This is a genomic window from Halomonas sp. PAMB 3232, assembly GCF_031954225.1.
Classification (GTDB): Bacteria; Pseudomonadota; Gammaproteobacteria; order Pseudomonadales; family Halomonadaceae; genus Vreelandella.
The window spans coordinates 114,550-170,066 of record NZ_CP134865.1; the positions used below are offsets into that span (position 1 = coordinate 114,550).

Below are 55,517 nucleotides of genomic sequence, written 5' to 3' on the forward strand. Positions count from 1 at the left end.
GCATGCGCGCAAGATGGGCTTCGTGCCGATCGATCTCTCCCAGCACGACCGTCTGGGCGAAATGATTGCCGCGGTGGTCGGCGAGCCGAGCGTGGACAGCGCCATCGACGCGGTAGGCTTCGAGGCGGTGGGCCATAGCGGCAAGGAGCAGCCGGCGGTGGTGCTCAACCAGATGATGGAAGTGACCCGCGAAGGCGGCTCCATCGGCATTCCCGGCCTCTATGTCACCGAAGACCCGGGTGCGGCAGAGAAGGCCGCGCAAACCGGCAGCCTCAGTCTGCGCTTTGGCCAGGGCTGGGCGAAAGGGCTCTCCTTCCACACCGGCCAGACCCCGGTGGTGCAGTACAACCGCCAGCTGATGCAGGCGATTTTGCACGGGCGCCTGAACATCGCCGAAATCGTCAACGCTCAGGTGATCTCGCTTGAAGACGCGCCCAGCGGTTACGAGCAGTTCGACCAGGGCGTGGCGAGCAAGTTCGTCCTCGACCCGCACGGGCTGCTCGGCGCCGCCTGATGCGCCAGGCCGCACGCGCGCGGTGACAGCGACGCCCGGGGCTTACGCCCCGGGCGTTTTTCATTGCGTCAAAGCCAATATCTCAAGGGCCTGAAATGCGACACAAAAAAGCGGACACCGCGTGGCGGTATCCGCTTGAGAAGCCGGTGGTTAGTAGAATTTAGAAATCGATGACCAAACTGCTCTTGGGCCGGCTGCAGCAGGTGAGGATGTAGCCCTCTTCGATGTCCTCGTCGGTGATGCCGCCGTTGTGCTCCATCTCCACCTCGCCGGATTTGAGCGCCACGCGGCAGGTGCCGCAGATGCCCATACCGCACGCCTTGGGAATGTGCAGGCCGAGCTTGGCCGCCGCCGCGTGAACGGTTTCGCCGGGCTGGATGCGCACGCTCTTGTTCGACTGGGCGAACTCAACGTTGAGCAGGTCTTCCGGCTCGGCCATTTCGGCCTCTACCTCGGCCTGCTCGGCAAGCTCGAGCACGTCCTCCTTGACGTCCGCCGGGGTCGCGCCGAACACCTCGTCATGGTAGTGATCCATGTTGAAGTTGTTGGCGCGCAGGATCTCCTTGATGGCGTTCATGTAGGGCACGGGGCCGCAGCAGAAGATCTCGCGCTCGAGGTAGTCCGGCGCCATCATCTCGAGCATCGGCTGGGTCAAAAAGCCGCGATAGCCCGCCCAGGCCTCGCCGATGTCGTCCTTTTTCTCGCAGACGATATGCAGCTTGAACTCGGGGATGCGCGAGAACATGTGCACCAGCTCGCGGTGATAGATGACATCGCGCGGCGCGCGGGCGCTGTGGATGAACTCGACGTCGACGTTGGCGTTGGTATCGAAGAACCAGCGCGTCATCGACATCAGCGGCGTGATGCCCACGCCGCCGGAAAGGAACAGCACCTTCTCGGCCGGGTAGTCGATGGAGTTGAAGTTGCCCACCGGCCCGTGGACCACCAGTTCGTCGCCCACCTTCAGGTTGGCGTGCAGCCAGTTGGAGACGTAGCCACCGGGCACCTGCTTGACCGTGATCGAGAAGCTGTAGGGAATCGAAGGCGAGCTCGAAATGGTGTAGGAGCGCATGACCTGCTGGCCGTCGATCTCGAGCTCCAGGGTCACGAACTGGCCCGGTTTGAAGAAGAACAGCACGGGCTGTTCGGCCATGAAACAGAACGTGCGAACGTCCCAGGTCTCCTGGATCATTTTTACACAGCGCACGTGGTGGCGGCCGTTGGTCCAGGTTTGGGTCGTGACGGGGTTGTAGAAATTCATTGTCATCGTTATCTCAATATGGCCGAGCTTGCACGTTGCCTTCACCGGGTCCGTCCTTGCTGGCACGGTCCAGCACCATTCCCCTGCATTCTGGGTACGCGTTTGGGCGACGGCTTACCTGTTAGCGACACGCACTTGTCTTGCGCCACCCCGCGGGCGTTACAAATCGGTTTTCACGTCGTCGGCACGCTTAGCGATGTCGTCGGCAGATAACTCGGCATCGACACCCTGCACCACAATCCACCCCATAATGACGCCATCGCTGCGCGCCCGTACAACGCCTGGTGACGCCACTTAACAACAAGACAACGTAGTTTGGTCAATGACTGTGTCGCCGCCCTCGAGGCCGGCGGGTTTAAAAGGATATCTGGTATGAACAATTCGTCGGACTACACCCAAAACGATCCGCTGGCCGCCATGCGTGAAGAGACGGTCGAGATGCTCGAGTCACGGGCGCGCACCTACTCCCTGCCGCAGCCGTTTTACAACGACGCGCGGCTGTTCGCGCTCGACATGGAAGAGATCTTCGAGAAGGAGTGGCTGTTCGCGGGCATGAGCTGCGAGATTCCGGCCAAGGGCAACTTCATGACCCTCGAGATCGGCAACAACCCGATCGTCATCGTGCGCGGCGGCGAAGGTCAGATTCACGCCTTTCATAACGTCTGCCGCCACCGCGGCTCAAGGCTTTGCACCACCGACAAGGGCAAGGTCGCCAAGCTCGTGTGCCCCTACCACCAGTGGACCTATGAGCTCGACGGGCGGCTCTTGTTTGCCGGCAGCGACATGGGCACCAACTTCGATCTGAACCAGTTCGGCCTGAAGCCGGTGCACGTGCGCACCGCCGGCGGCTTCGTGTTCATCAATCTCTCCGAGAACCCGTCGTCGATCGACGATTTCCTGGTCACGCTCGAGCACTACCTCGAGCCCTACCAGATGGACAACGTCAAGGTGGCGGTGGAGTCCAGCATCGTCGAGCAGGCGAACTGGAAGCTCGTGATCGAGAACAACCGCGAGTGCTATCACTGCAACGGCTCGCATCCGGAGCTTCTGAACTCGCTGATGGAGTTCGACGACACCGAAGACCCGCGCGCCACCGACAAGTACAAGGATCTGGTCGCCCGCAAGCAAAACGACTGGAACGGCGAGCAGGTGCCCTGGCAGCTCAAGCGCTTTGGTAGCCGCAACCGCATTACGCGCACACCGCTGCTCGACGGCGTGGTCTCCATGACCATGGACGGCAAGCCCGCCTGCAACAAGCTGATGGGCCGGCTGACCAGCCCGGACATGGGCTCGCTTCGTATCCTGCACCTGCCCAACTCCTGGAACCACTTCATGGGCGATCACTCGATCGTATTCCGCGTGCTGCCCTTGGGGCCGCAGCAGACCATGGTCACCACCAAGTGGCTGGTGCACAAGGATGCGGTCGAGGGTGTGGATTACGACCCGGAGAACATGCGCCGCGTGTGGGACGCCACCAACGATCAGGACCGCAAGCTTGCCGAAGAGAACCAGCGTGGTATCAACTCAAAGGCCTACCAGCCCGGCCCGTACTCCGAAACCTACGAGTTCGGCGTGATCGACTTCGTCAACTGGTACGCCGATCGCCTGCTGGAGAATCTGGGAAGCGAAGGCGCGTCGCTGACGCTTGCCAAGGCGCAGGGCTAAGGCGTCTGGCCACCGGCCGCCGCGTTAGGCGGCCGGCACCCCAACGGGCCGTGTGATCACTCACACGGCCCGTTTTTTTGCCTTCAATGGGCACAAACGGCGCGTCTACAAACGGCGCGTCTAAAGATGTGCCAGGTGGCGCTCGATGGCCTCTCGCACCGCGGGCAGCACGATGTCCTGGCGGCGTGTGAGCTCGTCGACGAGCGCCGGGAGCCCGTCGACGGGCACGGCCTTGTGCGCACTGGCGGCCAGCCGCGCGCTTTCGTCCGGGTCGGCGTTAGCGGGAAGGTCGATCCCCAGCGCAATGAGGCGCGCGCGAAAATCATCCCCATCGACCAAATCGACAATCATCATGGCTGCACTCCTTTTGTGAGGAACCGCGAAGGGGCGCGGGTCGGTCGCTTAGTGTACGCAAAATAGCGCGCCGCAGCGGCTGTCGAACGCGGCTTTAGCTACGTCGAGGTCGGTTTTGGGCAATCAAACGGGGCCGTCTCGCTCAAGAATTTACAAGCCGTGTCCGGCGATGGCGCACCGCGTCAAATAATAAAGATTAAAACCTGAGGACAACCTATGAACCACGAGGAACCTGTTCTGGCGCCCGGCCAGGACAACAAGCAGGTCATGGGGTTGGATTTTCATAACCCCGTCTTTCCCCTCTCCGCACTCGCCATTTTGCTGTTCATTCTCTACGCGCTGGTCTATCCCGACGCGGCCAATGCTCAGCTGGGGCTTGCCAAGAACTGGTCGATCGAGCACTTCGACTGGCTGTTCATGATCGCGGGCAACGTCTTCGTCATCTTCTGCTTGATGCTGATCTTTTTACCGCTGGGGCGCATTCGCCTCGGCGGTCAGGAGGCCAAGCCCGAGTACTCGCGCACCTCCTGGTTTGCGATGCTGTTCGCCGCTGGCATGGGTATCGGGCTGATGTTCTGGAGCGTGGCGGAGCCGGTGGCCTACTACACCGACTGGTACGGCACGCCGCTGAATACGCCCGCCAACACGCCGGAAGGCGCGAGCGCGGCGATGGGCGCGACCATGTTCCACTGGGGGCTGCATCCCTGGGCGATCTACGCCGTGGTCGGGCTGTCGCTGGCGTTTTTCGCCTATAACCGAGGGCTGCCGCTGACGCTGCGCTCGGCGTTCTACCCGATTCTGGGCGAGCGTACCCGCGGCTGGGCAGGGCACGTCATCGATATCCTCGCGGTGCTGGCGACCATCTTCGGCCTGGCGACGTCGCTTGGCTTCGGCGCCACCCAGGCGGCCAGCGGCATGGCATACCTGTTCGACACGCCCAACACCATCGGCACGCAGCTCGCGATCATCGTGGTGGTCACGGTGATCGCGCTGATTTCGGTCTGGCGCGGGCTCGACGGCGGGGTGAAGCTCTTTTCGAACATCAACATGGTGATCGCCGCCATTCTGCTGATCTTCGTGATCGCTGCCGGCCCGACGCTGGCGATCCTGACCGGCATCGGCACCACGGCGGTCGACTACGCCAGCCACCTGCTGCCGCTGTCGAACTGGGTTGGCCGCGACGACGACACCTGGTACCACGGCTGGACCATCTTTTACTGGGCTTGGTGGATCTCCTGGTCACCGTTCGTGGGCATGTTCATCGCACGGGTATCGAAAGGCCGCACGGTGCGCGAGTTTCTGGTCGCAGTGCTGCTGGTGCCGACGCTGGTCACGCTGGTGTGGATGAGCGCCTTCGGCGGAACGGCCTTGTTCCAGGCGGAAAACGGTATCGGCGAGCTTTCCAATGGTATCTCTGATGTTTCGCTTGCCATGTTCCACATGCTCGAGCAGCTGCCGCTGACGTCGATCACCTCGACACTCGCCATCGTGCTGGTGCTGGTGTTCTTCATCACCTCGTCGGACTCGGGGTCGCTCGTGATCGACAGCATCACCGCCGGCGGTAAGACCGACGCGCCGAAAGGCCAGCGGGTGTTCTGGGCCGCGCTCGAAGGCGTGATCGCCGGCGTGCTGCTTTACGGTGGCGGCAGCACCGCGCTGACCGCGCTGCAGGCCGGCGCCGTGGCCACGGGCCTGCCCTTTACGCTGGTGCTCTTGCTAATGTGCGCAAGCCTGTTCATGGGGCTACAGAAGGAGTGGCGGGAGTTGAACGCCGTGCCGCGCATGGCGGGATAGCAGCGGGACAGTGTGAGCCAAAAGGCGCCTTCTCGGCGCCTTTTGGCGTTATCGAGTGTCGTAATTTCGGCATCCGCTGGCGCGGTTAGCTAAGAGGCGGCTTATAAAGCGCTGCATCATGCAGACAGGGAATGCGCAGGCGCTGTCTGCGCCTCAACAATCTCAACAACTCAAATATCAACAACTCAACGGCTGCACTCATGATCTACACCGTCGCGATACTGCTGAGCCTGATCGGCTACTTCGTCATCGGCCATCTGGCCGGCCGGCGCGTCAAGGGCCTGGACGACTATCTGGTCGCCGGGCGCAACGCGCCGACCTTCTTCATTCTGGGCACGCTGGTGGCAAGCTATCTCAGCACCAGCGCCTTTCTCGGTGAAACCGGCTTTGCCTACCAGGGCTATCCGTTCGTGATGCTGATCTTTGCCGCGGTCAGCACCTCAGGGTGCCTATTGGGGGCGCTGGTGTTCGGGCGCTATTTGCGCCGCAGCGGCGCCAACACGGTGCCGGAATTTTTCGGCAAGCGCTTTGCCTCGCGCAAGGTGCAGGTGATTGCGGGGCTGACCACCATCATCGGCCTGGGTGCGTATCTGTTGGGCGTGATGCAGGGCGCGGGCATCATGTTTGCCGAGCTCACCGGCATGCCCTACTGGGTGGGGCTGGTGCTGGTATGGGCGACCTACACCGGCTTCATCCTTTACTCCGGCTCGCCCGGCGTCATGCTCACCGACACCATCATGTTCGTGATCTTCTCGCTGGCCGCCCTCGGCGGCTCGCTCTACGTCATCAATGACCTGGGCGGCTGGAGCGGCGTGGTCGAGGGGCTTTTGACCCAGACCGACAAGCCCGGCATCGCGCTGTGGCACGGCGTGCTGGAAGGGCCGGACGCCACGTTCTCCTCGCCCGGCGAAGCGCTGGCCTGGGGTCTGACGCTGGGCCTTGTGTGGGCGGCGGTGCTGGCGGCGAGCCCTTGGCAGTCGAGCCGCTACCTGATGGCGCGCAACGAGCACGTGGTGATGCGCTCGGCGATGCTGACCGCGGTGGCGCTGGCCGTGTTCTACGCGCTGATGATGGTGACCGGTGCGGCGATCAATCTTTACGACACGAGCCTCGACCCGGAGCGCTCGATGATCTGGGTGGCGCTCAATATTCTGCCGACCTGGCTTGGCGTGGTGATTTTGACCGGCGTGTTCGCCGCCGGGCTCTCGTCGTGCTCGACGTTTCTGTCGATCATCGGCTTCAGCATCTCCAACGACATTCTGGCCGCCTCCAAAGACGAGGCCTCGGCGATGCGCAAAAGCCGCTTGGCCGTGCTCGCCGCCGGCCTGATCGCGCTGATTCTGGCGCTGTTTCAGCCGCCGGCGGTGATGTCGGTGGTGTGGTTCGCCGCCACGCTCTTCGCCTCCTCCTGGGGGCCGGTAGCGCTTCTGAGCATCTGGAGCACGCGCATTACCGCCGCCGGCGCCGGCTGGGGTCTGGCGGTGGGCTTTGTCGGTAATGTCATCATCTCGCTGATGGTGCAGGCCGAATGGCTCTCGCTTCCGGTCTATCTGCACCCGGTGCTTCTCAGCACGCTGATGGCACTCATTGCTATCGCCATCGCCTCCCGGATGACCCGCGTAAGCCCGGCCGAGCGCGAGTACCGGGCGTTCCTGCACACGTTCGACGCACAAAGCGTCAGCGGCTGGGTCTCCGGCACACGCTTGATTGCGCTGTGCACCATGCTCTCCGGGGTGGCCATCGGCGTGTTCCTGTGGCGCCAGTACGCGGTGACCCTCGACGGCTTCGCCGCGCAGTTCGGCCTGAGCGCCGGGGCAGTGCAGGGCGCTTTTGGTCTGGCCATTGGCTGCGGCGCCATGTTATTGCTGGCCGGCGGCGTCGGCTTCTGGCTGGTGCGCCCGAAAGGCCGGGGGCGCGCGGCGCGCATGGCGCTGTCCCAGGGCCGCTAGCCGTCGAGGCGTCCGCGCCTTGTCATAACGTTCTCAGCGACCGCTCGCCTTTTGGCGGGCGGTTCGTTTTTTGATCCGGAGGCGGTGTCATGCAGACCAGTACCTACCAGCGCGGCCTGATGATCGTCATTCTGGGCGTCGTTTTTTTGAGCTTCGACGGGCTGTTGATTCGCCTGGCCGCGACCGACGGCTTCACCATCGTGTTCTGGCGCGGTTTTCTGATGTTCTGCGTGCTGGGCGCACTCTGTTTGGCGCGCCGAAAACTCTCGACGCTGCGCGTGCATCCGGTGGCCTCGCTGGTCTCGGCTACGCTGTTGGGCCTGATCTCGGCGCTGTTCGTGTTGGCGGTGATGAACGCAAGCGTGGCCAACGTAGTGGTGATTTTGAGCACCGCGCCGCTGTTCGCCGCGATTTTCTCGCGCGTGTTTCTCGGCGAGCGAGTAGCGCTTCGCACGCTGATCGCCATCGCGCTGTGCATGTTGGGCATGGGGCTGGTGTTTCTGGGCGAGGGGGCGGCGGGGATGCTTTTGGGCAACCTCTTCGCGCTGGCCGCGGCGCTTGCGATCGGCGGCAATCTCACGGTGCTGCGCCGCTACCCCGGTATCGACACGATCACCGTGATCGCCGGCGGTGGGCTTCTGTCCTCGGCGATTGCCTGGCCGATGGCCTCGCCGTTTGCCCTGGAGGCGCCGCAGTTTGGCGTGCTGGCGCTGATGGGGCTCGTTCAGATGCCGCTGGCGACCGTGTTGATCAACAGCGCCACGCGCTATCTGCCCTCGACCGAGGTGGCGCTGTTTTATCTGGTGGAAACCGCGCTGGGTACGCTCTGGGTGTGGTGGCTGCTGGGTGAAGAGCCCACCGCCTCGACGCTTGCCGGCGGGGTGGTGGTAATTACGGTGCTGGTGATACACGCCGGTATTGGCTTACGGCGCGAGCGTCAGAGGCTGAGGTTACATCCGGGGGTGGCCGTAAAATAAGCCCCTCGAATCGTTGTTCAACGAACGCGGTTTGATCTTGTAACAGGGTGCCTTGGCCCGTGACGCGGCGCAAAGCTGCACGGCGGCCTCATCCGGGGCGCCTGTCGGCGCCATCGCCCGATGAATCGGGCTCCTACGAAACCCCGTGGCCATTCGTGCAGTGTGATTCATCTTCCGTAGGAGCAGGCTTTAGCCAGCGACGCGGCGCAACGCGTCGCTGGGGTGGGCGATTCGTGTTGGATAGGTGCGGATGCGCAACTAGCGCAGCACGCCTTCCTCTTTCAACAGTTTGAAGATCGCCTCGGCGCCCTGCTCCGGGGTGACGTCCGTTAGCGTCTGCCCGCCGCCGCCGTCCGCCTTGGCGGCGGCGGCCTTGAAGCGGTCCCGCGCCGAAGAGGATTTGACGATCTTGAGGCGTTTCGGGCGCTTGCGCGCCGGATGGAACTGCCAACCGGCGAGCGTTTCGTCCATTTCGCTTTGCGCCTCGCTCAAGCTCAGCTCGCCGCGCCGGGCCGGGCCGAAAGCGCTTTGACGCGCCGCCGGGGCGCTGGTGTCGATCGTGGCGATCGCCGGCAGGCGAATGCGCAGGCGCCGACGCTTGCCGCGGGGCAGCGCCTGAAGCACCACCGCCGTGCCCTGCTCGACCTTCTCGACCGCGGCCAGGCTTGTGATGATCGGCCAGCCCAGCGCTTCGGCCAACTGGTAGGGCAGAAGCCCCGAGGCCTCGCCGGTTTCCGCGCGGCTACCGGTCAGAATCAGCTGCGGGGCATCGTCGCGAAGCGCCTGGGTGAGCGCCGGGATCACGTCGGCGTGCTCGTCCTGCTCGATCAGCCCGATATGGTCGATACCCATACCGAGATAGCCGCGCAGGGCCTCTTCCTGCTCGCTTTCGTGTTGGCCGGCGTGCAGAAGGCGCACAGACGCGTTCTCCAGGGAGAGCGCCATTTCCACCGCGCGGGCGTCCTGGTCGGCGCGCCGGGCGCGGGCGGTCAACGGATGGCGGCCGATCGACACCAGTACGGCCACATTGAGTGACGCGCCTCGTTGGGCGGGGGCGTTAGGCGGCATCGCGGTTCTCCTGTTGCTCGGCGCGGTACTGCTCGACCCGCGCGACCAGCGCGGCGAGCACCGCGCTTGCGTCGCCAATCACGGTCAGGTCGGCACGTTTGGCCATGTCACAGCCTTCGTCGAGGTTAACGGCGACGACCTTGTCGCAGCTTTGAATGCCCTGAAGGTGCTGGATGGCGCCGGAAATGCCCACCGCCACGTAAACCCGGGCGGAGACCCAGGTGCCGGTGGCGCCGACCTGACGGTCGCGGGGCATGTAGCCATCGTCTACCGCCACGCGCGAGGCCCCTTTGGTCGCGCCGAGCACGTCGGCGGCGTGGTGGTAGCCGTCCCAATCCTTGACGCCGTTGCCGGCGGAGAGAATGAACTCGGCTTCGGCAAGCGAGACGCTGGCCGGATCCACGGCGACTTCGCCGAGATCCTCAATGCGCCCGAGCACGTCGGGAAGCCCCTGGCCAAGCGCGACGGGATCACAGGCGTGGCGGGTCTCGCTGACCGGGTCGGCGCACTCAGCCAGTGCCAGCACGACCCGGGGCAGCTCGCGGTGAACGTCGTGGCGTCCAGCGCCGGCGCGGGCGGTGGCCCGCCAGCCGGTCGCGCTATCGTTATTGGCCTCGACCTGCCACACCTGCGCGGCAGGGCGCTCGCCCAGCCTGGCGGCCAGGCGCCGGCCAAGCTCGCCGCCGCCCAGGGCGGAGTCGGGCAAGAGCCAAAAGCGCGGGGCCAGCTCGCGCTCCACGCTTTGAAGCGTGGCTACCTTGAGCTCCGGCAGATAGCCCGAGAAGCGCTCGCCGCCCAGATGCAGCAGTCGGTCGATGCCGGCCTCCCCGAAGGCGCTCTCCTTGTGCTCGCCAAACACCACGGCGAGTACCGCCCCCGGGCTTGCCGGGTCGGCGTCGGCGAGCTGACGGGCCAGGCCCAGCAGATCACGGTCATGGGCCGACAGGCGCCCGCCGGCCATGTCCGGCACCACGGCCACGATAAAGGCCGGGGCGTCGATGGTGACGTTCTGGCGGGTATCCTTGGCCGCGGCGCTGTGCGCCGGGGCCTGAGCGGCCTGCTGGGCGCCGCTTCTATCGATGCGGCGTATGCCGTTGGGGCCGATGAAGCCAACCGCGCGCGGGTCGCGGCGCATCACGCCGTTGGGGCCCATCCACTCGGTGGCTTTGGCACCGCCGCCGAGTTCGGCCATCACGCTCAAGTGCTGCGGATGCAGACGATTACGGGCGATCCACTCCTTGCGGGGGTCGCGGCGCAGAATGTCGCTCATGAGGTTTCCTCCAGCGCAGGGGCGGGGGCGGCTTGGGCCGGCGCCGCTTTCTCGGCGGTGGTGTCGATGATCAGTGCGTCGGCGACCAGCTCGGCGATATCCTTGATGCCGGCGCGCGGCTCCACCACGCCTTCGAGCATGGCGGTACACTGCGGGCAGCCCACGGCGACCAGGTCCGCGCCGGTTTCGCGCACGTCTTCCATGCGCATGTCAGGAATTCGCTGCTTGCCGGGAATATCGGTGATCGGCGCGCCGCCGCCGCCGCCGCAGCAGCGCGAGCGGTAGCCGGAGCGAGCCATTTCCTTGATCTCGATGCCGAGTGCCTTGAGCACGTCGCGCGGCGCCTCGTACTCGCCGTTGTAGCGGCCCAGATAGCACGGGTCGTGGTAGGTAACGCTGCCACCTTTCCACGCCTTGAAGCTGAGCTTGTTGGCGCTGACCAGTTCGCTGATGAACGTGCTGTGGTGCTGCACGTGATAATCCGCCGGGGTATCCGCCGTGCCCAGCTCGCCGTACTCGTTTTTCAACACGTGGAAGCTGTGCGGGTCGCAGGTCACGATGCGATCAAAGCGGTAGCGGCTCATGGTCTGAATGTTGCGGCGGGCCAGTGTCTGGAAGGTGGCCTCATCGCCCAAGCGGCGCGCGACGTCGCCGCTGTCGCGCTCCTCGTTGCCCAGCACGGCGAAGTCAACATTGGCGGCCCGCAGTACGCTGATGAAGGCGCGCAGGGTGCGCTGGTTGCGCATGTCGAACACGCCGTCGCCGAGCCACAACAGCACATCGGCTTCCTTCTTGTCCGCCATCAGCGGCAGGTTCAGATCCGCCGCCCAGTGCAGGCGCGAGCCGGGATCGAAACCGCCGGGATTGTCCGTGGCGATCAGGTTATCGAGCACCTCGGCGCCCTTGTTGGGCGTATTGCCGTGCTCCAGGGTCAAAAAGCGGCGCATATCGACGATGGCGTCGACGTGCTCGATCATCATCGGGCATTCTTCCACGCAGGCGCGGCACGTGGTGCAGGACCAGAGCGTTTCCGGGTCCACCAGCGCGGTGCCCTGGCGGGCAACGATCGGCCCGTGCGGGTCGCCTTTATGCTCGCCGACCGGCTTGCCGGGGTAGGGCGAGCCGTAATAGTGGGCGTCGCTGCCGCCGGCCATGCCGACGACCATGTCCTGAATCAGCTTTTTCGGGTTGAGCGGCTGGCCGGCGGCAAAGGCCGGGCACATCGCCTCGCAGCGCCCGCACTGCACGCAGGCGTCGAAGCCCAAAAGCTGGTTCCATGTGAAGTCTGCGGGCTTCTCGACGCCGAGCTTGGCGTTATCGTCGCCCAAATGCAGCGCTTTCAGGCCGGTGGAGCGGTGCTCGCCGCCGGTTTTATCGGAAAAGCGCTCCGGGCGGCGGTGGTACGCCAGGTGCAGGGCGCCGGCGAAGGCGTGCTTCATCGGCCCGCCCCAGGTCATGCCGAAGAACATCTCGCCCAGACCCCAGACGATGATGGCCGCGAGCACGAGCGCTGCGATCCAGCCAAGGCCTTCCTGGAACACGCCTTCCGGCAGAATACCGGCGGTGGGCAGCGTGACCACGAACATGCCGATCGAGAACGCCATCAGGCTTTTCGGCAGGCGCATCCACGGCCCTTTCGATAGCCGTGACGGCGGCGGGCTTCTGCGTTTGGCGACCAGAATGCTGCCAATGAACATGCTGGTGGTGGCGGCCAGCAGCACCCAGGCAAGAATCGCGCTGTCCAGGCCAAAGCCGTGGACGATAATGGCCAGCAAAGCGGCCAGCACGAAGCCGCCGGCGGTGGCGACGTGGGTATGGGAGATGTACTTGTCGCGCTCGACGACGTGGTGCAGGTCGACCAGGTAGCGTCTGGGCACCTGCATCAGGCCCTTGAGTACGGGCACGGAAGAGGGCCGCCCCTGGCGCCATAAACGAACGCGGCGAACCGCGCCGATGGCGGCAAGCGCCAGCGCAGAAAACAGCAGGATGGGTAACAGGGTATCGAGCATGGCGTCTCTCCTCTCAGAGACACCGTAAGGACTACACCGCGGGCCCAAGGGCCCGCGGTGGTCGGCTTACAGCGTTATTGTGTCAGAAGTCCTTGCACAGCCGCAGCGCGTCATAAATGGCTGCATGCGTGTTGCGTGGCGCGGTGCAATCCCCCAGGCGGAACAGCGCGAAGCCGTCGCCGCTTTGCGAGAGGCTGGGTTGGGGTTTGATCGCGTAGAGCGCTTCGATGTCGGTCTGGCCCTTGTTACGCGACTGGTGCTTGAGCGCGTAGTAGAGCGCCTCGTCCGGACGCACGCCGTTTTCGACCACGACCTGGTCGACCACGCGCTCCTCTAAAGCCCCGGTGTACTCGTTTTCGAGCACCGCGACCAGAGAGTCGCCTTCGCGATACACCTTATGCAGGGCGAGATCCGAGGTCATGATGACCTCTTTCTCGTACAGACTTCTGTAGTAGGTGGGGAAGGTGGTGCCGCCTACCGCCGCGCCCGGCTTGATGTCGTCGGTGACGATCTCGACCTTGCAGCCCTTGTCGGCCAGGTAGTCCGCCGCGGAGACGCCGGAAAACTCGCAGATGGTGTCGAAGATCAGCACGTTCTTGCCAGGCTCGACGCGGCCTTCGAGGATGTCCCAGGTGCTGACCACGAGGCTCTTGCCACTGTCCGCGTCATAGCCCCACTCCGGTACCTGGGAGAGAAACGGCTGGCCGCCGGTGGCCAGCAGCACCACGTCCGGGCGCAGATCCTTGATGGTGGCTTCGTCCGCCCTGGTGCCCAGGCGCTGATCGACCCCGAGCCGGTTGAGTTCGAGCTGGTACCAGCGAGTGATACCGGCGATCTGATCGCGCTGCGGCGCTTTGGAGGCGATGGTGATTTGCCCGCCGATCTGCTCTTTCGCTTCGAACAGCGTCACGTCGTGGCCGCGCTCGGCGCACACGCGCGCCGCTTCCATGCCGGCAGGGCCGCCGCCGACCACCACGACCTTACGCACGGGGCCTTCGGTTTTTTCGATGATGTGCGGAAGGCCCATGTACTCCCGCGACGTCGCGGCGTTCTGAATGCAGAGGACGTCCAGGCCCTGGTACTGGCGGTCGATGCAGTAGTTCGCGCCGACGCACTGCTTGATCTGGTCGACCTGGTCGTTCTTGATCTTGGCGATGATGTGCGGGTCGGCAATGTGGGCGCGGGTCATGCCGACCATGTCGACGTAGCCGCCTTCCAGAATTCGCTGGGCCTGGTTGGGGTCCTTGATGTTCTGAGCGTGGATGACCGGCACGCTGACCACTTCCTTGATGCCCGACGCCAGGTGCAAAAACGGCTCCGGCGGGTAGGACATGTTGGGAATGACGTTGGCAAGCGTGTTGTGAGTATCGCAGCCCGAGCCGACGACGCCGAAGAAGTCGACCTTGCCGGTGGCGTCGTAGTACGCCGCGATGCGCTTCATTTCCTCGTGGTCGAGGCCGTCCGGGTGGAACTCGTCGCCGGTGATGCGCATGCCGACCGTGAAGTCTTCGCCGACCTCGGCGCGTACCGCCTTGAGTACTTCCATGCCAAAGCGCATGCGGTTTTCAAACGTGCCGCCCCATTCGTCGGTGCGCTTGTTGACCCGCGGGCTCCAGAACTGGTCGATCAGGTGCTGGTGCACCGCGGAGAGCTCGACGCCGTCGAGACCGCCTTCCTTCGCCCGGCGCGCGGCCTGGGCGAAATCGCCGACGATGCGCCAGATCTCCTCTTCCTCGATGGTCTTGCAGGTCGAGCGGTGCACCGGCTCGCGGATGCCGGACGGCGAGACCAGCGTCGACCAGTCGAAGCCATCCCAGCGCGAGCGCCGGCCCATGTGGGTGATCTGGATCATGATCTTGCCGCCGTGCTTGTGCACGGCATCCGCCAGATTCTGGAAGTGCGGAATGATGCGGTCAGTGGAGAGGTTGACCGAGCTCCACCAGCCCTGGGGGCTATCGATCGAGACGATCGACGAGCCGCCGCAGATACATAGCCCGCAGCCGCCCTTGGCCTTCTCTTCGTAATACTTGACGTAACGCTCGGTGGTCATGCCGCCGTCGGTGGCGTGCACCTCGGCGTGAGCGGTACTGACCACGCGGTTACGGATAGTGTGCTTGCCGATCTGAATCGGCTTGAACAGTGCATCGAATGCCATGACGTCGACCCTCAGTGCTTGGGCGTTACAACAAACAGGCCGTGGTCACAGCCTTCCTCGGCGCCGCTTTGCGTCTGCTCGGCGACCGTACGAAGGTCGCTTCCCCGCGCCGCCAGAATCTGATCCATGGCGCCGGCGAACCAGCCGGTGAACATGTACTCGATCTTGCGGTTGACCTTGCCCATTTGATAAACGAAGGCGCTGTGTTCCAGGCGCACGCGAGCGGTGCCGGCGTCCAGGTCGATCTCTTCGGTCTTGAAAAGCCCCCAGCCGCGCTGGGAAAGGCGCTTCATGTAGTGCTCGAAGACGTCAACGCCTTCCAGGCCGTGCAGTTCGGCCTCTTTTTCGCACCAGTGCCAGGCGCTCTTGTAGCCGGCGTGATAGAGGATCTCGGCATATTTCTCCGCACCCAGCGCCTCTTCGACGGCCATGTGGTTGTTGACGAAGAAGTGGCGCGGCACGTACAGCATCGGCAGGGCGTCGGTCGTCCAGATACCGGTTTCGCTGTCGACGTCGATCGGAAGTTCAGGGGCTGTCTTGGTCACGGTGGTCATCCTTAAAACTTGTACTTGTTCAAACAAGAGAGGGTCATGGGGGCGGCGCTTTTTTGAATCGACTCGCCCCGTTTGAAATCGTTACTCGCCCCACACGTCCTTCAGCGTGCGCACCCAGTTCTCGCCCATGATCTTGCGCACCTGGGACTCGCTCAGGCCACGCTTCAAGAGCGCCTCGGTCAGGTTGGGGAACTCGCCGATGGTGCGGATGCCTTCCGGGTTGATGATCTTGCCGAAGTTGGTCAGGCGGCGGGCGTAGCCCTTGTCGTGGGTCAGCCACTCGAAGAAGTTCTGGTCGTGGCCCTGGGTGAAGTCGGTGCCGATGCCGATGGCGTCTTCGCCGACGATGTTCATGATGTACTCGATCGCCTCGCAGTAGTCGTCGATGGTGGAGTCGACACCTTTCTTCAAGAACGGGGTGAACATGGTCACGCCGACGAAGCCGCCGTGGTCGGCGATGAACTTGAGCTCTTCGTCGGACTTGTTGCGCGGGTGCTCCTTGAGGCCCGACGGCAGGCAGTGGGAGTAGCACACCGGCTTTTTGGATTCGAGAATGACTTCCTCGGAGGTTTTCGCGCCGACGTGGGAAAGATCGCACAGCATGCCCACGCGGTTCATCTCGGCGACGATCTCGCGGCCAAAGCCCGATAGCCCGCCGTCACGCTCGTAGCAGCCGGTACCCACCAGGTTCTGGGTGTTGTAGCACATCTGTACGATGCCCACGCCGAGCTGCTTGAACACTTCAACGTAGCCGATCTGGTCCTCGAACGCGTGGGCGTTCTGGAAGCCATAGATGATGCCGGTCTTGCCCTCTTCCTTGGCGCGGGTGATGTCGCGCGTGGTGCGCACCGGGCGAACCAGGTCGCTGCACTCGTCCATCAGCTTGTTGGAGGCGACGATGTTATCGACGGTGGCCTTGAACCCTTCCCACACCGAGACGGTACAGTTGGCCGCGGTCAGGCCGCCACGGCGCATGTCTTCCAGCAGCTCGCGGTTCCATTTGGCGATGATCAGACCGTCGATGACGATGGCGTCTTGGTGCAATTCAGAAGGGGTCATAACGAGGCTCCAGGGTTGTCCATGACGGGGAGCATAGCGCTGGGCCGGGGTCGCGCTGCTCCTGGAAACGACGACGAAAATTCCAAAAGCGTCACGCTGCGTCATGAGCGCGTCGCGCGCGTAGCAAAGTGGGCGATTAAACGGTATGGCGTGCTGTCGCCAGAAGGAAACCGCGCGGCTCCAAGCCAACGGGCGCGCACAAAAAAGCGGCCGCGCGGGCCGCTCTTGCGAAGTTTTAAAAGTTTTCGGGGTGGATCAGTTCACAAGCGGCACGCTGGCAAACGTCGGTTCGCCCTGGGCGTAGGCCAGCGCCAGAAGCGCGCTCGAGGTAGGCTCGCTCCCGGCAGGTTCCACGCCCCAGTGCTGCATCAGAGGCGCGTTCTTGATCTGCGGCGTCTGGCGCGACTGCGAGCCCAGGCGCTCGTCTCTGGGCGGAATGCCAAAGCACTCGCGGTAGCACTTGGAGAAGTGGGGCGTCGAGACGAAGCCGCAGACCGAGGCGATCTCGATGATCGAAAGCGACGTTTGTTTCAGAAGCTGGCGCGCGCGCACCAGTCTAAGCTTCAAGTAGTAGCGCGACGGCGAGCAGTGCAGGTAGCGCTGGAAAAGCCGCTCGAGCTGACGCCTGGACACGTCGACGTAGCTTGCCAGCTCGTTGAGCTCCAGGGGCTCCTCGAGGTTGGACTCCATCAGCGCCACGATATCCAGAAGCTTGGGCTGGGTAGTGCCGAGCACGTGCTTGAGCGGCACGCGCTGCTGGTCCTGTTCGTTGCGCATGTGCTCGTAGATGAACATCTCCGAAATGCCCGCCGAGAGCGCCTTGCCGTGGTCGTGGGCGATCAGGTTGAGCATCATGTCGAGCGGCGCGGTGCCGCCGGAGGCGGTGAAACGGTCGCGGTCGATGGAGAAGAGCTTGGTGGTGAGCACGATTTTCGGGAAGGCTTCCTGAACAGAGGCCAGACACTCCCAGTGGATACTGGTTTCGTAGTGATCGAGAAGGCCCGCCTTGGCCAGCGCCCAGCTGCCGGTGCAGATCGCCCCCAAATGCTTTAACTGACGCGCCTGGGTCTGCAGCCAGTGGATATGCTCGCGGCTGACACTATGCTGAGGGGCAACGCCGCCGCAAACGATGACCCAGTCGAAGGCGAGCGGCGCCTGCATGGCGGCGTCCGGCGTCACGTTGAGGCCATCGCTTGCGCGTACCGAGGCGCCGTCCTGAGTCAGCGTATACCAGCGATAGAGTTCGCGGCCGGCCAACTGGTTGGCCATGCGCAAGGGTTCGATCGCCGAGGCCAAAGAGATCAGGGTAAAGTTGTCCAACAGCAGAAAACCCAGTGTTTGCGGTGCTCTGGGGCGACCTGCGGGGGCGCAGGATGTGATTTGATCGGATGTCATGGTCTGGTACCTCTATCACCGAAACGTCTGGAGTTTTTCTTGTTATAGGTATGGGTTACTGGCGTGTTGTTATGCTCCCCGAATGAGCGTTTAAGCCACCAATCTGCATAGTGGCACGAATGCCACTTATACTGACAAAGCAATCTTGTATACGATGCGCGAGCTGTCGTAAATGAAACGCTCGGTGTCGCTTTGAAAGCGTAAAAATAAGGTTTTCTCGCACTTGCAGAAAAAATGCAACGTATTTTGAACACCGCATGTCGCTTTCGTAAGTTATTGAGCCTGCAGGTTTTAGGCTCGAAAAGTTATATGCTCATAAGTCATCAAAAAAGGGAGTGCTGAAATGTCGGGATTTTTCAAGGAGTTTCGCGAGTTCGCCGTTAAAGGCAACGTGATCGATATGGCGGTGGGGATCATCATCGGTGGCGCGTTTACGCTCATCGTTCAGCGGCTGGTGGCGGATATCATGAATCCGATCATTGGTTTGCTGGTCGGCGGCATCGACTTCTCCAATATCTTTATCGTGCTGCGCGAAGGCGCGGTGGCCGGGCCGTATCTTACGTTAAGCGCCGCTCAGCAGGCGGGGGCGGTGACGCTCAACATCGGGCTGTTTCTCAACGCGGTGATCAGCTTCACCATCGTCGCCTTCGTGGTCTTCATGCTGGTGCGCACCATCAACCGGCTCAAGCGCGAAGAGGTCGAAGCGCCCAAAAGCCCGGTGGAGAAGTCCTGCCCCTACTGCTTCATGACCGTACCGATCAAGGCGAGCCGCTGTGGGCACTGCACCTCCTCGTTGAAAGCGCCTGATGAAAGCCCCGCCCCGGAGTCGATGGCGCCATAAAAAAGGGTGGATTGAATGATTATGCCCATCAGTGCGAGACGGCTGGCCCGTAACGCCCTGCCACATGTTCGGTAGTATTTTTCGGTATTAGACTAAAGTTGTAATCCATTGTTCGCCCGGTGCCAGCCGGGCGTTTTACGTTCAAAGCACCCGTTTGGGCGGGCGGGCGCAGGGCAATCACGACTTGGTTAATAAGCTAATTAGCAAGATCTATATTAAAATGGGGCTATTAAAAGAACCAGAATACCGCTGACCCACGACGCAATGAGCAAGGAGAGACCGTGAGCCTAAAAGACGCATCGCGACGTCGGTTCATGAAGGGAGCGCTGACGGGGATCCCCGCCGTCACCATCGGCAGCGGCGTATCGCTGACCGCTTTTGCCGATGAGCCCCCGCAGCAGCTAACCGATTACCAACCCGCCTTTTTCGAGGCCGCCGAATGGGATTTCATCATCGCCGCCTGCGATCGCTTGATTCCAGGTCAAGGCCCCGGCCCCGGCGCGCTCGATACCAACGTACCGATCTTCATCGACCGCCAGATGGAAGGGGGCTTCGGCCACGCCGCCGACTGGTACATGAAGGGGCCCTTCCCCGATGACGTGCCGGCGCTCTTTGGCCATCAGATCCCGCTGACCCCGCGTGAGATGTATCGCGAAGGGATCGCGGCGGTGAACGACTTCTGCCAGGACCGCCACGACGCCGCATTCGCCGCGCTCGATGACGCCGCCCGCGACCAGGTTCTGACCCAGCTCCAGGACGGCGAGATCGAGATGGCGTCGATGCGGGGCAGCTACTTTTTCGACATGCTGCTGCAAAACACCAAGGAAGGCTATTTTGCCGACCCCATCCACGGCGGCAACAAACACATGGCGTCCTGGAAGTTCATCGGTTTCCCCGGGGCACGCGCGTCGTATCGCGAATGGGTGGACCAGCACAACGTCGAGTACCCGCTGGGGCCGGTCAGCCTTAACGGCGAGAGGGGATAAGCATGGCACGTACAGAATCACCCGTAGACGTCGTGCTGGTCGGCTTTGGCTGGACCAGTGCGATCATGGGCATGGAATTGACCGACGCAGGCTTGAACGTGCTGGCGCTCGAGCGCGGCGAAGACCGCGACACGGTACCGGATTTCGCCTACCCGAAAATGGCCGACGAGCTCACTTACGGGGTGCGCTACAAGCTGATGCAGCGCCCGGCGAAAAGCACGCTGACCGTGCGCCACAACGTGGGCGACATGGCGGTGCCTTATCGTCAGTTGGGCTCGTTTCTGCCCGGTGACGGCGTCGGCGGCGCCGGCACCCACTGGAACGGCCACACCTGGCGGCCCCAGCCCCAGGAATTGCGCCTGAAAAGCTACGTCGAGGAGAACTTCGGCGCTGACATCATTCCCGATGAAATGACGATTCAGGACTACGGCGTCAGCTACGATGAGCTCGAGCCCTTTTTCGACTTCTTCGAGAAAGTGGCGGGTATCTCCGGCAAGGCGGGCAACCTGAACGGCGAGATTCAGGCGGGAGGCAACCCGTTCGAAGGCTGGCGCTCCGACGAGTACCCCATGCCGCCGCTGGCGCGGACCTATAACGATACGCTGTTCGCCGATGTCGCACGAAGCGAAGGCTATCATCCCTTCCCGCTGCCCGCCGCCAATGCCTCTGTTGCCTACACCAACCCTTACGGTATGCAGCTCGGCCCGTGTAACTTCTGCGGTTTCTGCGAGCGCTACGGCTGCTTGAACTACTCCAAGTCCTCGCCGCAGACCTGCATTCTGGGCGCGCTCAAGCGCCGCGAGAATTTCTCCTACCGCACCCAGAGCGAAGTGCTGCGCGTGGAGCTCGACAGCAACAAAGAGCGCGCCACCGGCGTGACCTATATCGACCCGGAAGGCAACGAGGTCTTCCAGCCGGCGGATCTGGTGATACTGGGCGCGTACTCGCTGCACAACGTGCACCTGATGCTGGTGTCCGGTATCGGCACGCCCTACAACCCGGAAACCGGCGACGGCGTAGTCGGCAAGAACTACGCCTATCAGATGAACGGCGGCTCTTCGCTCTATTTCCGCGACAAGGAGTTCAACCCCTTCATCGGTGCCGGTGGCAACGGCGAGGTGATCAACGACTTCGGCGTCGAGCAGATCGACTTCGCTCAGGAAGGCTTCATCGGCGGCTCCTACATCAACGCCGCGATGACTAACGGCCAGCCGATTCGCAACATGCCGCTGCGTGCCGGCGCGCCAAGCTGGGGCGAAGGGTGGAAGCAGGCGGTGCAGGAGACCTACGGCCACGTCATGTCGATTGGCTCCCACGGCAGCAACATGGCCTACCGCGACTGCTACCTGGATCTCGACCCCAACTATACCGACGATCACGGCCGGCCGTTGATGCGCATGACCTTCGACTGGAAGGCCAACGATGTGCGCATGACCCAGTTCATGAAACAGAAGATCGATACGCTTTCAAAGGCGCTGGGCCCGGACGACTATCGGCTCTCCTTCAAGGACTTCGATACGCGCTACGACGTTCGCCCCTACCAGACCACGCACAACGTGGGCGGAGCGATCATGGGCACCGATCCCTCATCCAGCGCGCTCAACCGCTACCTGCAGAGCTGGGACGTACACAACGTGTTCGTGATGGGCGCCAGCGCCTTTCCGCAGAACCTGCAGTACAACCCGACGGGGCTGGTCGGTGCACTGACCTACTGGTCGGCGAAGGCAATCCGCGAGCAGTACCTGCCCAACCCCGGCCCGCTGGTTCAAGCCTAAGGAGAGCGACCATGAAGCACACCGTAAAATGGCGCCAGGGGCTGGTCGGCGTTGGCCTTTTGAGCGTCACCACCGCAAGCCTCGCGTTCGATGACGACGTGATCAGCCGCGGCGAATATCTGGCGCGCGCCGGCGACTGCGTGGCGTGTCATACCGCCCCCGGCGGTGAGCCCTTCGCCGGCGGTTTGGGCGTGGAGAGCCCCTTTGGCGCCATTTACTCGACCAACATCACCCCAGACCCGGAAACCGGCATCGGCAACTATAGCCGCGACGAGTTCGCCGCCGCCCTCAGGCAGGGCGAGCGCGCCGATGGCAAGCACCTTTATCCGGCCATGCCGTACCCCTCCTATTCGCTGATCACCGATGAGGATATCGACGCGCTCTACGCCTACTTCATGGAAGGCGTGGCGCCGGTCGAGCATACCCCTGAGCGCACGGACCTGAGCTTTCCGTTCAACCAGCGCTGGGGCATCGGGCTTTGGGACTGGCTGTTTACCAACGATGAGACGTTCTCACCGGACCCCGAGCGCAGCGACGAGCAGAACCGCGGCGCCTATCTGGTTCAGGGGCTTGGCCACTGCGGCAGTTGCCACACCGAGCGCGGGCTCTTCTTCCAGGAGAAGGCGCTGGATGATAGCGACGACGCGTTCCTTGCCGGCGAGGTGCTGGAGGGCTGGTACGCGCCGAGCCTGCGCGGCAGCGGCGACGGCGGCAGCGCCATCGAGCGCTGGGACGATCAGGCGATCGTCGATTACCTCGCCACCGGGCGTAACGACGAAAGCGCCGTGGCCGGCGAGATGACGTCGGTGGTGGCGCACAGCACCTCGCATCTCAACGAGAGCGATTTGCAGGCGATCGCCGCCTACCTGAACGGACTGGGAAGTCACGGCGACCGCCCTCTGATCACCGACGCGCAGGTCGACGAAACCGATGCCATGCTCACGCGGGCGGACGTGGAAAACGATCTGGGCGCGCGGCTCTATCTGGATAACTGCAACGCCTGCCACTTCTCCAACGGCCGCGGCGCCGCCCAGGTGTTCCCGAGCCTGTCGGGAAGCTCGATGGTCAACGCCGACGACCCGACCGGCATGATCCGGGTGATCCTCGCCGGAGCCCGGCTGCCCTCCACGGAGCAGCGCCCGGAAGCGCTGGCCATGCCGGACTTCGCCTGGCGCCTGTCCGACGACGAGGTGGCCGAGCTTGCCACCTTCGTGCGCGGGGCCTGGGGCAACGACGCGGGAGCGGTGAGCGCCAGCGCCGTAGCGGAGGTGCGCGACGAGCTGCCGGAAGACCGCGTGACCAGCGCGCCGGTCATCGACGACTGACCGGTTTTCCCAAGTCGTGAAAAGAAAGTCATGAAAAGTAAGCCATGAAAAAGGGTGCCCCGTGGGGCACCCTGATCAACGCAAAACCCCACCGATCAGTGGGGTTTTTTGTACCTGAAGGCAGTCTTTAAAAACAGTCTTTAAAAACCGTGCTTACAGGGTACGTTGAGTGTCGGCATTGATGGTCTGCTCGCCAGTGGCACCGTTACGCGCCTGCAGCAGATCCTTGGTCAGCGCAGCGTTGTGGCTCTGTTTGACGCTGGCAGTACCAGTGGCGTCCAGATCGGCGTTGATGGTCTGCTCACCGGTTGCGCCGTTGCGGGCGTGCAGCTGGTCAAGCGAGATCGCGTTGTGGGTGTTGGCGATGTGAGAGTCGGCGCTGGTGACCGGCAGACCCACGCCGCTGTTCTTGGCGATGACCTGCTCGACGGAGGCGTTGCGCGACTCGATCTGTGAAACGCTCGAGCTGTTCGGTTGATCGGCGCTGTCAATTGCGGCGAAGGCAGAACCGGAAACGAGGGCGAGGGCGATAGCGGCGGTGGTGGTCAGTTTTTTCATGGTGGCGTACCTGATTAGTCGATTTGAATGTTTTTTTAGGGCTTGTTGGGCGAGAGCGCCTCAAACCATGCAACTATCTTAGTATCGAAAAATTAGTAAAAAAAGCGCTTAAAATTCGCTAGACCATTCGATTTGTTTAAATATATTTGCGACAAATGCTGTACATCCGAATATTTATGTAAAGTATTGAGATGATATGGCGCGAAAAACATCGAACGCCGTCGATTTAGACCAAAGTCGTAGAAAAGAGAAGGGCGCCCAAGGGCGCCCATTCATCAGGTGAAACTCGCAAGGCAATAGGTCAGCGGCGTTTTTTTCCACCTTTTTGTGGGCCGTCGCTGTCGTTTGCATCGCTAGGTTGAGGCAGGGAGGGCAGCGACTGGGCCATCATCTCCACGCTTTGGCGGTAGTAGAGCTGGCTCTTGTTATGCTCGCCAAGGCTTGCGTAAAGGCGCGCAAGCTCGGCGCACACTTCGCCGCTCGGGCGCTGGCGCTGGCTGGCCTCGAAATACTCGAGCGCTTTCTCCCATTGGCCGGTACGCAGCGATAGGCGCCCGCAGGCCAGCAGCAGTTCCGGGTCGTTGGGGCGCTCCTGCAGCCATTTTTCGGCGCGGGCGAGCTGGCGCGCCGCGTCGACGCCCAAAAGCCCGAAGCGCTTGACTAGCCGCGCGTCCCAGTGAGTGTCCAGCGACTGGCTCAAAAGCCGCTCGGCGATCGCCTCTTCATTCGCCTGCAACAGCGCCTCGACGTAAAGCACGATCAGCTCGGTGTTGCCGCGTAGATAGTCCGGCATGTCCGCCCACAGCCCGCGCACCCGCTCGATATTGGCCGGGTTGGCGGCTTCGAACAGAATCAGCTCGCGGTAAGCCTTGAACTCGAGCTGCTCGCGCTCCTGCTGGGTGATCAGCTTTTTGGCCACCAGCCGCGGGACTAGATGGCGAAGCCCCTCCCAGTCGCTGACGCTGAGATAGACCTGCTTCAAGAGCTTCAGCACCTGCGGGTGGTTGGGCAGCTTCTGGTCAAGACGGTTGAGAATCGCCAGCGCCTCTTCGGGCTGCTGACGATCGATCATCAGCTGCGCCTGCATCAGGCCTACGGCGGTGTCGGCGCCATCGGTTGTGAGCTGGGCCTGGTTCAGGTGCTCCTGAGAACGCTCGTGGTGGCCCTGGTAGTGAGCCGCCAGCGCCGCCGAAAGGTAGTTGACCATCGGCGTGCTGGAGTCGTCCGCCGCGCCCGCCAGCGTGCGCTCGGCGCGCTTGAAGCGGCCCTCGGTCAGCGCGACCAGCCCGCGCACCGTGCGCTTCATGGCGCGGCGATTGCGTGCCCGGGCGTTCCAGGTGCGATAGCGGCCCACCGGGCGAACGATGCCGGAAAGAAGGCGCAGCGCGAAGTGCACTACGATGAAGGCGGCCAGCAGCAGCAGCAAACCGAACCAGAACGAGGTCTGCACGGAGGTGTCGCCGACGCGAATCAGCCAGTAGCCCGGCACCGACATCATCAGGTGGCCGAACAGGGCGCCGACGGCAAGGCCGGCGACGATTAACAGCAGCAGCTTTCTCATTCGTCACCTCCGCCCTGGCGGCGCGCCTGAAAGCGGTTGTCGATGAAATCGGCCATGGCCTGCTGCGAACCGCTGATATCGGGAAGCTCCGGCTCGACCTGATTTTGCTTGATCTCTTCAAGACGCGCGATCACGCTCTGGGTCTCGTCGCGCTCGGTGTCGTAGTAGCGCTCGAGCAGATCCAGCGCCTTGTCGAGGCTCGCCTCGAACAGCGGCTGCTCTTCTCGAAGCAGGGCAAGCTGGGCCTGTTCGAGGATCAGGCGCAGGCTTTGACGCAGGTAAGACTCCTGCTCCGGGGTGATCAGCGCTTCCAGCGCCTCGTCGTGATGGCGCACCACGACGAGATCGCGAAGCTCGGCGCCGAATTTCGCCAGTTGGCGCTCGAAGGAGCCGCTCGGCGGCTGCTCCATGCCTTCGCTGATCGCCCGCTCTTCGATCTCCTGGGACAGGCGAAGCCCGGCAATCTGCTCCTGCTGAGCGTTCAGCGCCAGGTAAATGCCGGTGCGGTCGACCCGCGGTACGGCGTCAAGAGCGGCAAGCTCATTGGCGATCTCGCGGCGTATCGGCGTCAGCGCCGGGTTATCGGCATCGACCAGGCGAGCGTCGGCAGTGCGCAAAAGGGCAGAAGCGCCTTCGACGTCGCCTTCGAGCTGCAGGCGCTGGTTGGCCAGGCGCAGAAGATAGGCGGCCTCGGCGTGAAGCCAGTCGCGCTCGTCGGTGTCCTGGGCCTGGGAGAGCTGATCGAGCACGTCAGACACGGTTTCGTCGACGCGCGCCTGAACGCTTTCGAGCTCGCCTCGCAGCTCGCTCACGGTGCTGTCGAGCGTCTCGTTACGCTCGCTCTCGCCGCTTTCGATGCGCGACTGAAGCTCGTCGAGGCTCTGCTGGGTGGCGCTTGACTGGGTTTGCTGGGCGAGCTCGTCGATGCGCGCCTGCTGGGCGTCCGTGCGCTGCCAAAGCTGCCAGGCGATCACGCCGAGTATCAGAGCGACGATCACGACCAGCACGATCGCGACCGCACCGCCCTTGCCACCGCTTTTACCACCGCCGGACGGCGGGGTTGGGGTGCTGGAGGCAGGCGTTTTGGGCGGCGGCGTCGTGGCGCTGGGCTTGCTATTGGAGGGGGCGGGCTTGTTCGATGCGCTCGCGGCGCCAGCGGGCGCCTTGTCCGGGCTTGGGCTGGTGCTGTCAGCGCTAGTGCTCGTATTAGCACGGGTACTGGCGTGGGTACCGGTCGTCGTACTGGCGTTAGCGCTGGCGTCGGTTTTGGCCGGCTGACTCTGACTGCCGCCCTTGTTACGCCGGCGTGAGCGGCTGTTTTTCGCCGCGTACGCCTCGGCGTTTTTATCCGCCGCCGGGGTCGAAGGCGAAACGCTCGATGTCGCATCGCTCGGGGGCGTGTCGCTTGCGCCTTGGCGGGAGGCGGCATCATCAGGCGTCTTGTTGTCGCCCTGTTGATCAAATGGTTGTTTGCTCATCTGTCGTTAGCCCTTGTTAAGTTCTTTAATCGACATCGGCATCTCCGGGGGAGCTGAGCGCGTTCAACGCCGCTGCCAGCGCGGCCGTCGATGCGCCTGACGCCACCTTGAGGTCGCAAAAACCCAGCGTGCCGGCCAAGGCGGCCAAACGGCGGCTGGAAACGATTAGGGGTTGTTTCAACGCTGCTTGATGGCACCAGTTTGACAGATATTCGAGCAGTTCGCCGCTGGTCACGATCAATGCGTGAAAACGGCCCTCTGCCAGGCGCCGCTGCAATTCCGGACCGGGCGCGCGATAAACGCGTCGATACGTCGCCACACGGGTCACGGCGGCGCCGCGCGCGGTGAGCGTCTCGGCTAAAAGCGTTCGCCCGCCTTCACCGGCCACGATCAGCACGCGCTGATGCGCAAGGCCTGAAAGCGAATCGAGCGTCAATAGCGCTTCGCTGGTGTCCTCGCCGGCGCTGACCGGGGGGCGCTCTACGCGTACGTCGAGCGCGCCTTCGAGCGCTGTCGCGGTGCCCGCGCCCGGCGCGTAGAAATCGATGCCTACCGGCAGCTGCGGCCAGTAGCGGTCGACCGCCTCGATCAGCTGCAGCGCGGCGAAGGGGCTCGTGACCACGATTTTATGAAAACGGTCGAGATCGAGCCAGACGCTTCTGAGCGCGGCGTCCTCCTCGAGCGTCTCCAGCGCCATCACCTCGAGCGGCTCGACCCAGGCGCCGTCGGCGGCCAGCGCCGAGGCCAGGGCCTCGCCGCGCTCGCCGGGGCGGCCGATCAGTACGGGCGCGGTCATTGGCGCGGTCTGGGTCGCCTTCATGGGCAGCGCGTGCTCATACGTTGTCGCCGTATACCTCGGCGAGAATATCGCCAGCGCCCTGGTCGAGCAGGTCTTCGGCCACGCGAATGCCCAGCGCTTCGGGCTCGTGGATCGAGCCGCGGCCCTCGGCGCGCAGCACCTCGGTCCCTTCCGGGTTGCCCACCAGTCCGCGCAGCCAGATGGTCTCGTTGGCCTTGTCGAGCACCGCATGGCCGGCGATCGGTACCTGGCAGCCGCCTTCCAGGCGGGTATTCATGGCGCGTTCGGCGCGCACGCGGGTGGCGGTGTCGTTGTCATCGAGCGGGGCCAGCAGCGCGATCAGCTCGGGGTCGTGCAGCCGGCACTCGATGCCAAGCGCGCCCTGACCGCAGGCGGGCAGGCAGATCTCCGGCGGCAGCTCCTGGGCGATGCGCGCGGCCAGCCCCAGCCGCTTGAGCCCGGAGGTCGCCAGAATAATGGCGTCGAACTCGTCGTCGTCGAGCTTGGCCAGGCGTGTTTGTACATTGCCGCGCAGGTTCAAAATCTCGAGATCCGGGCGCGCTTCACGCAGCTGCAGGCCCCGACGCAGACTCGCGGTGCCGATGCGCGCGCCTTCCGGCAGCTCATCGACGCTTTGAAACCGGTTGGAGACAAAGGCGTCGGTGGGCTCGGCGCCTTCCAGAATGACGGAAAGTCCGAGCCCCTCGGGAAAGTGCATCGGCACGTCTTTCATCGAGTGCACGGCGATATCGGCGCGGCCGTCGAGCATTGCCTCTTCGAGCTCCTTGACGAACAGGCCCTTGCCGCCGATTTTGGAAAGCGGGGTATCGATGATCTTGTCGCCCTTGGTGGACAGGGCGACCAGCTCGACGTCGAGGCCGCTGTGCGCAGCCATCAGGCGCTCGCGGACGTGCTCTGCCTGCCACAGCGCCAGCTGGCTTTTGCGCGTGGCAATGCGTAATTTGGTGATGGATGACACGTTATTCTCCCTATGCCGCAGACACGGCGTGTCGAACTATGATAAATCTCATCATAAAGCACGCGCTTACGCAGTAAAAACGCTTGCGCCGTAAAATCGATCACTCTTGATTGGCCGACCCTAAACTCTATTGTCACGTGCAGGTAACGCCCATGCCCTCTGCCGATCAACAAGGTGAGCTGGACCACTTTTTTCTGCTCTCGCAGGATATGCTTTGTTGCATCGATTTCCGAGGGGCACTACTCAATGTTAACCCGGCCTTCGAGCGCATGCTGGGCCGCCGCGCCGAAGAGCTCATCGGCCGCCCGTGCGGGGTGATCGTCGAGCCCGATGACCACCCCATTATAGAGCGCGCGCTTGCGCGCATACATCAGGGCGAGCAGATCGAGCCTTTTGACGTGCGCGCCAAAAGCCAGACCAATGCACTCACCTGGCTCGAAGTGAGCGCCTTCGCCGACGGCGAGGTGATCTACGTGATCGCCCGCGATATCACCGAGCGCAAGACCTCCGAGCAGCAGCTGGTGCTTCTGGAGCGCAGCGTGGAGTCGAGCACCAATGGTGTCGTCATCGTCGATGCGCTGGCCGACGATTTGCCCATGGTATACGTCAACAAGGCTTTCGAGACCATCACCGGCTACACCCGGGATGAGGCGCTCGGGCGCAACTGCCGTATCCTGCAGGGCGACGAAACCGACGCCTCCACCGTCAAGCAACTGCGCCGGGGCATACGCGAACAGCGCGATGTGCACGTAATGCTGCGCAACGTCCGCCAGGATGGCACGTCCTTTTGGAACGACTTGTACGTCTCGCCGGTGCGCGACGAGCAGGGGCGAGTCACGCATTTCATCGGCGTGCAAAACGACGTCACCGCCCAGCGCGAGTACCAGGCGCAGCTGAGACACAACGCCAATCACGATGCCCTGACCGGCTTGCCCAATCGCCAGCTCTTGAACCAGCGCTTGTCCCAGGGATGCATGTTGGCCAAGCGCTATCGGCGTCACGTGGCGGTGCTGTTCATCGATCTGGACGACTTCAAGCCGATCAACGATTCGCTGGGTCACGATGTCGGCGATTTCATTTTGATCAGTGTCGCCCGGCGCCTCGAGGAGGAGCTGCGCCCCTGGGATACCGTGGCGCGCATCGGGGGCGACGAGTTTATCGTGCTGCTGCCGGACCTGGCGATGGAGCAGGACGTGATCCAGGTGGTGGAGCGTTTGCTCAGGCGGATTGCCGAACCTTACTGGTATCAGGACAAGGCGCTTCACATCACCGCCAGTATCGGCATCGGTACCGACAACGGCAGTATGGCCAAGCCCCGGTCGCTGGTGCAGCAGGCGGATCTGGCCATGTACAAGGCCAAGCGCCGCGGGCGCAACACCTATCAGTGGTACACCGACGAGCTCAACCATCGGGTGAGCGAGCGGGTGAGCCTGCGCCACGCACTGCAAACGGCCATCGAGCAGGAGCAGTTCGAGCTTCACTATCAGCCGCAGATCGACGGCGCGAGCGGCGAGGTGGTCGGGGTCGAGGCGCTCATTCGCTGGCACCATCCGGAGTGCGGCGCGATCTCGCCGGCGGAGTTCATCGGCATGTCGGAAGAGACTGGCCAGATCATTCCCATCAGCGAGTGGGTGCTGAATCAGGCGTGTCGCGATGCGGTGCATATCAACGACGGCGCCCAGCGCCCACTCGTCATGGCGGTCAATATTTCGCCTACCCAGTTTCAGCGGCCGGGCTTTGTCGCCTCGATCGAGCGCGTGCTCAAGGAGACGGGACTGGCCCCGGCGCTTTTGGAGATCGAGATCACCGAAGGCGTGCTGATGGAGAGTCTGGAGAACGCCATCGAGGCGCTCAAGAAGCTCAGCGCGCTGGGCGTCCACATCGCGCTGGACGATTTCGGCACCGGTTTTTCCAGCTTGAGCTATTTAAAGCGCCTGCCGATCAACCGGCTCAAGATCGACCGCTCGTTCATAAGCGACGTCACCCACGACGAGCACGACGCGGCGATCGTGGAAGGGGTGATCACCATGTCCTTGAAGCTGGGGCTCGAGGTGCTCATCGAAGGCGTCGAAACCGCCGAGCAGTTTCGCTATCTGCACCAGCGCCACTCCACCTTCATGCAGGGCTACTACTTCGCCAGGCCCATGCCGCTGGCCGGGCTCGACGACTACCTGTCGCGGTTCGATTGGCCTCGCGCGCTCAAGGACGCCGGCATCGATTCGCCCTGAGCGGGCGTGCAAAACCGCGTGCCGCGAACCGGGCCGACTCTGGTACACTCTGGGCCAACGATTTCCTTATGTTGTCACCCTTGTTGCCACCTTCGTTTTGTCAGTAGGAATTCTTGATGAGCCAAGCTACGAATCAGTCCTGGGGCGGACGCTTTAGCGAGCCCACCGACGCCTTTGTTGCCCGCTTCACCGCCTCCGTGAGCTTCGACCAGCGCCTGGCCGGTCAGGACATTCAGGGCTCGATCGCCCACGCCACCATGCTGGCGCGCGTCGGCGTGCTCAGCGACGAGGAGCGCGACTCAATCATCGACGGCCTGACCGAGATTCAGGGCGAGATTGAGCGCGGCGAGTTCGAGTGGTCGGTGCCGCTTGAAGACGTGCACATGAACATCGAAGCGCGGCTGACGCAAAAGATCGGCATCACCGGCAAGAAGCTGCACACCGGGCGCTCGCGCAACGACCAGGTCGCGACCGATATTCGCCTGTTCATGCGCGACGCCATCGACTCGATCGACGCGGAGCTAATGCGTCTGCGCGAAGGCATGATTGGGCTTGCCGAGCGCGAAGCCGACACCATCATGCCGGGCTTCACCCACCTGCAGACCGCTCAGCCGGTCACCTTCGGCCACCACCTGTTGGCCTGGCAGGAGATGCTCGCCCGCGACCACGAGCGCCTCTTGGACACTCGCAAGCGTGTCAACGTCATGCCCTTGGGCGCGGCGGCTTTGGCCGGCACCACCTACCCGATCGACCGTCACGTTACCGCCGAGCTTCTGGGCTTTTCCCGCCCGGCGGAGAACTCGCTGGACGCGGTCTCGGATCGTGACTTCGCCATCGAATTCGCCAGCTTCGCCAGCATTTTGTTGATGCATCTGTCGCGCATGAGCGAGGAGTTGGTGCTCTGGACCAGCGCCCAGTTCGACTTCATCGACCTGCCGGATCGCTTCTGCACCGGCTCGTCGATCATGCCGCAGAAGAAGAACCCGGACGTGCCGGAGCTCGTTCGCGGCAAGACCGGGCGCGTCTACGGCCACTTGATGAGTCTGCTCACGCTGATGAAGTCGCAGCCGCTGGCCTACAACAAGGACAACCAGGAGGACAAGGAGCCGCTGTTCGACACCGTCGATACGGTGCTGGACTGCCTCAAGGCCTTCGCCGACATGGTGCCCGCCATCGAGCCAAAAAAAGAGAGCATGTTCGAGGCGGCGCGGCGCGGCTTCTCCACGGCGACGGATCTGGCGGATTACCTGGTACGCCGCGGCGTGGCCTTCCGCGACGCCCACGAGATCGTCGGCCAGTCGGTGGCGTTTGGTCTGAAGGAGAAGAAGGATCTGTCTGAAATGACCCTCGAGGAGCTTCAACAGTTCTCCGACACCATCGAGGCGGACGTCTTTGAGGTCTTGACGCTGGAAGGGTCGGTCGCCGCGCGCAACCATATCGGCGGCACCGCCCCGGACCAGGTACGCGCCGCGGCGAGCCGCGCACTCGAGGCGCTCAAGGCGCACCGGGAGGCACCATGAAGGCGCTCGTCCTGATCGCGCTCGTCGCACTCCTGCTTGCCGGCTGCGGCCAAAAAGGCCCGCTCTACCTGCCGGATGACAACGCCCAGACCGCCGCCGAGGAGTCCTGATGGATCACTTCAACTACCAGGACGGCGTGCTGTTCGCCGAAGAGGTGCCGCTTACGCGCATTGCCGACGAGGTGGGCACGCCCTGCTACGTCTACTCGAAGGCCACGCTCGAGCGCCACTTTCGCGCCTACACCGAGGCGCTCGGCACTCATCCGCACCTGATTTGCTACGCGGTGAAGGCGAATTCGAACCTGGCGGTGCTGGGGCTTCTGGCACGCTTGGGCGCGGGCTTCGATATCGTCTCCGTGGGCGAGCTCGAGCGCGTACTCAAGGCCGGCGGCGATCCGAAAAAGGTGGTGTTCTCCGGCGTGGCCAAGCGCGGCGACGAGATGGCCCGGGCGCTCGAGGTCGGCATCAAGTGCTTCAACGTCGAGTCCGCGCCGGAGCTCGAGCGTCTGAACGCCGTAGCCGGTGAACTCGGCGTCATCGCGCCGGTGTCGCTTCGCGTCAACCCGGACGTGGATGCGGGCACGCACCCCTACATCTCCACCGGGCTCAAGGACAACAAGTTCGGCATCGCCATCGACGATGCGCTCGAGGTCTACACGCTCGCCCAGAAGTTGCCGCACCTCGCCATCAATGGCCTGGACTGCCATATCGGCTCGCAGCTGACCGAAACCGCGCCGTTTCTCGATGCCCTCGAGCGGCTGTTGCTGCTCATGGAGCGGCTTCGCGAGCGCGGTATCGAAATCGAGCATCTGGATCTTGGCGGCGGGCTTGGCGTGCCGTATCGCGACGAAACCCCGCCGCAGCCCTTCGACTACGCAAGCCAGCTGCTGGCACGGCTGTCGCGCTGGGAAGGCGGCGAGGCGCTGACGCTTTTGTTCGAGCCCGGCCGCTCCATCGCCGCCAATGCCGGCGTCATGCTCACCCGGGTCGAATTCTTGAAACCCGGCGAGACGAAAAACTTCGCCATCGTCGATGCGGCCATGAACGATCTGATCCGCCCGGCGCTTTATCAGGCCTGGCAGGCGATCGTACGCGTCGATACTCGTGAGCGCCGTGATACCGCCACGTTCGACGTGGTCGGCCCGGTGTGCGAAACCGGCGATTTTCTCGGCAAGGAGCGCGAGCTTGCCATCGCCGCAGGAGATCTGCTGGCGGTGCGCTCGGCGGGGGCCTACGGCTTCGTGATGGCCTCGAACTACAACAGCCGCCCGCGCCCGGCCGAGGTGATGGTCGACGGCGACCGCGTCCACGTGGTGCGCGCCCGGGAGTCGCTTGAAAGCCTCTGGGCCGGCGAAACGCTCTTGCCAAGCGAGACGACGTAATGCTGCTTCACTTCACCAAGATGCACGGGCTGGGCAACGATTTCATGGTGATCGATCTGGTCACCCAGCGTGCCCGGCTGACCGACGAAACGATCGCCCAGTTGGCCGACCGACGCTTTGGCATCGGCTTCGACCAGCTGTTGGTGGTCGAGCCACCGCGCGACCCGGACATGGACTTTCGCTACCGAATTTTCAATGCCGATGGCAGCGAAGTCGAAAACTGCGGCAACGGCGCGCGCTGCTTCGCGCGCTTCGTGCGCGAGCAGCGCCTGACCCACAAGCACGAGATTTGCGTCGAAACCGCCGGCGGGCCGCTCACGCTGCACGTGCAAAGCGACGGTCAGGTGCGGGTCGACATGGGCCGGCCGCGCTTCGCCCCTGAGCGGCTTCCGTTCGATGCGCCGGCGGATGCGGTGCTGCACGCCATCGAGGTCGACGGGCAGCGCCTCGAGGTCGGCGCGGTATCGATGGGCAACCCCCACGCGGTGCTCACGGTCGACAGCGTCGACACCGCGCCGGTCGAGCGGGTGGGCCCGCTGTTGGAGGCCCACCCGCGCTTTCCCCGGCGGGTCAACGTCGGCTTCATGCAGGTGGTGTCAAAACACGAGATTCGCCTGCGCGTTTTCGAGCGCGGCAGCGGCGAGACGCTTGCCTGCGGTACCGGTGCCTGCGCGGCGGTGGCCAGCGGCATTCGCCAGGGGCTTTTGCAAAGCCCGGTCACGGTGCACCTGCCCGGCGGCCAGCTCACAATCGAGTGGCCGAGCGAAGATGCCGCACTGATCATGGTTGGCCCGGCGACCAGGGTGTTCGACGGCCGCGTGACGCTCAACTAATCCAGCACGCTCAACCACTCCAAGGAGAACGGCGATGTCGCAAGCCCCCGAGCCGCGCAAGACGCTCGACCCGGACCAGGTCGCGTTTTGGCTAGCCCGCCACCCGGACTTTTTCGTCGGCCGGGAAGGGCTCTTACAGCAGCTCAAGGTGCCTCACCCGAACATCGACGGGGCCACGTCGCTTCTGGAGCGGCTGGTGGCCGATCTTCGCCACCGCGCCGAGAGCGCCGAGGGGCGTCTCGAGCACCTGCTGGAAACCGCGCGCCATAACGAGGCGCAGTACCGGCGCCTGCGCGAAACGCTGTTGGTGCTGATCGATGCCGAGGACCGCGACGCGCTGGCCCAGGCGCTGGCGACCCAGCTCAATGAGCGTTTCGACACGCCGGCGATGGCGCTCTGGTGCCCATCGAGTGTGAGCGACGAGGAGCCGACGCCGCCCCAGCCGCCACGCCACGTGCTCGACCAGCACGCGACGTCGCGGCTGACGGCGCTGTTGGACGGGCGCACCAGCCGCTGCGCCAAACTCAGCGCCAGCGACTGGAAGCGCCTGCTGCCCCATACCAAGGCACCGCGCAAGGCGGGGTCATGTGCGATCACGCGGCTCTCCGCCGGCGAGCCGATGGGCTATCTGCTGCTCGCAAGCCCTGACGTTGAGTGCTATCGGGCGAGCATGGATACGCTGTTCACCGAATATTTGGGCGACATCGTCGCAAGACTCCTGCAGCGTTTGGGCAGCGGTGGTTAACGTAGCCGGGGCCAGCGCGATGTGGGAGGCGATCGACGCCTATCTTGGCCGGCTTGCCGAGCGCGCAAGCCCGGCGACCGTGGCGGGCTACCGGCAGGATCTCACCGCTTTCGCCCGTTTCGCCGAGACGCGAGGCGTGGTGCTGGCCGAGCGCCTGGATGCGCCGCTTGCCCGCGCGTTTCTCGGCGCCGAGCGCAGCCGCGGGCTCTCGCCGCGAAGCCTGGCGCGCCGACGCGCCGCGCTTTCACGCTTTGCCGATGCGCTGGTAAGTCAGGGCCGGCTTGCCGACAACCCGGTCCGGCTCGTGCGCACGCCCAAGCAGCCCGGCCACCTGCCGCGGCCGCTGGACGTGGACAGCCTCGCCCGGTTTCTGGATACGCCCCATGACGACTCGCCGCTGGCCTGCCGCGACCAGGCCATGCTGGAGCTTTTCTACTCCAGCGGCCTGCGCCTGGCAGAGCTTGCCGCGCTCGATCTAACGAGCCTGCAAGGCGGCTACGTGCGGGTAGTGGGCAAGGGCGGAAAGCCCCGCCAGGTGCCGGTGGGCCGGCGCGCCCGCGCCGCGTTAACCCAGTGGCTGGCGGTGCGCGGGTGTCTGACCGCAGGCGCAGAGCCGGCGCTGTTCGTCGGGCGCCGCGGCGCACGCCTTGGCCACCGCGCCATCCAAAAGCGCCTGGCGCACCTGTGTGTCGAGCGCGGCCTGGCCGAACCCCTGCATCCGCACCGCCTGCGCCACTCCTTTGCCAGCCACCTGCTGGAGTCGAGCCAGGACCTGCGCGCCGTGCAGGAGCTTTTGGGCCACGCCAATCTCTCGACCACCCAGGTTTACACTCGCCTTGACTGGCAGCATCTGGCCACGAGTTACGATGCCGCCCACCCCCGTGCCAAACGCCGCCCCCGGAGCGACTCATGACCCAACCCGCAGCCGAGCTAAAAGCCATCACCTTCGATCTCGACGACACGCTCTGGGACAACCACGGCGTGATGCTCAAAACCGAGCAGGGCCACTACCAGTGGCTTTTGAGCGCACTCAACGAGTGGCGCTCAAAGCGGGGCGAAGCTGCGCTTTCAATCGAGCAGGAGGCGGGCCTGGCGGACTATCTCGTCAAACGCCAGGCGCTGGCCAAGGCGACGCCCGAGCGCCGGGGCGACTTCACCTGGCTGCGGCTTCGCGCGCTGGAGGCCCAGCTCGAAGCGGCAGGGCTTGACCGCAGCGCCGCGATTTTATGGGCGGCGGCGGCGATGAACGAGTTTCACCGGCTGCGCGTGCAGGTCACCCCGCACCCGGAAGCTTTTGAGCTGCTCGAAGCGCTGGGCCAGCGCTTTCATCTGGCCGCCATCACCAACGGCAATATCCACTTGAAACGCCAGCCGCTGGCGGCCTACTTTCCCATCGCCGTGGCCGCTGGCGAGCTGTTCACGCCCAAGCCCGACCCCCACGCGTTTTTGAACGTGCTCGAGCGCCTCGACGTGGCGCCGGAGTGCGCCATGCACGTGGGGGATTCCTGGGAGGAGGACGTACTGCCGGCAAACAAGCTCGGCATGCACGCGGTGTGGATCGCCGGTGAAAGCGACCGGGCGCTTCCGAGCCGCGTCTACCGGCTGAGCCACGTGCGAGAGCTGCCGGCGCTGATCGCGCAATTGGAGCGCGCGCCCGGCTGAAACGGGCGCTATTGGGGGGGCCGCGTTACTCGGGTTCCGGCGCGTCCAGCCAGCGGTCCAGGGTTTGGCATAGCGTCGTTACCCCGTCGCGCTTGAGCGACGAGAAGAGCTGCACCGTGACCAGGTCTTCCCACTCGACCAGCCGCGAGCGCACTTTTTGCAGCGCCGCACTCGCCGGGCCCTTTTTCAGCTTGTCGGCCTTGGTCAGCAGAATGTGCACCGGCATGCCGCGCTGGTCGGCGACATCGAGCAGGGTCAGGTCGAACTCGGTCAGCGGATGACGCACGTCCATCAGCAGCACCACGCCTTTCAGGCTGAAGCGGTGCAGCAGATACTCGGAGAGATGGCGCTGCCACTCGAGCTTCACCGACTCGGGCACCTTGGCGTAGCCGTAGCCGGGCAGGTCTACCATCCGCGTGGCCGGGTCGTTCATCAGGCTGAAGAAATTGATCAGCTGGGTACGCCCGGGGGTGCGCGAGGTGCGCGCCAGCGCCTTTTGCTGGGTCAGCGCGTTGATCGCACTGGATTTTCCCGCGTTCGAGCGCCCGGCGAAGGCCACCTCGGCGCCGGTGTCGTCCGGGCAGAGCGAAAGCTTCGGCGCGCTGATCATGAACTGGGCCGTGGCGTAGTTGAGGCGCGGGCTTTGGCGGTCTTGAGTCGACATGGAAAAAATCCTGAACGCTTGAGTCATACGTCAAGGCTACCCGTTTGCCTTCGAGGTCGAGGGCAATCGGCCCCGGCCAGGCGGCGGCCATTTAAGCCGGTGACGGGATTCGTTACACTCGGTGGGGCGGGTAGGCTTGCTGAAAACGCTAGTGTAACACTGGACGGCGATGAAAAAGCGGGCAAGTATGCGTTACAACGTATCCCGAGAACCTGCCCGGCGGCGTTGAACGCACCCCGGGAACCGGTCGAACGTTTTGATAGTCATAGGCTTCGCTCAACTTTGGAGAATGTCGATAATGTTTAAAGTATTCGTTGCGGCCGTGGCCGGCCTTGCGCTCTCGACCGCCGCCAGTGCCCAGACGGTGGTGGAAGGCCAGGACTACACGCTGCTGGAGAACCCGGTCGCGACCGTCGCCGATGACGATCACATCGAGGTCACCGAGGTGTTCTGGTTCGGCTGCCCGCACTGCTACGGCCTGCAGGACACGGTCAACGAGTGGTACGACACCCTCGACGACGACGTCGAAGTCGTCAAGATGCCTGCGACCATGGGCGGCAACTGGAATACCCACGCCACCGCCTTCTACGCCGCCCAGTCGCTGGGAATCGAGGAGGAGCTTCATCAGGACTTCTTCGATGCGATCCATCAGGACGGTCAGCAACTGACCGACGAGGATGACATCGCCGCGTTTTTCGCCAACTACGGCGTGACCGAAGACGAGGCCAAAAAGGCGCTCAACGCCTTCCCGGTACGCAGCGAAACCAATCGCGCCAACAGCCGCATGCGCGAAATGCGCCTGATGGGCGTGCCGGCGCTGGTCGTCGATGGCCGCTTCGTGGTGACCCCGAGCACTGCCGGCGGCGCGGACAACATGCCGGTCGTCGCCGAGGCGCTGATCGAGCAGGTCCGTAGCGAGCGCGCCGAGTAATCGTGTCGGGCTTCTCCGCCGACGACGCCGCGCAGCAAGCGCAAAGTCCGTTTTGGGAGAGCGGTACGCTGAGACTTCTGACCTTCAATTTGCAGGTCGGCATTCAAACCTCGGCGTACCATCACTACCTCACCCGGAGCTGGCAGCACTTTTTGCCCCATCCGCGCCGCGTCAAGCGCCTCGACGTCATGGGCGAGGTGTTGGGCAAGTTCGACGTGGTGGGGCTTCAGGAAGTCGACGGCGGAAGCTTTCGCTCCAGCCGTATCAATCAGGTCGAATACCTGGCCGCTCAGGCCGGGTTTCCCCACCATTTTCAGCAGCTCAACCGCAATCTGGGGCGTATCGCCCAGCACAGCAACGGGCTTTTATCGAAACTCACCCCCAGCCGTATCGAAGAGCACCGGCTGCCCGGCACGCTTCCCGGGCGCGGGGCGATCCACGTGCGTTTCGGCAACGGCCCGGACGCGCTGCATATCTTCGTGGCGCACCTGGCGCTGAGCCATCGCGGCCGGGTGCGCCAGCTCAACTATCTAAGCGACATCATCGCCCCGCTTCGCCACGTGGTGGTGATGGGCGATCTCAACTGCACCCCGGAGCAGCTTCACGCCCACGAGCGCTTTAGCGCTTCGCTGCCGCTGCATCCGGTCAAGCCGCTTTTGAGCTACCCCTCCTGGCAGCCGCGCCGAGCGCTGGATCACATTCTGCTGTCGCAAACCCTGGAAGCCGCCGACGTCAGCGTGCTCGACCATCTCTTTTCGGATCACCTGCCGGTGGCGGTGGAATTGCCGCTGCCTGCCGCCTGCCTACGATCACTCGAAGCCGCTCATCGCCCGGCGCCTCTGGCCTGACCATCGCGCTTGAAGCAGCTCTTCGATGGCCCTTGCTCGGTAAATGGTCGTAAAAAGGGGGGCTTGAGGTCGCAGGGGATGACGCAGGGGATAGAATCGGCGATCATTTCGAGTCGTTTTCAGAAGGCAGGACACCTCCATGCGTGCAAATTCTTTTGAGCCGCGGCTTTTACGCTGGCTCGATGGGCTGACCGAAGGCGTCGGGCGAGCGGTCGCCTGGCTGATCATCATCATGATGCTGGTGCAGTTCGCCATCGTCGTGCTGCGCTACGTGATCGGGGCCAACAGCATCGTCATGCAGGAGTCGGTGATGTACATGCACGCTGCGGTGTTCATGCTCGGCGCGGCCTGGACGCTCAAGCACGACGGCCACGTGCGGGTAGACATCTTTTACCGCAAGCTCTCCAGCCGAGCCCGGGCCTGGATCGACCTGCTGGGCACGCTGTTTCTGCTCGTCCCCGTGTCGCTGTTCATCGCCATCGGCAGCTTCCACTACGTGTTGACCAGCTGGGCGATCATGGAGCGCTCGCCCAACGCCGGCATCCCGGCGGTCTATCTGTTGAAGTCGCTGATTCTCGCCATGGTGGCGCTGTTGCTCTTGCAGGCGGTGGCGCAGCTGATTCGCCAGACGCTGATCATTCGCGGCGCGCTTCCCAATCCCACTCATGAGCACGAGGAGGTCGTCTAGTGGCCGTCATACTGGACTTCATGCCGCTGGTGCTCTTCGCCGCCGTGTGCGGCGTGTTGATGCTGGGCTATCCGGTGGCGCTGTCGCTGGCCGGCACGGCGCTTGGATTTGCCGGTATCGGCTACGCGCTCACATCACTGGGCGTGGACGTGCCCTTCGAGCCCCACATGATGGGCGCCATGCCCAACCGCCTCTACGGCATCATGACCAACACGACGCTCCTGGCAGTGCCGCTGTTCGTGCTGATGGGCGTGCTGCTGGAGAAATCTCGCGTCGCCGAAACGCTGCTCGACGCCATGGCGATGGCTTTTGGCTCGCTGCGCGGCGGGCTGGGGCTGTCGGTGATCATCGTCGGTATGCTGCTGGCGGCCTCCACCGGCATCGTCGGGGCCACCGTGGTCACCATGGGGCTTTTGTCGCTGCCGACCATGCTCAAGCGCGGCTACTCTCCGGCGCTGGCCACCGGCACTATCTGCGCCACCGGTACACTTGGCCAGATCATTCCGCCGTCGATCGCGCTGGTGCTGCTGGGCGACGTGCTCTCCAACGCCTATCAGCAGGCGCAGCTCTCCATGGGCGTGTGGAGCCCAAAGACGCTCTCCATCGGCGATCTATTCATCGGCGCTTTAGTGCCGGGGTTGATTCTGGTCGTAACCTACATCGTTTATCTGCTGGTGTTGGCGTGGCTCAAGCCGTCATCGGCGCCGGCGGTGGATCGTGAGGAGCTCAAGGCGGAGCTGAATCACCAGGGCTCGATCTGGCCGCTGCTGCTCAAGGGGCTGGTGCCGCCCATTTTGCTGATCGTGGCGGTGCTGGGCTCGATTCTAGGCGGCTTCGCAACACCCACCGAGGCCTCTGCCGTGGGCGCCTTTGGCGCGCTGGTACTGGCGGTGGCCAACCGGCGCGTGAGCTTCACCATGCTGAAGGAGACGCTCTACTCTACCGCCCAGGTCACCAGCATGGTGTTTCTGATTTTGATCGGCGCGGCGCTGTTCTCACTGGTGTTTCGCGCCTATGGCGGCGAGGAGCTGGTCACGAGCCTGTTCGAGTCCATGCCCGGCGGCGTGGTCGGCGCGACGATCATCGTCATGCTGGTGATCTTTCTGCTCGGCTTCATTCTCGATTTCATCGAGATCACCTTCGTGGTGGTGCCGATCGTTGGCCCGGTGCTGCTGGCCATGGGCGTCGACCCGATCTGGTTCGGCATCATGATCGCGGTGAACCTGCAGACCTCGTTTTTGACCCCGCCGTTCGGCTTTGCGCTGTTCTACCTGCGCGGCGTCACCCCCCCGAGTGTGCCGACCTCGGCCATCTACAAGGGCGTGATTCCGTTCATTTTGCTGCAGCTGGGTATGCTGCTGGCGCTGTCGCTATTCCCGGGGATCGCCACTTGGCTTCCCTCGGTCATGTAAGCACGGGGTAACATTGACCATGACGCATATCGCGAAGGTATTGACCATTGCCGGTTCCGACCCCTCCGGTGGCGCGGGGCTGCAGGGCGATCTGAAGACGTTTTCGGCCCTCGGCGTCTACGCCACCAACGTGATCACCGCGGTGATCGCCCAGAACACCCAGGGCGTGGCCCGGGTCGAGCCGGTCTCGCCGGAGATGATTCGCGTGCAGCTTGAGAACCTGCTCGAGGACGTGGCCATCGACGCGGTGAAGATCGGCATGGTCGGCAGTCGCGAGGTCGCCGAGGTGATCAAGGCGGTGCTGGAGAAGCATCGCCCGCGCTGGATCGTGCTCGACCCGGTGATGGTCGCGAAAAGCGGCGATATCCTGGTCGATGACGAAGGCATTCGCGCGGTGCGCGACGTGCTGGTGCCACTGGCCCACGTGATTACCCCGAACCTGCCCGAGGCTGCGGTGCTGCTCGACACCGCCTCGCCCAAAACGCCGGATGAGATGGAGGCGATGCTGCCAGGGCTCACCGCGCTTGGTGCGCCCTTCGTGGTGCTCAAGGGTGGCCACCTGACTGGCGAGACCTGCCCGGATCTTCTGGCCACGCCCACCGAGCACGCCTGGCTTCCCGCCTCGCGCATCGACACCGAGAACCTGCACGGCACCGGCTGTGCGCTCTCCGCAGCGGTTGCCGCGTGTCTGGCAAGACTCCCTCTGGAGGCCGACGCGCACGCCCCGGTAGAGGCGATCCGCGAGGCCAAACAGTGGCTTCACTCAGCCCTCGAGGCCAGCGAGCGGCTGCAGGTCGGTCACGGGCGCGGGCCGGTCCATCACTTTCATCGCTGGTGGTAGCCTGTGAAAGCACTGATTCAGCGGGTGACGCACGCCGCCGTGAGCGTGGACGGCGAGCGTATCGGCGCCATCGACCAGGGGCTTCTGGCGCTGATCGGCGTCGAGCGTGGCGACAGTGAAGCGGATGCGGAGAAAATTCTGCACAAGCTGCTTCATTATCGGGTGTTCAGCGACGCCGAGGGAAAGATGAACGACAACCTGCAACAGGTCGACGGCGGGCTGCTGCTGGTGTCGCAATTCACGCTGGCCGCGGATACCCGCAAGGGGCTGCGGCCGGGCTTCTCCAGTGCCGCCGTCCCGGCAGAGGGCGAGCGGCTGTTTAACTATCTCGTCGAGTGCGCCCGCGCGGCCTGGCCTGCGGTCGAGACCGGCCGCTTCGGCGCCGACATGCAGGTGACGCTCACCAACGACGGGCCGGTCACCTTCATGCTCGAAAGTCGCCAGGTTTAAAAGCCCAGGGTTAAAAGCCCAAGGTGAAAAGCCGCTAGCGCTCGCTTTCGAGGATTTCCGCCTCCATCGCTTCCAGCGCTTCCTCGGCGGCGAGCCACTGCTGCTCGGCGCTGTCCACGCGCTCCTTGCAGCGCGCCTGCTCGGCCAGCGCCTCGGTCAGCTGTGCCTTGCGCGCCGGGTCGGTGTAGAGCGCCGGCTCCGCCAGCGTCTCTTCCACTTTCTCGAGCGCGCTCTGGGCGGCCTCCATGGCTTTTTCGGCCTGGTCACGCGCTTTTTTCTGCGGCCGCAGCTTTTCCCTGAGCGCTGCGGCGGCCTTGCGCGAGGCCTTGCGGTCTACACTTGGCTGCTGCGCCTGGCGCTCGCTCTTTTCGACGCGCTCCTCACGGCGGCTCTCTTCCAGGCGCGTCTTGAGCCAGGCGCGGTAGTCATCCAGATCGCCGTCGAAGGGCTCGACCCGGTGATCCGCCACCCGCCAGAACTCGTCCACCGTGGCACGCAAGAGATGACGGTCGTGGGACACCAGAATCACCGTGCCCTCGAACGCCGACAGCGCCTGGGTCAGTGCCTCGCGCATCTCCAGATCCAGGTGGTTGGTGGGCTCGTCGAGCAGTAACAGGTTCGGCTTTTGCCAGGCCACCAGCGAAAGCGCCAGGCGCGCCTTCTCGCCGCCGGAGAAGTGGGCGACCGTGGCGAAGGCGTCGTCGCCCTTGAAGCCAAAGCCGCCAAGAAAGTTGCGGATCTCCTGGTCGCTGGCGGTGGGGGAGAGGCGCTGCACGTGAACGAAGGGCGTGGCGGTGACGTCGAGCCCCTCGAGCTGGTGCTGGGCGAAGTAGCCGATCGCCAGGTGCTCGCCGGGCACGCGCTTGCCGGCCAGCAGCGAAAGCTCGCCGGTCAGCGTCTTGATCAGCGTCGACTTGCCCGCGCCGTTGGGGCCCAGCAGGCCGATGCGGCTACCGGGCAGTAGCGTCAGGTTGACCTTGTCGAGCTGAACGGTTTCTCCGGCGTCACCGCGATAGCCCAGCCGCGCGTCGTCGAGCACCAGCAGCGGGTGCGAGGTCTTGTCGGCGGCGGGCAGGGTGAAGTGAAAGGGCGAATCGACGTGGGCGATCGCGATCTCTTCCATGCGCTCGAGCATCTTCACCCGGCTCTGCGCCTGGCGCGCCTTGGTCGCCTTGGCCTTGAAGCGAGCGACGAAGCGCTCGATCTCCTCGCGCCTCGCCTGCTGCTTGGCGGCCTGGGCCTGCTGCAGGGCGAGCTTTTCGGCACGGGTGCGCTCGAAGCGCGAATAGTTGCCGCGGTAAAGCTCGACGTTTTGCTGATGCATGTGGACGATGTGATCGCACACCGCATCGAGAAAGTCGCGATCGTGAGAGATCAGAAGCAGCGTGCCCGGGTAGCGGGTCAGCCAGTTTTCGAGCCAGAGCAGCGCGTCGAGGTCCAAGTGGTTGGTCGGCTCGTCGAGTAGCAACAGGTCAGAGGGCATGAACAGCGTGCGCGCCAGGTTCACGCGCATGCGCCAGCCGCCGGAAAAGCTCGACAGCGGCTGGGTCAGATTGGCCTGCAAAAAGCCAAGGCCGACCAGCAGCTGGGCGGCGCGGGACTCGGCAGTGTAGCCGTCGAGTGTCTCGATCAGCCCGTGAAGCTCCGCCTCGCGGTGGGCATCGTCGGCGCGCTGGGCATCGCTCAACTCCTGCTGCGCCTGGCGCAGGGCCTCGTCGCCATCCAGCACGTACTCGATGATCGAACGGTCGAGCGCCTCGACCTCCTGAGCCATGTGGGCCACGCGTTGGCCGCCGCTCATTTCGATATCGCCCTGGTCCGGGCCCAGCTCGCCGAGTAGCAGCTTGAAAAGACTCGACTTGCCGGCGCCGTTGGCGCCGATGATGCCGGCCTTGACGCCATTGTGTAGCGTCAGATCGGCGCCCTCCAGCAGCGTTTGCGTGCCCCGTTGCAGGGCCACCTGGCGCAGTGCGATCATGCTTTCTCCCGAATGAGGCGAACGTGATGAGTGATTCTAACCGATCAAGGCGCCTGCAGCAGACACCGCTTTGGGATTTCGCCTGCGCCTTCTACGCCCTCGACGATGTGACACCTGCCTGCCTGACGCTGCAGGATCAGGCCGGGGTCGATGTCTGCGAGCTTTTGTTTCACGCTTGGCTCTACCGTCATGGGCTCATGGCGACCCCGGCAGCGCTTGCCCACGAGCGGCGCTCGCGCTTGCGCTGGCAGCGCGAGATCACCCAGCCGCTTCGCGCGCTGCGCCAAACGCTCAAGGGCCAGGCTCAACGAAGTGCCTCGATCAAGGCGCTGCGCGACACCATAAAGCACGCCGAGCTTGCCGCCGAGAAAGAAAATCTTGACGCCTGGCAGGCGTTCGCGCTTGCGCCTCAAAGCGATATTTCAACGCTTGAAGAGATCGATAAAGAATCGCGGAACGCGAGCGTTTGGCTGCAGTATCAGCTCTTTTCGAGTGATTTGGCGGCCGATGCCCCTGTTTTTGACAAGCCTTGTATTGAGGTCGAAAACGCCTGGGCGGTGATTGGCACCCGTCTTGACCCGGTCAAGTCAGCGCGCTAGCCTCAAATTAAGCTATTTTTGAATAACGCATGGCGTGTGATCCGACCGTGCCCGCTTCAAACGTAGCGGGTAAGGCATCAACGCTGCGCTAGCCGTTATTTAAAAATGGATTTGTGCGCTTTATGTGACGCGCTTACCACTTCAAGGGGAACTCTGCATGAAAGCTTACAAGGCTTTATCGACGCGTTCGGTTACGTCCAAACTTCTTACCTCGGCAAGCGTTGGCGCGCTGCTGTTCGGCATGAGCGCCGCGGCCCAGGCAGATAACTGGCGTTACGCCCACGAAGAGTACGAAGGCGACGTTCAGGACGTGTTTGCCCAAGCGTTCAAGGGGTACATCGAAGAGAACTCCGATCATACCGTTCAGGTGTATCGCTTTGGCGAGCTGGGCGAGTCCGATGACATCATGGAGCAGACCCAGAACGGCATCCTGCAGTTCGTCAACCAGTCCCCCGGCTTCACCGGCGCCTTGATTCCCGAAGCGCAAATCTTCTTCATTCCTTATCTGCTGCCGACCGACGAAGAGACCGTTCTGACGTTCTTCGATGAAAGTGAGGCGATCAACGAGATGTTCCCCGAGCTCTACGCCGAGCAGGGGCTCGAACTTCTCCAGATGTATCCGGAAGGCGAAATGGTCATCACCACCGACGAGCCGATCAGCTCGCCGGAGGACATGGATAACAAGAAAATCCGTACCATGACCAATCCGCTGCTCTCCGAGACCTACAGCGCGTTTGGCGCAACGCCCACGCCGCTGCCCTGGGGCGAAGTGTACGGCGGCCTGCAGACCGGCATCATCGACGGCCAGGAAAACCCGATCTTCTGGATCGAGTCCGGCGGTCTTTATGAAGTGTCGCCCCACCTGACCTTCACCGGCCACGGCTGGTTCACCACCGCGATGATGGCCAACCAGGACTTCTACGACGGTCTGTCCGAAGAGGACCAGCAGCTGGTTCAGGACGCCACCGACGCCGCCTACGAACAAACCATGGAGCACGTTCAGGGCCTGGCCGAGGCGTCGCTGGAGAAAATTCAGGAGGCGTCCGACGAAGTCACCGTGACGCGTTTGGACGACGAGCAGATTGCAGCGTTTCGCGAGCGTGCCCCGCAGGTCGAGGAAGCCTTCCTCGAAATGACCGGCGAGCGCGGCAGCGAGCTACTCGAGCAGTTCAAGGCCGACCTTGAAAACGTTGAAAACGAGTAAGCGCGTCGTCGTCGGTGGGACGATGATCCTACCGGCCTCGCCGCACGCCTATCTCGAGTAACGCAAGGGGCAGCCACGGCTGCCCTTTTTAGTGCCCTTGGGGATGCGTTTTTTGCATGCACTTTATCCGCGCCTTTTGACCGCAATGCCGCTCGTTTTAGCGAGCGAAGCGCGGCGCTGACAGGAGAATAGCCATGACCGAAGAGGAAGCAGAAGCCAACTACCGCTCGGGGCTGCCCGGCGTTTTGGGGGTGGTCGACACCGCAATTAGCAAAGTCGAATCAGTGATTCTGGCGCTGGGGGTTTTGCTAATGGCGCTGAATACGGTCATCAACGTCGTTGCCCGATTCGTGTTCGGCAACAGCATCATGTTTTCCGGCGAGCTCAACCGGATTCTCATCATCATGATCACCTTTGCAGGGATCGGCTACGCCGCTCGCCACGGTCGACATATCCGCATGTCGGCCATTTACGATGCGCTGCCGGTGGGCGGGCGCCGCGTGCTAATGGTCGTGATTTCGCTGTTCACCTCGCTTGTGATGTTCTTTTTGCTCTACTACTCGGTGATCTACATCCTCGATCTCTACAGCAAGGGGCGGGTGCTGCCGGCGCTCAGCCTGCCGGTGTGGATGATCTATGTGTGGGTGCCGATGGGGTTTTTGATCACCGCCATTCAATACCTGCTGACCGCCATCAAGAACCTGACCAGCCACGATGTCTATCTCTCGACCGGCGTGGTGGATGGGTACAAGGATACGGAAACGGAAGTTTAACCAGGGCCACGCGAGCTTAGGGGAACACGATGACGACGATAATGGTAGTGACCATGATCGCCCTGCTGCTGCTGGGCTTTCCCATGATGATTCCGCTGATCACCGCCGCGGTGATTGGCTTTTACATGATGTTCAACGGCTTTGGCCAGATGGATACGCTGATTCAGCAGATGATGGCGGGTATCCGGCCAGCCTCGTTGATTGCGGTGCCGATGTTCATTCTCGCCGCCGATATCATGACCCGCGGCCAGTCCGCCAACCGCTTGATCGAAATGGTGATGTCCTTCATCGGCCATATCAAGGGCGGGCTTGCGGTCAGCACCGCGGCGTCGTGCACGCTGTTTGGCGCGGTGTCCGGCTCGACCCAGGCAACGGTCGTGGCGGTGGGCTCGCCGCTTCGCCCCAGGATGCTGAAAGCGGGCTACTCGGACTCGTTTACGCTGGCGCTGATCATCAACGCAAGCGATATCGCGTTTTTGATTCCGCCGAGTATCGGCATGATCATTTATGGCGTTATTTCCGGCACGTCGATCGGCGAGCTCTTCATCGCCGGTATCGGGCCAGGACTTTTGATTCTTTTCATGTTTTCGGCGTACTGCATCGTTTATGCCATCGTCAGGGACGTCCCCACCGAGCCGCGCTCGAGCTGGAAGGCCCGGGCGCTTGCGGTGAAGGATGCGCTCTGGCCGCTGGGCTTCCCGGTCATCATCGTCGGCGGTATCTACGGCGGCGTGTTCAGCCCCACGGAAGCGGCGGCGGCCTGCGTGCTTTATGCGGTGCTTCTGGAGTTCGTAGTGTTTCGCTCGCTGAAAATGAGCGATATCTACACCATCGCCAAGTCCACCGGGCTGATCACGGCGGTGGTGTTCATTCTGGTGGCGGTGGGTAACGGCTTCTCCTGGGTCATCTCGTTTGCCCAGATTCCCCAGGCCATTCTCGAGGCGGTGGGCGTCAACGACGCCGGGCCGACCGGCGTTCTGATCGCTATCTGCGTATCGTTTTTCGTCGCCTGCATGTTCGTCGATCCGATCGTCGTGATTCTGGTGCTTACGCCGATTTTCGCGCCGGCGGTAGCCGCGACCGGCCTCGACCCGGTGCTGGTAGGTATTCTGATCACGCTGCAGGTGGCGATCGGTTCGGCGACGCCACCGTTTGGCTGCGATATCTTTACCGCGATCGCGATCTTCAAGCGCCCATACTGGGACGTGATCAAGGGCACGCCGCCATTCATCCTGATTTTGATCCTCGCCGCGGCGCTTTTGATCATGTTCCCGCAGATCGCGCTGTTTCTGCGCGACGTGGCCTTTCGCTAGGTGACCGGGTCATAAAAAGGGGAAAAACCCATGTTTCATCGTATTCTGGTACCGGTGGATGGCTCGAAGGGCGCGGTCAAGGCGCTCGAGAAAGCGGTAAGCCTGCATTTGTTGACCGGCGCGGAGCTCTACATGCTCTGCGTCTTCAAACATCACAGTCTGCTCGAGGCGTCGCTTTCCATGGTGCGCCCGAGCAAGCTCGATATTCCCGACGACGCGCTCAAGGAGTACGCCACGGAAATCGCCGTCTACGCCAAGGCGCTCGCGGTGGAGCTTGGTGCCGACGCCACCCGAGTGCGCGCTTTCGTCAAGGGTGGGCGCCCATCGCGCACCATCGTGCGCTTTGCGCGAAAGCGCGAGTGCGATTTGACCGTGATTGGCGCCCAGGGCACCAACGGCGACAAGAACCTGCTGCTGGGCAGCGTGTCACAGCGCGTTGCCGGGGCATCGCACTGTCCCACCCTGGTGGTGTAATCTTGAACCTGCAGTCTTAAACCTTTGGCCCGCAACGGGGTCTTAGCCAGACAGGCGTCGCGTACGCGTTTGCGACCCAGAATTTTCCAGCCGGCGCACAGCGTCTTGAAGAAGGTTTACATATGAAAGCAATGGTCTCTACAACGTTCAAAACCGCGGCTTTGACCGGGCTTCTTTTGGTGGCGCCGTTCGCCGCCGCCGAGCCGGAAACCGACGAACAGCGCCTGGCCTACAGCCTTGGGGTGACGCTTGGCGAAAGCATGCAGGCGGATATCGAGGATCTCGATATCGATACCTTCACAAGCGGCATGCGCGACGTGTTCGAAGGCAACGAGCTGGCGCTTTCCGAAGAAGAGATGATGGAAACCCTGGTCGCCTTCCAGCAGCGCTCCATGCAGGAGCGTGAAGAGCAGGCGGCGGAAATTGCCGAGATGAACCAGCAGGAAGGCGAGGAGTATCTGGCCGAAAACGCCGAGCGTGGCGATGTCGAAGTCACCGAGTCTGGCCTTCAGTACGAAGTGCTCGAGTCCGGCGACGGCGAATCGCCCGGCCCCGAGGACACCGTCGAGGTGAACTACGAAGGTATGTTGCTCGATGGCACCGTGTTCGATAGCTCCTTCGAGCGCGGCGAGTCGGTCACCTTCCAGGTCAACCAGGTCATCGAAGGTTGGCAGGAGGCACTGCAGATGATGAGCGTCGGCGATAAGTGGATGATCTACATCCCCTCCGAGCTCGCCTACGGCGAAAACGGCCAAGGTCCGATCGGTCCCAACGAAATGCTCACGTTCCGCGTCGAGCTTTTAGGCATCGAGTGATCCCTTCCGCGCCTTGACCGCACTGCGCCGCCCGAGGGCGGCGCTTTTATGGCTGAAGGCTCAGTCAACGCCGCAGGCTAACCCGTGCCCCGCTCGAGCTCGCGATCCAGTGCTGACACCAGCGCCGACGGCGTTGGTGAATAAAGCACTCGCTCAAGAATCACTCCCTCCCGATTGACGAGAAAGAGCCCGGCGGTGTGATCCACGGTATAGGCCATGGTGGAATCAGTCGCCTCCCTTCGCTGCCACACCACGCCGTAGCGCTCGGTGACATCTTCAAGCTCGTCGGGCGTGCCGACCAGGCCAATGAACTCGTCGCCAAAGGCGCTGACGTACTCGCGCAGTCGTGCCAGCGTATCGCGCTCGAGATCCACGGTGATCATCACCGGAACGATACGCTCACGGATCGACTCGTCGAACTGCGCCAGCGCCTGACGCTTCATCGCCAGCGTAATGGGGCAGACATCGGGACAGGACGTGTAGCCAAACGACACCATGGCGATCTGATCCTCGGTCAGGTGCGAAAGCGAGAAGGCGCCGTCGGTGGAGGCCATGGTGATCGGCCCGCCGCGCGGCGCCTCACTGTTTTGCCCAGCGCCTGTCAGTAGTAGCGCCAGCGCGCCAAGCCCGACAAGCGCCAAAAGCAGCGCCGCGATCACACCGCGGCGTCTGAGAAGTGCGTGCATGCTAACTCCGGGTAACCTCGAAATCGAACCAGCTGCCGATTTTGCCGCCAGGCGTGGTCACCACCACCCGCGCCCGCCAGGCCATGACGGCCTGAGTGCAGAGCCCGACCTGTCCCTGGCCGTGGAAGTGGCCCGGCGCGGTGGTGATCAGATCGAAATGGTGGCGCCCCATCGCCATGTCGCGGCCGATGAATTCAACGCTTGCCTGGCGCGCCGGCACGCCCTGGACGATCACCTCGAGCGGCAAAACGTTGAGCGCCTCGATGGGGCCGTCCACGTCCACCGCGAAGCTCAGCACACCGTCATTCAACTGCGCCGAGCAGGCGCTGGTGTGCAGCTCGCACCCAGGGTTGGGCGCGAACCAGGTAATCTCGCTGTCGTCGCGCAGCCAGCTGTTCAAGCCGTACGCCAGGCACGCCATCAGCGCCAAGGCGGTGACCAGCATGAGGACGTTGAGCAGCGGAAAAGCGCGAGAAGGTTCCGACGGGGTTGGCTTGTTCATGGCAGCGTTGGCTTGTTCATGGCAAAAGCGTCACGATACGACCACAGGGCAGAGAAGATACTGCATGGTAGCAGCTAAGCGTTGCCGGCGAGCGGTCAGGATGTCGCACGTCGCTCGCAAATTGAAGGAGTATCGATGAACAGTATTACCGGAGCGCTGGGGCCGCTCTTTCTCTTGATTCTTCTGGGCGGGGTCATCGGCTACCGGCGCTGGCCGAGCCTTGAGTTCTGGGCGCAGATGGAAAAACTCATCTATTTCGTGCTGTTCCCCGCCATGCTGGTGGCAACGCTTGCCACGGCGGACGTAAGCCAGGTACCCGTGGCAAGGCTTGCGGCGGTGCTGCTTGGGGCGATTGGGCTCATGACAGGGCTGCTTTGGGGGCTGCGCTCGTGGATTCGACTGGACGCACCGGCGTTTACGTCCGTGTTTCAGGGCGCGATTCGCTTCAACACCTACGTGGGGGTGGCCGGCGCCGGAGCCCTGCACGGAAGCGCCGGGGTGACCACCGCGGCGGTTGCGGTGGCGGTCATGGTACCGGTGGTCAATATTCTCTGCGTGGCGAGCTTTATCCGCACCGGCACGCTAGGGCAGGCAAGCCTTGGCCAGAGCGCGCTGACGCTTTTGAAGAACCCGCTGATTCTGGCCTGCCTGGCGGGAATCTTTTTAAACATGAGCGGCATTGGCCTGCCCGGCTGGAGTGGCAGCGCCGCCGAGCTATTGGGCCGCGCCGCACTGCCGCTGGGGCTGGTGGCGGTAGGCGTGGCGCTTCGCCCGGCGGCGCTGTGGCGCCTGGACCGCGGCACGTTGACCACCAACGTGGCCAAGCTGTTGCTCATGCCGCTGGTCGTGTTGCTGCTCGCCTGGGTTCTGGGCCTCGACCCCTTGAGTCGCGACGTGGCGCTTTTGTTTGCCGCGCTGCCCACGGCCACCTCGGCCTATATTCTGGCCCGCCAGCTGGGCGGCGACGCGGAGCTGATGGCCGCGATCATCACCGGACAAACGCTTTTAGCCATGCTGACGCTGCCGCTGTGGCTCAAACTGGCTGGCGTGTAAAAATAAATAAAAAGTATTCGCATTTGTGTTGACGGGGTAAATGAGAATTATTATATTGTCCTTGCTGGCGTTTGATGAGACGTCACAACCAGGACAGCGGGACTTTTTCTGTCATGGTTTCTCCCTCTCATTGCTAGTCACGGTCTTTTGCCACTCCTCGGGAGTGGCTTTCTTTTTTTGTGCCCTCCGAAAATTTTACGCTCTTACCGTCCCGAAAGCGGGGACAACGTGTCTAGACTGAGGCGACATTCCGTACGCGAGCCGCCCTCATGGCCCATAAAAAGCCCCACCTTCCGACCAAGACCTGCCCCGTCTGCCAAAAGCCCTTCACCTGGCGCAAGAAGTGGGCACGGGACTGGGACAACGTCGTCTACTGCTCCGAGCGCTGCCGGCGCCAGGGCGTTTAAACCCTTCTCACCTCGATACCCTTATTTTTTAAAGTGGCGCGCTCACTCAAGAGTTATCTATCCATCAAACACTTGCGTGCTCGTGGCGTTTTTAGGGCGCCTTGGGCGGCAGACGGCTACAGCGATATCGTTTGACGGTGTAAAATGATCGTTTTACATTGAGTGTGTGGTTCCATTCAAAGGAGACGCACAATGGATATAATGAGCAAACTCGTTGCCGCCTCGGAAGCGCTGTTCGACCGCCACGGTTTTACCGCCACCGGCATGGATAAGTTGACCAAAAGCGCGGGTATCTCGAGCCGCACGCTCTATAAACACGCGGGCAGCAAGAATGCGTTGATTGCCAGTGTGCTTAGCGAACGTGACAAGCGTTTTGCCCGTCGGCTGGAAGTCGATAGCATCGATGCGCTGTTCAAGGCGCTGGAAGATTGGGCGCGGGTGGAAGGGGTGCGCGGCTGCCTTTTCCTGCGCGCTTATGGAGAGACCGGCGGCGACTCCCCGGAAATCGTCGAGGCCGTGCTGGCTCATAAAGCCCGCGTGGCGGACAAGATCGCCGAGCTGGTCATCGTGGAAACGCGCCAGAGCGACAACGCTGATCTAGTCGAGCAGATCATCGTGCTTTTTGAGGGGGCGACGGCCGCTGCGATCTATCGCGGTGAGCAATCGGTAGTCGCCGCGCGGATGGCGGCCGCTACGCTGCTCGAGCGTCACCGCTTGTGAGCCCCGCACTGACGCTCGGCACATGCGGCTTTGGCCTGATTGCGGTGTGCTACGGCTTTGCGCGCTTTGCTTTCGGGCTTTTTCTTCCGCAAATCGATGCCGAGCTTTCCCTTTCCACGAGCCTCAGCGGATTCATTTCCGGCGGCTCCTTTCTTGGCTACTGTGTCGCCATCGTCGCGTCTGCCTACTTGACCGAGCGGCTGGGGCCTCGGCTTGTGGCTATCGGTGCAGCGCTGGTGGCAGGGATTGGCATGCTAGGAATTGTCATGGCGACGTCGGCCTGGTGGTTAGCCCTGGCGGTGCTGCTGGCGGGCTCGAGTACCGGGCTTGCCTCGCCGCCCATGGCCGCGGCGGTGGACAAAATCGTGGCGCCCAAACGCCAAAGCCTGACAAATACCGTGATCAACGCCGGCACCGGGGCGGGCGTAGTCCTGTCAGGCTCGATGGCACTCTGGATGGAGGATTGGCGTCTGGCCTTCGCGGGATTTGCCGCGACGGCGCTTCTGCTTTCGGTGGCGGTCGCGTTCAGCGTACCCGGTGGCAAGCACAAGGCCGGTGCGAAGGTGGGGAAGGTGTCGCTCAATGCGCTGCTAATCCGCTTGATCATGGCATCGTTTTTGATGGGAGCCGCCAGTACCGCGGTGTGGTCGTTCGGCGGCCAGCTTTTGGCGCTACGCCTCGATTGGGGCCATACCGGCAGCGGACTCTTGTGGATCGCGATCGGCGGTGCGGGAATGGCAGGCGCATTTGCGGGGGCGCTGATCACCCGATTCGGGATCAACCCGATACACCGGATCTTCCTGGCGGCGCTTGCGTTGGGAGTATTCATGGTGGGAATGGTCAACACGACGCCGGCGATGGCGCTCATCGGCGGGCTGCTCTTCGGCATGGCTTATATCATGCTGACCGGCGTCTATCTGGTATGGGGCATTAACGCGCTGCCCGAGCGCCCTGCCACTGGGCTGATGGTCGGTTTTCTGACCATCGCGGTCGGGCAAACGGCGGGCGCGCCGGTGTTCGGGATGATGATGGATCAACTGGGCGCCACCACCGCCGTTGTGGCATTTGCAGGTCTTACGCTGACCGCGGCTTGGGCGCGGGGCTAACGTTCAGGCCGCAGGCCCTAGCCACTCACTTTTGGTTCAAGGCGTTTTTCGGTAAATCAGATCCCACACGCCGTGGCCGAGCTTCTCGCCGCGCGCTTCGAACTTGGTCAGCGGGCGGAAATTGGGGCGTGGCACGAAAGGCGCGGTATCGGCGTTGGCGGTATTGGCATAGCCGGGCGCGGCTTCCATCACCTCGGCCATCCACTCGGCGTAGGCTTCCCAGTCCGTGGCCATGTGGAAAAAGCCGTTCGGCTTAAGCCGGGTGCGGATTAGCTCCACAAACGCGGGTTGAACGATGCGCCGCTTGTGATGCTTCTTCTTCGGCCAGGGGTCGGGGAAGAAGAGCTGCACGGTATTGATCGACCCCGCCGGCAGGCACTCTTCCAGCACGCGCAAAGCATCTTCGCGGTAGACGCGCAGGTTGGTGAGCCCCAGCTTGTCGGCTTCATCGAGCAGCTTGCCCACCCCCGGCGCGTGCACCTCGATACCGATAAAATCGGTGTCCGGGTGAGTTTTGGCCTGTTCGATCAGAGAGTTACCCATGCCAAAACCGATCTCGACCACACAGGGGGCTTTCCGGCCGAACAGCGCATATAGATCCTGTGGGCCGTCTTCCAGCGCGAGGCCAAGGCGCGGCCAGACGTCTTCGAGGCCGCGGGTCTGGGCCGGCGTCATGCGCCCGGCGCGAATCACGTAGCTTTTAATGCCGCGGCGGTGAAGCGGCGCGTCCTGACTTTCGGGCCCGGTGGTGCCAGCGTTATCGGACGGGGTGGCGTTGTTCTCGGTCATGGGGTCTCGGCAAGGGTTCTCGAATAGGGCATCGAACTAGTTCTTGAAAATAAAGCGTCGAATCAGCCGTTGATACGGCCGGCAAAGGGCGTGGACGCCTCGGCGGCGCCTCGGCGTGCCATGCGACCGGCCAAAAAGGCGTCGCGGCCGGCCTCGACGGCAAGCTTCATGGCGCGGGCCATGCGCAGCGGCTCGCGGGCGTGGGCGATGGCGGAGTTGAGCAGCACGCCGTCGCAGCCAAGCTCCATGGCGATCGCCGCCTCGGAGGCGGTACCGATGCCGGCGTCTACCAGCACCGGTACGCTCGACTGTTCGACGATCAGGCGAACGTTGTAAGGGTTCTGGATGCCGTGGCCAGAGCCGATCAAGGACCCCAGCGGCATGATCGCGCAGCAGCCGATCGCCTCGAGCTCGCGGGCAACGATCGGGTCATCGCTGGTGTAAACCATGACGTCGAAGCCGTCGTCGATCAGCGTTCTGGCAGCGGCGAGCGTTTCCACCACGTTGGGGTAGAGCGTGGTGTCGTCACCGAGCACTTCAAGCTTGACCAGGTTGTGGCCGTCGAGCAG

Annotated in this window: 53 protein-coding genes (2 of these 53 only partly in view); 33 read left to right on the forward strand and 20 right to left on the reverse strand. The window is 63.3% G+C overall.

The features are described from left to right. On the forward strand, nucleotides 1-514 hold the final stretch of the coding sequence (fdhA, locus tag RN346_RS00530) for a formaldehyde dehydrogenase, glutathione-independent (RefSeq protein ID WP_263585557.1). It extends 674 nt beyond the left edge of the window; the window shows 514 of its 1,188 coding nt (coding positions 675-1,188); the start codon falls outside the window, past its left edge; the stop codon is at nucleotides 512-514. Nucleotides 515-674: 160 nt separating this feature from the next. Here fdhA and RN346_RS00535 read toward each other — a convergent pair whose 3' ends face one another. Beyond that, a complete protein-coding gene (locus RN346_RS00535) occupies nucleotides 675-1,781 on the reverse strand; it encodes a hybrid-cluster NAD(P)-dependent oxidoreductase (RefSeq protein ID WP_263585556.1) in 1,107 nt (368 codons plus the stop codon). Between the two features lie 366 nt (nucleotides 1,782-2,147). On the opposite strand from RN346_RS00535, the gene RN346_RS00540 reads away from it, so the two are divergent. After that, nucleotides 2,148-3,440 (forward strand): aromatic ring-hydroxylating dioxygenase subunit alpha, encoded by a 1,293-nt coding sequence (locus RN346_RS00540; protein WP_263585555.1) that lies wholly within the window; start codon nucleotides 2,148-2,150, stop codon nucleotides 3,438-3,440. Between the two features lie 120 nt (nucleotides 3,441-3,560). On the opposite strand, the gene RN346_RS00545 is transcribed toward RN346_RS00540, so the two are convergent. After that, nucleotides 3,561-3,794, reverse strand: coding sequence for a hypothetical protein (locus RN346_RS00545; protein ID WP_311959300.1), 234 nt, complete (start codon nucleotides 3,792-3,794; stop codon nucleotides 3,561-3,563). Nucleotides 3,795-4,010: 216 nt separating this feature from the next. Here RN346_RS00545 and RN346_RS00550 point away from each other — a divergent pair, with 216 nt between their 5' ends. The 3 genes from RN346_RS00550 to RN346_RS00560 all read left to right on the forward strand — a co-directional run bounded on the left by RN346_RS00550 (nucleotide 4,011) and on the right by RN346_RS00560 (nucleotide 8,514). After that, on the forward strand, nucleotides 4,011-5,588 hold the full coding sequence (locus RN346_RS00550; protein WP_263585553.1) for a BCCT family transporter: 1,578 nt from the start codon (nucleotides 4,011-4,013) through the stop codon (nucleotides 5,586-5,588). A 200-nt stretch (nucleotides 5,589-5,788) separates the two neighbouring features. After that, nucleotides 5,789-7,537, forward strand: a complete 1,749-nt coding sequence (locus tag RN346_RS00555) for a sodium:solute symporter (protein WP_263585552.1) — start codon at nucleotides 5,789-5,791, stop codon at nucleotides 7,535-7,537. 89 nt (nucleotides 7,538-7,626) lie between these two features. Next, entirely contained in the window at nucleotides 7,627-8,514 is an 888-nt protein-coding gene (locus RN346_RS00560; protein ID WP_311961813.1) for a DMT family transporter, read from the forward strand. Nucleotides 8,515-8,772: 258 nt separating this feature from the next. Here RN346_RS00560 and RN346_RS00565 read toward each other — a convergent pair whose 3' ends face one another. From RN346_RS00565 to RN346_RS00595, 7 genes are all read right to left on the reverse strand, one after another. Continuing rightward, on the reverse strand, nucleotides 8,773-9,582 hold the full coding sequence (locus RN346_RS00565) for an electron transfer flavoprotein subunit beta (protein ID WP_311961814.1): 810 nt from the start codon (nucleotides 9,580-9,582) through the stop codon (nucleotides 8,773-8,775). Then, entirely contained in the window at nucleotides 9,572-10,852 is a 1,281-nt protein-coding gene (locus RN346_RS00570) for an electron transfer flavoprotein subunit alpha/FixB family protein (protein WP_311961815.1), read from the reverse strand. Before RN346_RS00570 ends, RN346_RS00565 begins: the two co-directional genes overlap by 11 nt. Continuing rightward, nucleotides 10,849-12,861 (reverse strand): (Fe-S)-binding protein, encoded by a 2,013-nt coding sequence (locus RN346_RS00575; protein ID WP_311961816.1) that lies wholly within the window; start codon nucleotides 12,859-12,861, stop codon nucleotides 10,849-10,851. The genes RN346_RS00570 and RN346_RS00575 overlap by 4 nt, the downstream gene beginning before the upstream one ends. Before the next feature lie 82 nt (nucleotides 12,862-12,943). Continuing rightward, entirely contained in the window at nucleotides 12,944-15,016 is a 2,073-nt protein-coding gene (gene dgcA, locus RN346_RS00580; RefSeq protein WP_311961817.1) for a dimethylglycine demethylation protein DgcA, read from the reverse strand. Nucleotides 15,017-15,027: 11 nt separating this feature from the next. Next, on the reverse strand, nucleotides 15,028-15,561 hold the full coding sequence (locus tag RN346_RS00585; protein ID WP_252108110.1) for a 4-vinyl reductase: 534 nt from the start codon (nucleotides 15,559-15,561) through the stop codon (nucleotides 15,028-15,030). A gap of 90 nt (nucleotides 15,562-15,651) precedes the next feature. Beyond that, nucleotides 15,652-16,629 carry a dipeptidase gene (locus RN346_RS00590; RefSeq protein ID WP_263585545.1) on the reverse strand — a complete coding sequence of 326 codons (978 nt, stop codon included), beginning with the start codon at nucleotides 16,627-16,629 and terminating at the stop codon, nucleotides 15,652-15,654. Between the two features lie 255 nt (nucleotides 16,630-16,884). Further along, complete coding sequence (locus RN346_RS00595) at nucleotides 16,885-18,024, reverse strand: GlxA family transcriptional regulator (protein ID WP_263585544.1); 1,140 nt, start codon at nucleotides 18,022-18,024, stop codon at nucleotides 16,885-16,887. A gap of 343 nt (nucleotides 18,025-18,367) precedes the next feature. On the opposite strand from RN346_RS00595, the gene mscL reads away from it, so the two are divergent. From mscL to RN346_RS00615, 4 genes are all read left to right on the forward strand, one after another. Then, nucleotides 18,368-18,865, forward strand: coding sequence for a large conductance mechanosensitive channel protein MscL (mscL, locus tag RN346_RS00600; protein WP_263585543.1), 498 nt, complete (start codon nucleotides 18,368-18,370; stop codon nucleotides 18,863-18,865). A 281-nt stretch (nucleotides 18,866-19,146) separates the two neighbouring features. Beyond that, entirely contained in the window at nucleotides 19,147-19,851 is a 705-nt protein-coding gene (locus RN346_RS00605; RefSeq protein ID WP_263585542.1) for a gluconate 2-dehydrogenase subunit 3 family protein, read from the forward strand. A 2-nt stretch (nucleotides 19,852-19,853) separates the two neighbouring features. Continuing rightward, the gene (locus RN346_RS00610) at nucleotides 19,854-21,626 is read left to right on the forward strand and encodes a GMC family oxidoreductase (RefSeq protein ID WP_263585541.1); all 1,773 of its coding nucleotides are present in this window, start codon (nucleotides 19,854-19,856) and stop codon (nucleotides 21,624-21,626) included. A gap of 11 nt (nucleotides 21,627-21,637) precedes the next feature. Beyond that, nucleotides 21,638-22,951 carry a cytochrome c gene (locus RN346_RS00615; RefSeq protein ID WP_311961818.1) on the forward strand — a complete coding sequence of 438 codons (1,314 nt, stop codon included), beginning with the start codon at nucleotides 21,638-21,640 and terminating at the stop codon, nucleotides 22,949-22,951. 153 nt (nucleotides 22,952-23,104) lie between these two features. Here RN346_RS00615 and RN346_RS00620 read toward each other — a convergent pair whose 3' ends face one another. From RN346_RS00620 to hemC, 5 genes are all read right to left on the reverse strand, one after another. Beyond that, complete coding sequence (locus RN346_RS00620; RefSeq protein WP_311961819.1) at nucleotides 23,105-23,509, reverse strand: hypothetical protein; 405 nt, start codon at nucleotides 23,507-23,509, stop codon at nucleotides 23,105-23,107. A gap of 301 nt (nucleotides 23,510-23,810) precedes the next feature. Next, nucleotides 23,811-25,070 (reverse strand): heme biosynthesis HemY N-terminal domain-containing protein, encoded by a 1,260-nt coding sequence (locus RN346_RS00625; protein ID WP_311961820.1) that lies wholly within the window; start codon nucleotides 25,068-25,070, stop codon nucleotides 23,811-23,813. Then, nucleotides 25,067-26,548 carry a uroporphyrinogen-III C-methyltransferase gene (locus RN346_RS00630; protein WP_311961821.1) on the reverse strand — a complete coding sequence of 494 codons (1,482 nt, stop codon included), beginning with the start codon at nucleotides 26,546-26,548 and terminating at the stop codon, nucleotides 25,067-25,069. Before RN346_RS00630 ends, RN346_RS00625 begins: the two co-directional genes overlap by 4 nt. A gap of 25 nt (nucleotides 26,549-26,573) precedes the next feature. Then, nucleotides 26,574-27,344, reverse strand: coding sequence for a uroporphyrinogen-III synthase (locus RN346_RS00635; RefSeq protein WP_311962733.1), 771 nt, complete (start codon nucleotides 27,342-27,344; stop codon nucleotides 26,574-26,576). A gap of 37 nt (nucleotides 27,345-27,381) precedes the next feature. Beyond that, nucleotides 27,382-28,326 (reverse strand): hydroxymethylbilane synthase, encoded by a 945-nt coding sequence (gene hemC / locus RN346_RS00640; protein ID WP_263585536.1) that lies wholly within the window; start codon nucleotides 28,324-28,326, stop codon nucleotides 27,382-27,384. 152 nt (nucleotides 28,327-28,478) lie between these two features. On the opposite strand from hemC, the gene RN346_RS00645 reads away from it, so the two are divergent. The 8 genes from RN346_RS00645 to RN346_RS00680 all read left to right on the forward strand — a co-directional run bounded on the left by RN346_RS00645 (nucleotide 28,479) and on the right by RN346_RS00680 (nucleotide 36,695). Further along, entirely contained in the window at nucleotides 28,479-30,554 is a 2,076-nt protein-coding gene (locus RN346_RS00645; protein WP_311961822.1) for an EAL domain-containing protein, read from the forward strand. A gap of 116 nt (nucleotides 30,555-30,670) precedes the next feature. After that, nucleotides 30,671-32,074 carry an argininosuccinate lyase gene (gene argH / locus RN346_RS00650; protein ID WP_311961823.1) on the forward strand — a complete coding sequence of 468 codons (1,404 nt, stop codon included), beginning with the start codon at nucleotides 30,671-30,673 and terminating at the stop codon, nucleotides 32,072-32,074. Beyond that, nucleotides 32,071-32,184, forward strand: a complete 114-nt coding sequence (lptM, locus tag RN346_RS00655; RefSeq protein ID WP_263585533.1) for an LPS translocon maturation chaperone LptM — start codon at nucleotides 32,071-32,073, stop codon at nucleotides 32,182-32,184. Before argH ends, lptM begins: the two co-directional genes overlap by 4 nt. Then, on the forward strand, nucleotides 32,184-33,455 hold the full coding sequence (gene lysA / locus RN346_RS00660; protein ID WP_311961824.1) for a diaminopimelate decarboxylase: 1,272 nt from the start codon (nucleotides 32,184-32,186) through the stop codon (nucleotides 33,453-33,455). Before lptM ends, lysA begins: the two co-directional genes overlap by 1 nt. Continuing rightward, the gene (gene dapF, locus RN346_RS00665) at nucleotides 33,455-34,288 is read left to right on the forward strand and encodes a diaminopimelate epimerase (RefSeq protein WP_311961825.1); all 834 of its coding nucleotides are present in this window, start codon (nucleotides 33,455-33,457) and stop codon (nucleotides 34,286-34,288) included. The genes lysA and dapF overlap by 1 nt, the downstream gene beginning before the upstream one ends. Nucleotides 34,289-34,322: 34 nt before the next feature. Beyond that, the gene (locus tag RN346_RS00670) at nucleotides 34,323-35,033 is read left to right on the forward strand and encodes a DUF484 family protein (protein WP_263585530.1); all 711 of its coding nucleotides are present in this window, start codon (nucleotides 34,323-34,325) and stop codon (nucleotides 35,031-35,033) included. A gap of 19 nt (nucleotides 35,034-35,052) precedes the next feature. Further along, nucleotides 35,053-35,946, forward strand: a complete 894-nt coding sequence (locus tag RN346_RS00675) for a tyrosine recombinase XerC (protein WP_311962734.1) — start codon at nucleotides 35,053-35,055, stop codon at nucleotides 35,944-35,946. After that, nucleotides 35,943-36,695, forward strand: a complete 753-nt coding sequence (locus tag RN346_RS00680) for an HAD family hydrolase (RefSeq protein WP_263585529.1) — start codon at nucleotides 35,943-35,945, stop codon at nucleotides 36,693-36,695. Before RN346_RS00675 ends, RN346_RS00680 begins: the two co-directional genes overlap by 4 nt. A 25-nt stretch (nucleotides 36,696-36,720) precedes the next feature. Here RN346_RS00680 and yihA read toward each other — a convergent pair whose 3' ends face one another. Then, entirely contained in the window at nucleotides 36,721-37,359 is a 639-nt protein-coding gene (gene yihA, locus RN346_RS00685) for a ribosome biogenesis GTP-binding protein YihA/YsxC (protein WP_263585528.1), read from the reverse strand. Between the two features lie 298 nt (nucleotides 37,360-37,657). On the opposite strand from yihA, the gene RN346_RS00690 reads away from it, so the two are divergent. From RN346_RS00690 to dtd, 6 genes are all read left to right on the forward strand, one after another. Next, nucleotides 37,658-38,290: a thiol:disulfide interchange protein DsbA/DsbL gene (locus RN346_RS00690; protein WP_263585527.1), complete on the forward strand. Its 633-nt coding sequence runs from the start codon at nucleotides 37,658-37,660 to the stop codon at nucleotides 38,288-38,290. Nucleotides 38,291-38,292: 2 nt separating this feature from the next. After that, a complete protein-coding gene (locus tag RN346_RS00695) occupies nucleotides 38,293-39,138 on the forward strand; it encodes an endonuclease/exonuclease/phosphatase family protein (RefSeq protein ID WP_409335776.1) in 846 nt (281 codons plus the stop codon). 139 nt (nucleotides 39,139-39,277) lie between these two features. Beyond that, nucleotides 39,278-39,826 carry a TRAP transporter small permease subunit gene (locus RN346_RS00700; protein WP_263585526.1) on the forward strand — a complete coding sequence of 183 codons (549 nt, stop codon included), beginning with the start codon at nucleotides 39,278-39,280 and terminating at the stop codon, nucleotides 39,824-39,826. A gap of 8 nt (nucleotides 39,827-39,834) precedes the next feature. Further along, nucleotides 39,835-41,238, forward strand: a complete 1,404-nt coding sequence (locus RN346_RS00705) for a TRAP transporter large permease subunit (RefSeq protein ID WP_263587363.1) — start codon at nucleotides 39,835-39,837, stop codon at nucleotides 41,236-41,238. 19 nt (nucleotides 41,239-41,257) lie between these two features. Next, nucleotides 41,258-42,079: a bifunctional hydroxymethylpyrimidine kinase/phosphomethylpyrimidine kinase gene (thiD, locus tag RN346_RS00710; RefSeq protein WP_311961826.1), complete on the forward strand. Its 822-nt coding sequence runs from the start codon at nucleotides 41,258-41,260 to the stop codon at nucleotides 42,077-42,079. Nucleotides 42,080-42,082: 3 nt separating this feature from the next. Further along, the gene (gene dtd, locus RN346_RS00715; protein WP_311961827.1) at nucleotides 42,083-42,529 is read left to right on the forward strand and encodes a D-aminoacyl-tRNA deacylase; all 447 of its coding nucleotides are present in this window, start codon (nucleotides 42,083-42,085) and stop codon (nucleotides 42,527-42,529) included. Nucleotides 42,530-42,563: 34 nt separating this feature from the next. Here dtd and RN346_RS00720 read toward each other — a convergent pair whose 3' ends face one another. Further along, the gene (locus RN346_RS00720; protein WP_311961828.1) at nucleotides 42,564-44,507 is read right to left on the reverse strand and encodes an ATP-binding cassette domain-containing protein; all 1,944 of its coding nucleotides are present in this window, start codon (nucleotides 44,505-44,507) and stop codon (nucleotides 42,564-42,566) included. A gap of 26 nt (nucleotides 44,508-44,533) precedes the next feature. Between RN346_RS00720 and RN346_RS00725 the strand changes: the two genes are divergently transcribed. The 6 genes from RN346_RS00725 to RN346_RS00750 all read left to right on the forward strand — a co-directional run bounded on the left by RN346_RS00725 (nucleotide 44,534) and on the right by RN346_RS00750 (nucleotide 49,685). Continuing rightward, nucleotides 44,534-45,106 (forward strand): TIGR02444 family protein, encoded by a 573-nt coding sequence (locus RN346_RS00725; protein WP_263585522.1) that lies wholly within the window; start codon nucleotides 44,534-44,536, stop codon nucleotides 45,104-45,106. 157 nt (nucleotides 45,107-45,263) lie between these two features. Next, nucleotides 45,264-46,310: a TRAP transporter substrate-binding protein DctP gene (gene dctP, locus RN346_RS00730; RefSeq protein WP_263585521.1), complete on the forward strand. Its 1,047-nt coding sequence runs from the start codon at nucleotides 45,264-45,266 to the stop codon at nucleotides 46,308-46,310. A 194-nt stretch (nucleotides 46,311-46,504) separates the two neighbouring features. Further along, nucleotides 46,505-47,083 carry a TRAP transporter small permease gene (locus RN346_RS00735; protein WP_263585520.1) on the forward strand — a complete coding sequence of 193 codons (579 nt, stop codon included), beginning with the start codon at nucleotides 46,505-46,507 and terminating at the stop codon, nucleotides 47,081-47,083. 29 nt (nucleotides 47,084-47,112) lie between these two features. Beyond that, a complete protein-coding gene (locus RN346_RS00740; RefSeq protein WP_311959350.1) occupies nucleotides 47,113-48,396 on the forward strand; it encodes a TRAP transporter large permease in 1,284 nt (427 codons plus the stop codon). Nucleotides 48,397-48,426: 30 nt separating this feature from the next. Then, complete coding sequence (locus tag RN346_RS00745; protein ID WP_263585518.1) at nucleotides 48,427-48,870, forward strand: universal stress protein; 444 nt, start codon at nucleotides 48,427-48,429, stop codon at nucleotides 48,868-48,870. Nucleotides 48,871-48,992: 122 nt separating this feature from the next. Continuing rightward, nucleotides 48,993-49,685: an FKBP-type peptidyl-prolyl cis-trans isomerase gene (locus RN346_RS00750; RefSeq protein WP_311961829.1), complete on the forward strand. Its 693-nt coding sequence runs from the start codon at nucleotides 48,993-48,995 to the stop codon at nucleotides 49,683-49,685. A gap of 77 nt (nucleotides 49,686-49,762) precedes the next feature. Here RN346_RS00750 and RN346_RS00755 read toward each other — a convergent pair whose 3' ends face one another. Further along, complete coding sequence (locus RN346_RS00755; RefSeq protein ID WP_311961830.1) at nucleotides 49,763-50,371, reverse strand: SCO family protein; 609 nt, start codon at nucleotides 50,369-50,371, stop codon at nucleotides 49,763-49,765. 1 nt (nucleotide 50,372) lies between these two features. Further along, nucleotides 50,373-50,873 (reverse strand): hypothetical protein, encoded by a 501-nt coding sequence (locus tag RN346_RS00760; protein ID WP_311961831.1) that lies wholly within the window; start codon nucleotides 50,871-50,873, stop codon nucleotides 50,373-50,375. 135 nt (nucleotides 50,874-51,008) lie between these two features. Between RN346_RS00760 and RN346_RS00765 the strand changes: the two genes are divergently transcribed. From RN346_RS00765 to RN346_RS00780, 4 genes are all read left to right on the forward strand, one after another. After that, a complete protein-coding gene (locus RN346_RS00765) occupies nucleotides 51,009-51,926 on the forward strand; it encodes an AEC family transporter (RefSeq protein ID WP_311961832.1) in 918 nt (305 codons plus the stop codon). Between the two features lie 269 nt (nucleotides 51,927-52,195). Then, a complete protein-coding gene (locus RN346_RS00770) occupies nucleotides 52,196-52,333 on the forward strand; it encodes a DUF2256 domain-containing protein (RefSeq protein ID WP_311961833.1) in 138 nt (45 codons plus the stop codon). A 192-nt stretch (nucleotides 52,334-52,525) separates the two neighbouring features. Further along, on the forward strand, nucleotides 52,526-53,053 hold the full coding sequence (locus tag RN346_RS00775) for a helix-turn-helix domain-containing protein (protein WP_311961834.1): 528 nt from the start codon (nucleotides 52,526-52,528) through the stop codon (nucleotides 53,051-53,053). Beyond that, nucleotides 53,050-54,159, forward strand: a complete 1,110-nt coding sequence (locus RN346_RS00780; RefSeq protein ID WP_311961835.1) for an MFS transporter — start codon at nucleotides 53,050-53,052, stop codon at nucleotides 54,157-54,159. The genes RN346_RS00775 and RN346_RS00780 overlap by 4 nt, the downstream gene beginning before the upstream one ends. A 36-nt stretch (nucleotides 54,160-54,195) precedes the next feature. On the opposite strand, the gene trmB is transcribed toward RN346_RS00780, so the two are convergent. Continuing rightward, nucleotides 54,196-54,948, reverse strand: coding sequence for a tRNA (guanosine(46)-N7)-methyltransferase TrmB (gene trmB / locus RN346_RS00785; RefSeq protein ID WP_311959369.1), 753 nt, complete (start codon nucleotides 54,946-54,948; stop codon nucleotides 54,196-54,198). A gap of 62 nt (nucleotides 54,949-55,010) precedes the next feature. Further along, a protein-coding gene (locus tag RN346_RS00790) for a thiazole synthase (RefSeq protein ID WP_263585510.1) crosses the window boundary here: on the reverse strand, nucleotides 55,011-55,517 show its 3' portion. 288 nt of this gene lie beyond the right edge of the window; 507 of the gene's 795 nt are visible here — the last part of the coding sequence; its start codon lies off the right edge, out of view; its stop codon occupies nucleotides 55,011-55,013.

What these genes read in the sequence shown, in the direction of transcription:
- RN346_RS00570 (WP_311961815.1), bottom strand. Translation starts at nt 10,852, where the DNA reads ATGAGCGACATTCTGCGCCGCGACCCCCGCAAGGAGTGGATCGCCCGT.
- RN346_RS00755 (WP_311961830.1), bottom strand. Translation starts at nt 50,371, where the DNA reads ATGCACGCACTTCTCAGACGCCGCGGTGTGATCGCGGCGCTGCTTTTG.
- RN346_RS00590 (WP_263585545.1), bottom strand. Translation starts at nt 16,629, where the DNA reads ATGACCCCTTCTGAATTGCACCAAGACGCCATCGTCATCGACGGTCTG.
- RN346_RS00760 (WP_311961831.1), bottom strand. Translation starts at nt 50,873, where the DNA reads ATGAACAAGCCAACCCCGTCGGAACCTTCTCGCGCTTTTCCGCTGCTC.
- RN346_RS00540 (WP_263585555.1), top strand. Translation starts at nt 2,148, where the DNA reads ATGAACAATTCGTCGGACTACACCCAAAACGATCCGCTGGCCGCCATG.
- RN346_RS00670 (WP_263585530.1), top strand. Translation starts at nt 34,323, where the DNA reads ATGTCGCAAGCCCCCGAGCCGCGCAAGACGCTCGACCCGGACCAGGTC.
- RN346_RS00625 (WP_311961820.1), bottom strand. Translation starts at nt 25,070, where the DNA reads ATGAGAAAGCTGCTGCTGTTAATCGTCGCCGGCCTTGCCGTCGGCGCC.
- lptM (WP_263585533.1), top strand. Translation starts at nt 32,071, where the DNA reads ATGAAGGCGCTCGTCCTGATCGCGCTCGTCGCACTCCTGCTTGCCGGC.
- RN346_RS00535 (WP_263585556.1), bottom strand. Translation starts at nt 1,781, where the DNA reads ATGACAATGAATTTCTACAACCCCGTCACGACCCAAACCTGGACCAAC.
- dapF (WP_311961825.1), top strand. Translation starts at nt 33,455, where the DNA reads ATGCTGCTTCACTTCACCAAGATGCACGGGCTGGGCAACGATTTCATG.
- RN346_RS00560 (WP_311961813.1), top strand. Translation starts at nt 7,627, where the DNA reads ATGCAGACCAGTACCTACCAGCGCGGCCTGATGATCGTCATTCTGGGC.
- RN346_RS00720 (WP_311961828.1), bottom strand. Translation starts at nt 44,507, where the DNA reads ATGATCGCACTGCGCCAGGTGGCCCTGCAACGGGGCACGCAAACGCTG.
- RN346_RS00675 (WP_311962734.1), top strand. Translation starts at nt 35,053, where the DNA reads ATGTGGGAGGCGATCGACGCCTATCTTGGCCGGCTTGCCGAGCGCGCA.
- RN346_RS00615 (WP_311961818.1), top strand. Translation starts at nt 21,638, where the DNA reads ATGAAGCACACCGTAAAATGGCGCCAGGGGCTGGTCGGCGTTGGCCTT.
- RN346_RS00545 (WP_311959300.1), bottom strand. Translation starts at nt 3,794, where the DNA reads ATGATGATTGTCGATTTGGTCGATGGGGATGATTTTCGCGCGCGCCTC.
- RN346_RS00735 (WP_263585520.1), top strand. Translation starts at nt 46,505, where the DNA reads ATGACCGAAGAGGAAGCAGAAGCCAACTACCGCTCGGGGCTGCCCGGC.
- RN346_RS00745 (WP_263585518.1), top strand. Translation starts at nt 48,427, where the DNA reads ATGTTTCATCGTATTCTGGTACCGGTGGATGGCTCGAAGGGCGCGGTC.
- RN346_RS00555 (WP_263585552.1), top strand. Translation starts at nt 5,789, where the DNA reads ATGATCTACACCGTCGCGATACTGCTGAGCCTGATCGGCTACTTCGTC.
- dgcA (WP_311961817.1), bottom strand. Translation starts at nt 15,016, where the DNA reads ATGGCATTCGATGCACTGTTCAAGCCGATTCAGATCGGCAAGCACACT.
- RN346_RS00610 (WP_263585541.1), top strand. Translation starts at nt 19,854, where the DNA reads ATGGCACGTACAGAATCACCCGTAGACGTCGTGCTGGTCGGCTTTGGC.
- RN346_RS00700 (WP_263585526.1), top strand. Translation starts at nt 39,278, where the DNA reads ATGCGTGCAAATTCTTTTGAGCCGCGGCTTTTACGCTGGCTCGATGGG.
- RN346_RS00575 (WP_311961816.1), bottom strand. Translation starts at nt 12,861, where the DNA reads ATGCTCGATACCCTGTTACCCATCCTGCTGTTTTCTGCGCTGGCGCTT.
- RN346_RS00750 (WP_311961829.1), top strand. Translation starts at nt 48,993, where the DNA reads ATGAAAGCAATGGTCTCTACAACGTTCAAAACCGCGGCTTTGACCGGG.
- lysA (WP_311961824.1), top strand. Translation starts at nt 32,184, where the DNA reads ATGGATCACTTCAACTACCAGGACGGCGTGCTGTTCGCCGAAGAGGTG.
- RN346_RS00770 (WP_311961833.1), top strand. Translation starts at nt 52,196, where the DNA reads ATGGCCCATAAAAAGCCCCACCTTCCGACCAAGACCTGCCCCGTCTGC.
- RN346_RS00680 (WP_263585529.1), top strand. Translation starts at nt 35,943, where the DNA reads ATGACCCAACCCGCAGCCGAGCTAAAAGCCATCACCTTCGATCTCGAC.
- RN346_RS00725 (WP_263585522.1), top strand. Translation starts at nt 44,534, where the DNA reads ATGAGTGATTCTAACCGATCAAGGCGCCTGCAGCAGACACCGCTTTGG.
- mscL (WP_263585543.1), top strand. Translation starts at nt 18,368, where the DNA reads ATGTCGGGATTTTTCAAGGAGTTTCGCGAGTTCGCCGTTAAAGGCAAC.
- RN346_RS00690 (WP_263585527.1), top strand. Translation starts at nt 37,658, where the DNA reads ATGTTTAAAGTATTCGTTGCGGCCGTGGCCGGCCTTGCGCTCTCGACC.
- RN346_RS00565 (WP_311961814.1), bottom strand. Translation starts at nt 9,582, where the DNA reads ATGCCGCCTAACGCCCCCGCCCAACGAGGCGCGTCACTCAATGTGGCC.
- RN346_RS00775 (WP_311961834.1), top strand. Translation starts at nt 52,526, where the DNA reads ATGGATATAATGAGCAAACTCGTTGCCGCCTCGGAAGCGCTGTTCGAC.
- RN346_RS00550 (WP_263585553.1), top strand. Translation starts at nt 4,011, where the DNA reads ATGAACCACGAGGAACCTGTTCTGGCGCCCGGCCAGGACAACAAGCAG.
- RN346_RS00635 (WP_311962733.1), bottom strand. Translation starts at nt 27,344, where the DNA reads ATGACCGCGCCCGTACTGATCGGCCGCCCCGGCGAGCGCGGCGAGGCC.
- RN346_RS00620 (WP_311961819.1), bottom strand. Translation starts at nt 23,509, where the DNA reads ATGAAAAAACTGACCACCACCGCCGCTATCGCCCTCGCCCTCGTTTCC.
- RN346_RS00630 (WP_311961821.1), bottom strand. Translation starts at nt 26,548, where the DNA reads ATGAGCAAACAACCATTTGATCAACAGGGCGACAACAAGACGCCTGAT.
- thiD (WP_311961826.1), top strand. Translation starts at nt 41,258, where the DNA reads ATGACGCATATCGCGAAGGTATTGACCATTGCCGGTTCCGACCCCTCC.
- RN346_RS00740 (WP_311959350.1), top strand. Translation starts at nt 47,113, where the DNA reads ATGACGACGATAATGGTAGTGACCATGATCGCCCTGCTGCTGCTGGGC.
- argH (WP_311961823.1), top strand. Translation starts at nt 30,671, where the DNA reads ATGAGCCAAGCTACGAATCAGTCCTGGGGCGGACGCTTTAGCGAGCCC.
- yihA (WP_263585528.1), bottom strand. Translation starts at nt 37,359, where the DNA reads ATGTCGACTCAAGACCGCCAAAGCCCGCGCCTCAACTACGCCACGGCC.
- RN346_RS00595 (WP_263585544.1), bottom strand. Translation starts at nt 18,024, where the DNA reads ATGACATCCGATCAAATCACATCCTGCGCCCCCGCAGGTCGCCCCAGA.
- trmB (WP_311959369.1), bottom strand. Translation starts at nt 54,948, where the DNA reads ATGACCGAGAACAACGCCACCCCGTCCGATAACGCTGGCACCACCGGG.
- dctP (WP_263585521.1), top strand. Translation starts at nt 45,264, where the DNA reads ATGAAAGCTTACAAGGCTTTATCGACGCGTTCGGTTACGTCCAAACTT.
- RN346_RS00645 (WP_311961822.1), top strand. Translation starts at nt 28,479, where the DNA reads ATGCCCTCTGCCGATCAACAAGGTGAGCTGGACCACTTTTTTCTGCTC.
- RN346_RS00765 (WP_311961832.1), top strand. Translation starts at nt 51,009, where the DNA reads ATGAACAGTATTACCGGAGCGCTGGGGCCGCTCTTTCTCTTGATTCTT.